The sequence below is a fragment of the Nocardioides lianchengensis genome, from assembly GCF_900101465.1.
Classification (GTDB): domain Bacteria; phylum Actinomycetota; class Actinomycetes; order Propionibacteriales; family Nocardioidaceae; genus Nocardioides; species Nocardioides lianchengensis.
On sequence record NZ_FMZM01000005.1, the window covers coordinates 212,501 to 267,893 of the forward strand.

Consider the following 55,393-nt stretch of genomic DNA (forward strand, 5'->3'; position numbering starts at 1 on the left):
GGCGTCAACCTCCTCGTCCTCGACGAGCCCACCAACCACCTCGACCTGCCCGCGATCGAGCAGCTCGAGGAGGCGCTCGCGTCGTACGACGGCGCGCTGCTGCTGGTCTCCCACGACCGCCGGCTGCTCGAGAACGTCGCGCTCGACCAGCGCTGGCATGTCGAGGGTGGCCGGGTCACCCAGCTCTGAGCGCCTCCCGCCTCCCCCCGCTGGTTGAGGTGCGAAGGCCTGAGCCTCGAAACCCGGCGAGAAGACGTACGGCGTCGAGTGGGCCGTCCCGCCGTCCGACGGGCTGCGGGTCCGCTCAGCTCGCCGCCTCGGCTGGCTATGGGGAGAGGTCCGTGGGCGTGCGGCCGGGTGGGGCCTTTGCCTGATCGTGGAGTCCCGCACGCACCAGGCACGTGTCCCGCTCCACGATCCTCGCCCGTGCCGGGCGCTCGTCGAGTTCGTCGTCCTGGCGATCGGCTTGGAGGACCTGAGGCGAGAGCAGGTGGTCGGACCCCTCGACCTCGGGCACCCAGGCGGGAGCATCGGCGTGACGACCGGACGGCTGCCTGCCGCGACGTCATCGGTGGGTCCGCGACCCGGCGTACGAGATCCGACACCTGCCCGGTGGGAGTGTCGCCTTCCGCCGAAGGACGTAGCCGGACGTGCGACAGACTGGCCGCATGGACCCCGACACGATGTTCGCGAGCAGTTCGGTGCCGCGGCACCTGGTCCGCGGCGTGCTCGGTCTGGCGGCGCTGGTCCTTGCTTTCGCACTGATCCCGGTCTGGGGTCCGCTCATGCTGCTGCTCGCGCCGGTGGGGGTGGTGCTGCTTCGCGGCTGTCCGACCTGCTGGGCGCTGGGCCTGGTGCAGACCCGGGCGGTCTGTCGGGCCCGGGCCGTGGGGCCGACGGACGCCCGGTGAATCCGCCGGGTGCGGTGAGTCAGAGGTAGGCACGCACCGCCTCGATCGTGTCCGCCTCGTCGGCGGTCTTGTCGTCGCGGTAGCGCAGCACCCGCGCGAAGCGGAGCGCGAGCCCGCCGGGGTAGCGGGTCGAGCGCTGCAGCCCGTCGAACGCGATCTCGACGACCTGCTCGGGGAGGACCTCGACGACGTACGACGAGCGGTCGGTCGGGGAGGTGGCGAGCTCGGTGAAGCGCTCGGTCTGCCAGGCCAGCATCTCGTCGGTCATGCCCTTGAAGGTCTTGCCGAGCATCACGAATCCGGTCTCGCTGGACGGGTCGCGGGCGCCGAGGTGGATGTTGGACAGCCAGCCGGAGCGGCGGCCGGAGCCCCACTCGACGGCGAGGACGACCAGGTCGAGGGTGTGGACGGGCTTCACCTTGACCCAGGCAGCGCCGCGGCGGCCGGCGTCGTACGGCGCGGACTGCTTCTTGACCACCACGCCCTCGTGGCCGGCCGCCAGCGCGTCGACGGCGAAGGCCTCGGCGACGGCGAGGTCGTCGGTGACGACGCGGGGGACGCGGAACGGCTCGGGGACGAGACGCTCCAGCTCGGCCAGCCGCTCCTCGCCGGGGGCGGTGAGCAGGTCGCGGCCGTCGACGTGGAGGACGTCGAAGAAGAACGGGGTCACCCGGACGCCGTCGGCCTGGGCCGTGCGGGACGCGGTGTCCTGGAACGCCCGCGGGCGGCCCTCGTCGTCGAGCGCGAGCGCCTCGCCGTCGAGCACGAAGTCCGTGGCGTCCAGGGAGCGGGCGACCTCGACCACCTCGGGCAGTCGATCGGTGATGTCGTCGAGGGAGCGGGTGGCGATCCGCACCGAGTCGCCCGAGCGGTGCACCTGAATCCGGATGCCGTCGAGCTTGGTGTCGATCGCGACCGTGCCGCCGCCGGCCTTCTCGATCGCCTCGGCCAGGGTCTTCGCCGACGAGGCGAGCATGGGCAGCACCGGGCGGCCGACTTCGAGTCCGACCTCGGCCAGGGCGTCCGAGCCGCCGTCGAACGCGAGGTCGACGACCGCCACGGTCGACCCGGCGAGCATCGCGGCGCGCCGCACCGCGGCCAGGGGTACGTCGGCCGCCGCGGCCACCGCCTCCTGCACCAGGGCGTCGAGCGCCCCCTGGCGGACCTCGCCGGTGACCACCCCGCGCAGCCACGGCTGCTCCTCCTCGGTCGCCCTCCCGAAGAGCGACGCGACCGCCGCGGCCCGCGCCGCCTGCGACCCGGCCCCCGCGATGGCCGCGATCGCGTCGAAGGCCTCGTGCACGTCGAGCACGGACAGCGAGCCCGACCCGGCCGGCGCGGGCAGGTCGGCCAGGCCGCGCCAGCCCAGGCCCGTGCGGCGCTGCAGCAGCGCGCCCCCGACGTACGACGTGACGACCTGCCGCTCGTCGGGCGCGGCCGCGGCGAGCAGCTCGGCGATGGCCGCGACCTTGGCCTTGCGGGAGCGGGTCGCGGCCACGGCGGCGGAGGTGACGACGAGGTCGGCGAGCAGCATGGACCCATGGTGCCCGGAGGCGCCGACAGCCATCCGTGACGTCTCCGGCCGGCGACGATGCGGGGCGTGGGGTGCGACCTCCATGACCTCGAGCGACGTCGCTCGTGGGCTGCGGGGGTTTCGACACGGTTGCTAGCGCAACCTGCTCAACCACCGGCGCGGACGGAGTTCGTCCGAAACGCTTGCGCGACGACCAGAACACGTTCTAACTTGGACACGTGTCCAGTTCCATGACCGCCCGGCAGACCGAGACCGTCGAGCGGCTGCTCGCGGCCGGCGCCGAGGAGCTGCGCGTGACGGGGGCGGAGGCGCTGACGATCCGCACGGTCGCGGGGCGCGCGGGCGTCAGCCCGGCGACGGCCTACACCTACTTCGCGTCGAAGAACCACCTCTTCGCCGAGCTGTTCTGGCGCGCGGTGCTGACCGGTCCGCAACCGGCGCCGGTCGGCGCGACCCCGGTCGAGCGGGTCTGCGGCGTGACCCGGCACCTGACCGCGCTGCTGGCCGCGTCTCCCGAGCTGGCCGCCGGCACCACGGCGGCGCTGCTCGCCACCGACGCCGACGTCGCCCGGCTCCGGCTGCGGATCGGCGGCGAGTTCGCCGCGCGGTTCCGCGCGGCCATCGGTGACGCGGCCGACGACGTCCTCGTCGAGACGCTCGCGCTCGCGTTCTCCGGCGCCCTGCTCCAGGCCGGCATGGGCCTGCTGACCTACACCGAGATGGGCGAGCGGCTCGACGCGGTCGTCGCCACCATCATGAGAGGCAATGCATGAGCTTTCCCCACGAAACCGCTCGCTGCGCTCGCGCTTCCGCGGGGGCCCCGGCATGAGCGTCCTGCAGAGCACGCCCACCGTGCTGGACCCCTACGACTACACGTTCCAGAACGACCCCTACGCGGTCTACTCCTGGCTGCGCGAGCACGAGCCGCTGCACCACAACCCCGACCTGGACCTGTGGGCGCTCACCCGGCACGAGGACATCGCCGAGGCGCTGCGCACCGAGGGCACCTACTCCAACTCCTACGGCGTGGCGATCGAGAAGTCCGCGTGGGGCCCGGACGCCCACAAGGTGATGTCGATCCTCGGCATGGACCCGCCGCGACAGAAGCGGCTGCGCTCCCTGGTCTCGCGCGGCTTCACCCCGCGCCGCGTCCACGACCTGCTCCCGCGCATCCAGGAGCTCACCGACCGCTACCTCGGCGAGTGCCTGGAGCGGGGCAGCTTCGACTGGATCGCCGACTTCGCCGGCAAGCTCCCGATGGACGTGATCTCCGAGATGATGGGCGTCCCCGAGGAGGACCGGGCCGAGGTGAGACGCCAGGCCGACGTCGTCGTCCACCGCGAGGACGGCGTGTACGACGTCCCGCAGGCCGGCGCCGAGGCCTCGCTGTGGCTGGTCTCCTACTACATGGACATGGTCGCCCAGCGGCGCAGGCGGCCGAGCGACGACCTCACCAGCGCGCTCATCGAGGCGGAGGTCGACGGCGAGCGCCTCACCGACGACGACGTCATCGCCTTCCTCTTCCTGATGGTCGTCGCCGGCAACGAGACGACCACCAAGCTGCTCGGCCACGCCGCCTTCCACCTCACCCGGCACCCGGACCAGCACGACCTGGTCTTCGGCGGGGACGGGAACACCGACCTGGTGGCGCCCTGGGTGGAGGAGACGCTGCGCTACGACACGTCCAGCCAGCTGCTGGCGCGCTACCTGCTCCGCGACGTCGAGCTGCACGGCCGGGTCGCGCCCCAGGGGTCCAAGCTGCTGCTCTGCCTGGGGTCGGCCAACCGCGACGAGTCGGTCTTCAGCCGCCCGACGGAGTACGACATCACGCGTGATCCGGAGGAGCTGGCCAAGATCCTCTCCTTCGGCGGCGGCCGGCACTTCTGTCTGGGCGCCAACCTGGCCCGGTTGGAGGCGCGGGTCGCGCTGACGGCGCTGGTCCAGCGGGCCCGCTCGATCGAGATCGACCACGACGCGTGCCGGCGGGTGCACTCGGTCAACGTCCGCGGCTTCGCGGTCGCCCCGATGACGGTGGTGCCCCGATGAACCACCCCGTGAGCAGCCGCGAGAAGTACGCCCAGCCCACCCGCCGACCGGCGGTCGTCACCGGCGCCTCCTCCGGGATCGGCGCGGCCACGGCCCTCGCGCTCGCCGCGGCCGGCCACCCGGTCGCGCTGGGCGCCCGGCGTACCGAGAAGTGCGAGGAGGTCGCCGCCGCCGTCCGCGAGGCCGGGGGAGAGGCGGTCGTGCACCCCCTCGACCTCACCGACGGCGACTCGGTCGAGGCCTTCGCGAAAGGCGTCACCGGCGACCTGGGCGACGTCGAGGTCGTCGTCAGCAACGCCGGCGCCGTCGCGCCCGGCACCATCTACGAGGTCGACCCGGAGCGGTTCAGCCGCGAGATCGACCTCAACCTGACGGGCGCCCAGCGCCTGGTGCGGGCCTTCGTGCCCGGCATGGTCGAGCGGCAGCGCGGCGACTTCGTGTTCGTCTCCTCCGACGTCGCCGTGCGGGCGCGGCCGTTCATGTCGTCGTACGCCGCCGGCAAGTGGGGGCTGGAGGGGATGGCCCACGCCCTGCAGATGGAGCTCGAGGGCACCGGCGTACGCGCGTCGATCGTCCGCCCCGGCCCCACCTGGAGCGAGATGGGCACCGACTGGGACGTCGACGAGGCCGCCCACGTGTTGAACCAGTGGGTCCGCTTCGGTCTGGCCCGGCACCCGCACTTCATGAAGCCCACCGCCGTCGCGGACGCGATCACCACCGTGGTGAACGTCCCGCGCGGCGTCCACCTGAACCTCGTCGAGGTCTCGCCCGAGGCACCCCTGGAGGACCGTTGAGCACCGAGCAGATCCCCGAGGTCTCCTACGCCGTCGACGACGACGGGCACGGCCACCTGGCCGAGATGCGCGTCGACCCGATCGGCCTGTTCCAACGCGTGTACGACGAGTGCGGCGACATCGGTCGGTTCCGGCTCGCCGACAAGGACGTGGTGCTGGTCTACGGCGCGGAGGCCCAGGAGCAGTTCTTCCGGGCCCCGGACTCGACCCTGGACCAGGCTGCGGCGTACCCGTTCATGACGCCGATCTTCGGCAAGGGCGTCGTCTTCGACGCCTCGCCCGAGGAGCGCCAGCAGATGCTGAAGAACCAGGCGCTGCGCGGCGACATGATGCGCGGCCACGCCGCGACGATCGAGGCCGAGATCAACCGGATGGTCGCCGACTGGGGCGACGAGGGCGAGATCGACCTGCTCGACTGGTTCGCGGAGCTGACCATCTACACGACCTCGGCCTGCCTGATCGGCAAGCCGTTCCGCGAGGAGCTCGACTCCTCCTTCGCCCACCACTACCACGACCTCGAGCGCGGCACCGACGCCCTCGCCTACGTCGACCCCTACCTCGACATCGAGTCCTTCCGGATCCGCGACGCCGCCCGGGAGAAGCTGGTCGCGCTGGTCCAGGGGATCATCGACAAGCGCGTCACCCGGGGGACGGTGCCGAAGGAGGAGCGCGACCTCCTCGACGTGCTGATCTCGATCGACATGACCGCCGACTACATCACCGGCATCTTCATCTCGATGATGTTCGCCGGGCACCACACCTCGTCCGGTACGGCGTCCTGGGCGCTGATCGAGCTGATGCGCCACCCCGAGACGATGAAGGACGTCGTCGCCGAGCTCGACGACCTGTACGCCGACGGCAGCGAGGTGTCGTTCCAGGCGCTGCGGTCCATCCCGCGGCTGGAGGCCGCACTGAAGGAGACGCTGCGGCTGCACCCGCCGCTGATCATCCTGATGCGGGTGGTGCAGGAGACGATCGAGCTGGCCGGGCACACCATCCCGCCCGGCACCGTCGTCGCCGCGTCCCCGCGGGTCTCGAACCGGATCGCCGAGGACTTCCCGCAGCCCGACTCCTTTGACCCGGGCCGCTACCTCGACCCGCGCCAGGAGGACCTGCAGAACCGCTGGACCTGGATCCCCTTCGGGGCCGGCAAGCACCGCTGCGTCGGCAACGCCTTCGCGATGATGCAGATGAAGGCCATCTTCTCGGTGATCCTGCGCGACTACGAGTTCGAGATGGCGCAGCCGTCGGAGGACTACCGCGACGACGTCTCGAAGATGGTGATCCAGCTCCAGCAGCCCTGCCGGGTGCGCTACCAGCGGCGGCAGCGATGAACGCCGTCCCGCCGCTGGTTGAGGTGCGAGGGCCGCTGGGCCCGAGCCTCGAGACCCGTCTTGAAGAGAGTCGGCGCCGGTTGAGGCCGACGGACGGCTCACCGGGTTTCGAGGCTCACCCGCTAGCGCGGCTTCGCACCTCAACCAGCGTTCCCCCGGGGTGGGAGCCATGAGGGTGGTGGCCGACCTGGGGCTGTGCCAGGGGCACCAGATGTGCCAGGGCGAGGCCCCCGAGGTCTTCGGGTTCGACGACGACGTCGACCTGGTGACGGTGCTCCAGGAGCACCCCGACGATTCCCTGCGGTCCCAGGTGGCGGCCGCGGTCACGTACTGCCCAGCCATGGCGCTGGCCATCGAGGAGGACTGACATGACGGCTCTGACCAGAGCAGAGATCGACGAGTTCTGGGAGACCTGGCTCGACATCAACCGGAGGGCCGAGGAGTCGGGCGACTGGCGGGTGATGGCCGACTGGTACGCCGAGGACGCGACGTACGGCTGGATGCTCACGCCCGACGAGCACTTCATGGCCGTGGGGCGCGAGCAGATCCGGGACTGGGCCATCGGCATCGAGATGGACGGCTTCGACGGCTGGCACTACGACTACCAGGCGACCGTGGTCGACGAGAAGAACGCGATGATCGTGGGCTTCTGGAAGCAGCGGTCCGGGATCACCGACGACGCGACCGGCACCGAGTTCGAGGTGCCGGGGCTCGGTGGCAGCTGGTTCGGTGTCGAGCGGCAGCCGGACGGGGACGTGAAGTTCTCCTGGCAGCGCGACTGGTTCGACTTCGGCGCGATGGCGCACACCATGGGCGCGGTCCTGAAGTCCGGGAAGGCGCCCGACACGCTGCACGCGCGGCTGAAGGTCTTCGGGCTCGAGGTGCCCGGCCACTACCGGCCGGCCGACCTGCCCTCGACGGTGTGGCCGCCGCCGGTCGAGGCCGGCCAGTACGTGACCCAGCAGCAGACGCGCGAGGTGACCGGGTGACCGCGCCCGCGCAGCTGCTGATCGACGGCAAGCTGACCGGCGCGAGCGACGGGGCGTCGTACCCGATCCTCAACCCGGCCACCGGCGCCGAGATCGGGCAGGCGCCGGACGCGACGGCGACCGACGTCGACGCCGCGATCGCCGCGGCCCGACGGGCCTTCGACGAGACCGACTGGTCGACGAACACCGAGCTGCGGGTGCGCTGCCTGCGCCAGCTGCACGCGGCGCTGCTCGACGTGGCCGACGACTTCCGCGCCCTGACCACGGCCGAGGTCGGGATGCCCGGCTTCATGATGGGCGCGGCCGGGTTCGACGTACCGGTGGAGGGGCTGAAGTGGGTCACCGACCTGGTCGAGTCCTACGCCTTCGAGACCGACCTCGGCGTCGCGTCGCCGATGGGCATCGCGTCGCGCCGGACGGTACGACGGGAGCCGGTCGGCGTGGTCGCGGCCATCACGCCGTGGAACGTGCCGACCCAGATCAACCTGGCCAAGGCCGGCCCGGCGCTGGCCGCCGGCTGCACGGTCGTGCTCAAGCCCGCGCCGGACACCCCCTGGGTGGCCGCCGAGCTCGGCCGGCTGGTCGCCGAGCACACCGACATCCCGCCCGGGGTGTTCAACGTCGTGACGCCGCGGTCCAACGAGGTCGCGGCGCAGCTGACCACCGATCCGCGGGTCGACATGGTCTCGTTCACCGGGTCGACCGACACCGGCCGGGCGATCATGGCGGCGGCCGCCCCCACGCTGAAGCGGGTCTTCCTGGAGCTCGGCGGCAAGTCGGCGGCCATCGCCCTCGACGACGCCGACGTGGCCGCGGTGGCGGGCGCGACGGCGTTCACCGCCTGCATCCACGCCGGCCAGGGCTGCGCGATCACCACGCGGCTCGTCGTACCCCGGGACCGCTACGACGAGGCCGTGCAGGTCGCCGCCACGACGATGGAGTCGATCGGCGCCAAGGACCCGGCCGACCCGGGCGCGATCTGCGGACCGGTCATCTCCGAGGTCCAGCGGGACCGGGTCGCCGACTACCTGCGGGTCGCGGTCGAGGAGGGCGGCACCTTCGCCACCGGCGGGGCGGTCATCGAGCAGGACGGGTTCTGGGTCCAGCCGACCGTGGTCGCCGGCCTCGACAACTCCTCCCGACTGGCCCAGGAGGAGATCTTCGGGCCGGTGCTGGTGGTCATCCCGCACGACGGCGACGACGACGCGGTCCGGATCGCCAACGACTCGGCGTACGGGCTGTCCGGGTCGGTCGACTCCGGCTCGCTGGAGCGCGCCAAGGCGGTCGCGGCGCGGATCCGCACCGGCACGCTGGCGGTGAACGGCGGCGTGTGGTTCAGCCCCGACGCGCCGTTCGGCGGCTACAAGCAGTCCGGCCTGGGCCGGGAGATGGGGGTCGCCGGGTTCGAGGAGTACCTGGAGACCAAGACGATCGCGGAGCCGGCATGAGGTCTCGATACGCCGTCGCTCGTGCCTCGCGCCGGCTACTCGACCTACGAAGCGCTCGTGCCTCGCGCCGGATCCTCGACCTACGAAGCGCTCGTGCCTCGAGCCGCGAGGAACGAGCGGTGTATCGAGACCCCCGCAGGCCGACAGGAGAGAGCAGATGAGCAGGTTCGAGAGCAAGGTCGTCGTCGTCACGGGCGCGGCGCAGGGGATCGGCGAGGCCTACGCACGGGCGCTGGCGGCCGAGGGGGCGTCGGTCGTGGTGGCCGACCTCAACGTCGAGGCGGGGGAGAAGGTCGCGGCCGACATCGGCGGGCTCTTCGTGCGCACCGACGTGTCGTCGGCGGAGTCGGCCGAGGCCCTGGTCGAGCAGGTGACGGCGGCGTACGGCGGGATCGACGGGCTCGTCAACAACGCCGCGATCTACGGCGAGATGCAGTTCGACCTGCTGATCAGCGTCGACTGGGACTACTACCGGAAGTTCATGAGCGTCAACATGGACGGGGCCCTGGTGATGACCCGGGCGGTGTGGAAGTCGATGCAGCAGCGCGGGGGCGGGTCGATCGTCAACCAGTCGTCGACGGCGGCCTATCTCTACTCCGGCTTCTACGGCCTGGCCAAGGTCGGCGTGAACGGGCTGACCCAGCAGCTGGCCCACGAGCTCGGCGGCATGGGGATCCGGGTCAACGCGATCGCCCCCGGTCCGACCGACACCGCCGCCACCCGCAACCAGGCCGGCGACGCGTCGAAGGAGCTGGTCAAGAATCTCGCCATCAAGCGGATGGGCCAGCCCGAGGACATGGTCGGCGCCTGCCTGTTCCTGCTCTCCGGCGAGTCTTCGTGGGTGACCGGCCAGATCATCGCGGTCGACGGCGGACAGACGTTCCGCGGATGACGGCCGTCGGTTTCGTCGGGCTGGGCATGATCGGCAAGCCGATGGCCCTGACCCTGGCGCGCTCCGACCTCGACCTCCTCGTGTACGACGTCGCGCCGGAGCCGGTGGCCGAGCTCGAGGCGGCCGGGGCCCAGGCGGTCGGGTCGGTGGCCGAGCTGGCGGCGTCGGTCGACGTCCTGTGCGTGATGGTGCGCGACGACGACCAGGTGCGCGAGGTCGCCCGCGAGGCGGGTCCCGGCACCGTGCTGGTGATCCACTCGACGGTCGCGCCCGACACCCCCGCGGAGCTGGCGGCGTCCGGGCTCACCGTGGTCGACGCTCCGGTCAGCGGTGGGCCCACCGGGGCGGCCGAGGGGACGTTGGCGATCATGGTCGGCGGCACCGACGACGCGTTCGCCGCGGCCCGCCCGGCGCTCGACGTCCTGGGCGCCAAGGTCGTGCACGCGGGGCCGATCGGGTCGGGCACCCGGATGAAGCTGGCGCGCAACATGATGCACTTCGTGTCCTTCACCGCGGCCACGGAGGCAATGCGGCTGGCCGAGGCGGCCGGGCTGTCGCTGAAGGACCTGGGCGACGTGGTCCGGCACACCGACGCGCTCACCGGTGGACCCGGCGCGATCATGCTGCGCGAGACCACCGCGCCGATCGACCCGGCCGACTTCTGGCACGGCGTGATGACGCACGTGGTCGCGCTGGGCGACAAGGACCTGGGCTTCGCGATCGAGCTGGCCGACCAGCTCGGCGTCGACGTACCGCTGGCGCGCCGCGCGCGCGCCGACCTCGCCACCGGATTGGGGCTCTGACATGGGCAAGTTCGACGACCTCCCCGAGACCCGCCGCCGCGGGCTGGAGAAGATGGAGGAGGTCTACGGGTTCGAGATGACCGACGGCGCCGGCGACTTCTTCGGCTACACCGCCGACCACCTCTTCGCCGACATCTGGAACCGACCCGGCCTGTCCAACCGGGACCGCCGGCTGCTGCTGATCGGGCTGCTCGCCGGCTCCGGCGGCCAGGACGTGCTGACCATCCAGATCCCCGCCGCGCACGCCGCCGGCGAGCTGGACGACGAGGCGCTGCGCGAGATCACCATCCTGATGTGCCACTACGCGGGCTGGCCGATGGGCTCGCGGATCAACGCGATCGTCGAGGACACCATCGCCAAGGCCGCGAAGAAGCGCGCTCGGGCGACCGAGCACGAGTAGGCCCGTGAGTGGTAGCGAGAGGGGTCCACTTGGCCCCCTCTCCGTACCACTCACGAGGGTAGGGTCGACCGGTGCGTCTGGACCTCACGACCCTGGTGGTCGCCGACTACGATCCCGCCATCGCCTTCTTCGTCGACGCGCTCGGCTTCGAGCTCGCCGAGGACACCCCGCGCGGGACGGCGTCCGACGGCAGCCCCAAGCGCTGGGTCGTCGTCCGGCCGCCGGGCGGTGGGGGCGGGCTGCTGCTGGCCCGTGCCGACGGTCCCGACCAGGCCGCCGCGGTCGGGCGGCAGACCGGCGGTCGGGTCGGCTTCTTCCTCCAGGTCGACGACTTCGCGGCGTCGTACGACCGGATGCGGGCGCACGACGTCGAGTTCCTGGAGGAGCCTCGCTACGAGGAGTACGGCACCGTCGTGGCGTTCCGCGACGTCGCCGGCAACACCTGGGACCTGCTCGGCCCGGCTCAGAGCCCCGCGTAGAGCGCCAGGTGCGCCCGCGCCGCGCGCTCCCAGGTGTACGACGCCGCCAGCGCGCGGCCGGCGGACGGGTCCGGGGGAGACGCGAGCACGGTGCCGAGGGCGTCCGCGAGCGAGGCCGGGTCGGAGCCGAACGCGACACAGCTGCCGAGCACCTCGCGCAGCACCGGCAGGTCGCGGGCGACGACCGGGACGCCGGCGGCCAGGGCCTCCATCGCGGCCAGCCCGAAGCCTTCCTTGGTCGAGACCATCGCGAGGGCCGAGGCCTGGGCGACCAGGGACGGCAGCTCGTCCTCGGTGAGGGTGCCGAGCACGACCGGGGTGATCCCCAGTGTCGCCGCGCGGGCGTCGTACGCCGCCCGGTAGTCGCGGTAGTCGAAGAGGGTCTCGCCACCGCCGATCACCAGGGCCAGGTCGGGGTGCGAGTCGCGCAGCCGCGCGAACGCCTCCAGCAGGTCGAGGCTGCCCTTGCGGGGCTCGATGCCGCCGAGGGCGAGGACGTACCGACCCAGCGAGGCGGCCCACCGGGAGCGACCGGCGTCGTCGAGCGCGCCCGCGGCGAAGCGCTCGGCGTCGACGCCGTTCGGGATCACCGTGGGCGTCAGCCCCCACCCGGTCGTGACCTCGGCGGCGACCGCGGCCGACACGCACACCAGCGTCGACGGTGAGACGACCGCGCGCTCGTGGCAGGCCGCGAGCTCGGGGGTGGTGAACGTGTCGAGGTGGTGGACGGTGCGCAGGCAGTGCTCGTCGGGAGTCCGGGGCAGCGCGGCGTTGGCGCTGATGCAGTCCTGCGCGTGCACCACGTCGTACGACGGCCGGTGTGGCTCGAACGCGTCGCGCAGCACGGCGATCGACCGCACGATCCGGGCACCAACGTCCGCGTCCGGTGCCTCGAACGGCACCGCGTGCACGGTCACGGCGGGGGAGACCGGCCGGAAGAACGTGGTGTCGCCGCCCCGACCCAGGGTCCACACGTGCACGTCGACCCCGAGGTCGGCCAGTGCCTCGGCCAGCGCCAGCGTGTGCACGACGCCGCCGCGGGGGCGGGTCGAGTAGGTGAGCAGGGCGACCCTCACGAGGACGTCCTGTACGCCGACGGCGTCAGCTCGTCCAGGTGGTGCAGGACCCGCCGCGACCGGGCGACCTCCGCGACGACGTCGATCTCCGCGACGGCCAGCCCGCCCTTGGACGACGTGCGGGCCAGGATGTCGCCGCCCGGCCCGACCACCTTGGCCTGGCCGAGGAACCGCAGCCCGCCCATCACCCCGGTCTGGTTGGAGGAGACCCAGACGACCTGGTTCTCGGCGGCACGGGCGGCGTCGTAGAGGTCGAACAGCCGCGACTGGCGGTCCTGCGGGAGCCGGGACGCGCGGTCGGTCACCGACGCCGGCCAGGCCGAGAGGCAGGCCAGCACCGTCGCGCCGTCCAGGGCCAGCGACCGGGCCGCCTCGGGGAAGGTCTTGTCGTAGTCGATGAGCATGCCGAGCCGACCGACCGGGGTGTCGAACGCGGTGAACGCGTCGCCGGCGGCGTACACGAGGGACTCGCCGGCGGGCTGGTGCACCTTGCGGTGGCGGCCCAGGACACCGTCGCCGGACACGCACAGGGCCGAGTTGTAGAGCAGCGGGCCGGCCTCCTCGGCGTACCCGAAGCAGACCACCATCGGGCCGGCCATCGCGACGATCCGGCCCACCTCGAACGAGTCCTCGCTCAGCGCCGGCGGCAGGGCGTACGGGTCGGGGTGCCGCAGGTCGGACAGGTAGCCGCCCAGCGTGGCATCGGGCAGCACCAGCAGGTCGACGCCCGCGGTCCGGGCGTCGCCGATGATGCCCTCCACCTTCGCCAGGGCCCGTTCCAGGTCGCGACCGAAGTGGGCGGCGACCGCGCCCAACCTCATGAGCACCGCCTCACCCGGCTGCCACCCGGTCGAAGGCGCCGGTGATGGCGGTCGCGACGTGCTCGGCGTCCCGGGCGATGCCGTGGAAGCGCCCCGAACCCCAGGTGTGCAGCCAGGGGAGCCCGAGGAAGTACAGGCCGGGCACGGACGTCACGCCCCGGGTATGGGTCGGTCGACCGGTGCCGTCGAAGACCCCGACCTGCACCCAGCGGTAGTCGGGGCGGTAGCCGATCGCCCACACCACCGAGGTGACGCCTTCCGCGGCGAGGTCGAGCGAGGTGGGCTCCGACTCCGGCACCCAGACCGGCTCGTACGGCGCGCCCGCGGGCGCGTCGATCCCCTGCGCCTCGATGTGCCGGTCGATGTCGCGGCAGATCGAGTTGTAGACCGCGTCCGCGCCGTCGAGCGCCGCGGTGAGCGTCGGCCGGAACGACAGCGCGCCGTCGCGCCCGCCGTCGAGCAGGCCGTAGAGCCGCATCCCCTCCAGCGCGAACTGCCGCAGGTCGATGTCGCGCCCGCCGTCGCGGCCGGTGACGTAGTGGTTGGTCTTCTCGCGAGCGGCCACGCCACCGGGGTACTGCGCGACCGGGGTGTCGTAGAGCCCCATGTCCGCCAACCAGGTCATGCAGTCGCGGCCGCGGTGGAAGCGGGCCACTCGCGGAGCGTCGCCGAGCGCGAGATGCACCTGGCGGCCCGCGAGGTGCAGGTCCTCGGCGATCTGGGCGCCGGACTGGCCGGACCCCACCACCAGCACGGCGCCCTCGGGCAGCTGGTCGTCGTTGCGGTAGTCGGCCGACTGCAGCTGGGTGATCGACGGATCCAGCGCGCTGGCCCACGACGGCACGATCGGCAGGTGGTAGCCGCCGGTCGCCAGCACCACGTGCTCGGCCTCCCACGTCTCCTCGCCGTCGGGGCCGGAGGTGGTCAGCACGAAGCCACCGCCCTCCCGCTCGGTCAGCCGGGTCACGGCCGTGTGCTCGACGACCGGCGGGTCGAAGGTCGGCGCGTAGCCGGACAACCACGCGACGATCTCGTCGCGGCCCATGAAGCCGTCGGGCTCCGGCCCGTCGTACGCGTAGCCGGGCAGCCGGCAGTGCCAGTTGGGCGTGACCAGGGTGAAGTTGTCCCAGCGCCGGTCCCGCCACTCGTGGCCGAGGGTCTTGGCCTCGAGGACGACGTGGTCGACGCCGTCGCGGGTGAGGAACCAGCTGGTCGACAGGCCGGCTTGGCCGCCGCCGACGATCGCGACCGTCGTCCGCCGGTGGTCGAGCTTGTGGAGACTCATGACGGGTCCTTCGGGAGGGGCGGGTGGAGGGAGAGGACCTCGACGAGCGCCTCAGGGTCGTACGACGCCGCCGAGCGGCGTACCTGCTCGGTGGTGGCCGCGGCGGAGGTGCAGGCGAAGCCGAACTTCTCCTTGACCCGGGCGCTGGCGATCGCCAGCGCGGTCTCGGAGCGGTGCGCGAAGTCGGCGACGGAGTACGACGCGCCCGCGGCCAGGAAGTCGTGCACCACCAGCGAGGGCGAGTAGCAGTCCTCGACCCGGCCGTCGGGCCAGCGCACGGAGAAGGTCATCTCAGGCATGGACGTTCTCCCGCTCGGTCGCGGTGTAGAGGTCGGGACGCCGGTCGCGCAGGTGGAACATCGCCCGGCGGGCTGTGTCGAGCGATTCCTCGAGGTCGAAGGAGGCGACGGCCATGCCCTCGTCGACGCCGGTCGTCGCCACGACGTCGCCGCCGGGGCCGACCACCTTGGCGTTGCCGACGAAGCGCAGCGACCCGAACGTGCCGGTCTGGTTCGCGGCCACCCAGACGAGCTGGTTCTCCAGCGCGCGGGCCTGGTCGAAGATGTTGAACCGGTGGGTCCACCGGTCGTCGGCCAACGACGTCGCGCTCGCGGTCCGGGAGGCGGGCCACGCGGAGATGCAGGCCACGACACGGGCGTCGTCGAGGGCGAGCGCGCGGGCCGCCTCGGGGAAGGCCTTGTCGTAGCAGATCAGCAGGCCCATCCGGCCGATCGGGCTGTCGAAGGCCCGGAACTCCTGGCCCGGCGAGTAGTAGAGGCTCTCGCCCAACGGCTGGTGCACCTTGCGGTAGACGCCGAGCACGCCGTCGCCGGTGACCGCCGCTGCGCTGTTGTAGCGCTCGTGCCCGTCGCCCTCGCAGAAGCCGACGACGACCGTCATCTCCCGCGCCAGCTCGGCGATCCGCCGCAGCTCCGGGCCGCCCAGGTCCATGACCGGGGGCAGGTCGGCCGGCTTCTCGTCGTGGCTCCCGTCGCGACCGCTGCCCAGCACCGACAGGTAGCCGCCGAGACAGGCCTCGGGGAGGGCGAGCAGGGCTGCGCCCCGGGCGCGGGCGTCGTCGATCAGGGTGCCGATCCGGGCGAGGTTCTCCTCGACGCCCCGGCCGAAGTTGCCGCCCACGGCGGCGACGGACGTGGTGGTCATGCTGCTCCCAATCCGGTGACGGGCGAGGTGATCGCCTCGGTGACGACGCCGTCCGGCCAGCGCAGGCCGACCCCGGTGCCGTGGGTGAGCTCCCCGCAGACCTGCGAGGTGAGGAAGCCGGGCAGGTCGGCCTCGGCCGGCGCCCGCTCCGTGGTGACCATCGCGAAGCCGGGGAAGCAGGTGAGCCAGTCGCCGTACGACGCCGCGTCGGGCGCGGGCACGTCGGCGACGTCAAGGACCGCGCGGCAGCCGCTGGCCTCGGCCAGCATCCCGGTGGTGCCGACCAGGCCACTCATGGAGACGTCCTTGGCGGCGGCCGGAGCCAGGCCCGGGACGACGCCGGCGAGCGAGCGCAGCTCGGCCGAGGTGCGGTGCGAGGACGAGTCCCACTGGGCGCCGGTGTAGCCCGGGCGCCAGGAGCCACCGAGGTCGGCGGTGAGCCGCACGGCCTGGCCGACGCGCCCACCCCCTCCCGGGACAGGGGCGGACGTGCGACCCAGGGCGGTGACCGACAGGGCGGCCGGTACCCCCAGCTGGGTGTGCCCGCCCAGCACCGGGACGCCCCAGGCCCGCGAGGCCTCGCCGAGGCCGCGGACGATCCGGCGGGCGAACGACGCGTCGCGCGCGCCGATCGCGTCGAGCATCCCGACCGGGGCGGCGCCCATCGCGGAGAGGTCGTTGAGGTTGACCAGTGCGGCGCACCAGCCCGCCCACTCCGGGTCCCGCTCGACCATGGCCGGCAGGATCGCGTCGCAGGCGGCGACCAGGTCGCTGCCGGGGACCGGGGCGCCGTCGTCGCCGAGGAACCCGGCACCGCTGTCGACCAGCGTGCCGACCAGGTCGCCGAGGGCGGCCTTGGTGCTGTCGGCCAGCCGCTGCACGCGGGCGACCGGCCAGTCGACCACGACGTGCGGGTGGCCGTGCAGGTGCACCCGCTCGCGCGGCACCCAGCCGAGGCGCCGGAACAGCCGCTCGTTCTGGGCCTGCACGGTGGCGTCGAAGCGGAGGGCGCCTGCGGCCTCGGCCGTCGCGCAGGCGGCCCGGACCAGCGCGGCCCCGACGCCCCCGACGGTGGTCGAGGTGCGAGCGGAGCGAGCCTCGAGACCCCGCGCGTCGGGCGCGACCACCAGCCGCGAGCCGCGCCACCAGCCGATGTCGCGACCCGGGAGCGCCGGGTGCAGCCGGACCCCGCCGAGCACCTCGCCGTCGGTCGCCCGGGCGACCAGCACGATCGTGCGCGGGTCGTCGTCCACGTCGTCGGCGTCGGTGCCGGCGAAGAGCCCCTGCTCGCGGACGAAGACGTCACGGCGCAGGGCCCGGTAGGCGTCCAGCTCGGCGCCCTCGGCCCGGACCACCACGCAGGGGTCCAGGCCGGGCGCCGGCCGGCGGGCGCCGAGCAGGACCACGTCGTCGAGCAGCTCGGTCATGACGCGTCCTGCTCGCTGCAGGCGCCGAGGGCCGAGCAGGCCCCGCACGCGGCACAGCCCGCGGCCTGACCGGCGCCCACCATGCCGGCCGCGCGGAGGGCGGCGGCCACGCGACTGGTCACGTCGTACAGGACCTCGCGCGCCGGCGCCTCGGCCCCGTCGACGTCGGTGGCCAGGGTGCCGGCCAGCGGCCGGAACGGGACCACGAACGGGTAGACGCCCATCGCGATCAGCTCGGTCGCGCCGGCGACCAGCTCGTCCGGGTCCTCGCCCAGGCCGACCAGGAGGTACGTCGACACCTGGTTCCAGCCGAAGACGCGGACCGCCTCGGCCCAGGCGGCGCGGTACTCGCTCAGCGGCACCGAGCCCTTCCCCGGCATCCAGCGCCGCCGGGCGTCCTCGTCGAGCGACTCGACGTGGATGCCGATCGAGCGGGCGCCGGCGTCGTACAGCTCCTGGATGGTGGCCAGGTCGCCGGGCGGCTCGCACTGCACCTGGATCGGCAGGTCGGGCAGCACCTCGCGCACCGCGCGGACGCAGCGGGCCAGATGGGTGGCCCCGCGGTCGCGGCCGTTGGAGGTGCCGGTGGTCATCACCATCTGGGTGATGCCGTCGAGGTCGTACGCCGCCTGGGCCACCTCGGCGATCTGGGCCGGGGTCTTCACCGCGACCGTCGAGCCCTGGTTGAGCGACTCCTCGATCGCGCAGAAGCGGCAGCGCTCGGCGTCGTCGTAGCGGACGCAGGTCTGGACGACGGTGGTGGCGAGCACGTGCGACGAGTGCAGGCGGGCGATCTTCTCGTAGGAGACGCCGTCGGCGGTGGAGAGGTCGTAGAAGCGCGGGCGGGCCACGCTCTCCACCCCCATGCCGGTGTCGGCGCCGTCGAGGAGGAGCTTGCCGCCGCGCACCGAGTACGGCGAGCGCGGGTTGAGGGGGATGGCCGCGCCGACGCCGTCCAGGAGGACGTGCCCGTCGTCGCTGGGACCCGCGCCGGAGCGGCGCGAGACGGGGGCGTCGAGCAGCCGGATGCCCTGGATGGCGACATCGACGCGGGTGCTGTCGTTCGGCGCGGCCATCTCAGGGCCTCAGAGGTTGTAGACGGAGTTGATGATGGCGCCCTTGTTGGCGAAGTGGATGACCGCGTCCTGCACGTCCAGCGGGTGGCAGGGGATCACGCCCTCGATCAGGTCCTCCTCGCGCTGCCCGTGCAGGGCCATCCCGAAGCGGCAGCACAACACCGTGCCGCCCTCCTTGATGAAGGTCTTGATGGCGTCGTTCATGTTCTGGTTGCCCGGGAAGGCCACGTCGCCCGTGGTCGGGAAGCCGCGGGTGTCGGCGCACGCCAGCGCGCCGGGCCCGTAGAAGTAGAGCGTCGCGTCGAAGCCCTTGCGCAGCGCACGGGTGGTCTGCAGCACCGCGACGAAGCTGACCGAGGACTCGTGCGGGATGCCGTGGACCAGGGTCAGCCACGCCTGGCCCTCGCTGGCCTGGTAGTCCGGGAAGAGCTTGGTGGAGCCGTAGAGGTTGGTCCCCTTGGCCTGCGAGGGGTGGGGGATCTCGCTGACCGACTTCTGCATGTTGGCGAGGATCTCGTCGTCGAACGCGGGCATCGCATCTCCTGGTGTGGTGGTGGGTGTCGCTCTCGGGTGGTGCGTCTCTCAGCCGTAGAGGGCCTCGAAGTTCTGGTGGAAGAAGGCGGCGGCCAGGTCGCCGTCGCCGGCGGCGGCGCGGAGCCGGGCGTGCTCGCCCTCGAAGTCGCCCCACGGGGTGTCGGTGGCGAAGAGCACGCGGTCGTGGCCGATCCCGCGGCGCTCGATCTCGGCGACCAGCCAGGTCGGCGCGAAGCCGATCGCCCAGCTGGTGTCGGTGTAGACGCGCTTGCCGGACTCGATCCAGTCGAAGAGCCGGTGGCCGATCAGCTTCAGGTGGCCGCTCATGCCGCCGCCCAGGTGGACCAGGTGGATCTTGGTGGCGTCGCCGTACCTCTCGACGAGCTGGCCGACCTGGTCCAGGTCGGACGCCGCGCCGGGGGAGGTGTGCACGTGCACGACCAGGTCCCGCTCGGCGGCGGTGGTGAAGATCCGGTCCAGCTGCTCGGCGCAGTCGGGGTCGGACGGGCTGCCGCCCAGCAGGAAGCTGGTCTTCAGGGCCCGGACCCCGTCCTCGCCGGCCAGCGCCAGCGCCCCGTCGTTGCGGGCCTCGTCGGACGCCTTCGGGCTCACCCACAGCCCGCACCGCACCCGGTCGTCGGCCTGCGCGGCCTCGACGGCCAGGTTGTTGAACCCGAAGGCCAGGTCCGGGTCCGGCACGCCGTAGTTCGGCAGCACCAGCGTCCGCTCCACGCCCTCGGCGTCCAGCGTCGCCAGGAACTCCTGCACCGTCGCGGTCGCGGTGGTGTCCGGACTCACCGGCGGCCCGCCGTAGAAGGCGTACGCCGGCAGCACGCCGATGTGGCGGTGGGCGTCGTGGGGGGAGACGGGCATGGCGGCAACGCTCCGCCGGTGCTGTTTCCGACTGGTTACGGCAGGAATGCGATGTGCGACCCAGCGCGTAAGGATCCTGTTACCCGATGGCGCCCCCTCCGCTGGTTGAGGTGTGAGGAGCGCCAGCGACGAGCCTCGAAACCGGCGTGGGTGGGGCTGTGCGCTGGTTGAGGTGTGAGGAGCGCTAGCGACGAGCCTCGAAACCCGGTGGGCCGGGAGTCGGCCCGGGTCGAGGCCATCTCCCGGGCGCGGGGGGACCGTCATGGTCGCCGCGCGACCTGCTCAGCCACCGGCGCGGTCGACGGCTGCGTCGGACGGTCACCGGGTCGCCCGCGCTCGACCTCGTCGCGGTACCACGGTGGTGGTCCGCAGCCCGAAGCGCAGCGGAGCGACCCGGTCGCGCCCCAGGCCGTGGAAGGTGACGTCCTCCTCGGTCCAGCGCCGTCGGATCAGCTGCGCCCCAGCCGTCGCTGACCGTAGTGGTGTCGCCACGGTGGCCGGGCGTCGCGTCGTTGGGCAGGTACAGAGGTGGTCGGCGCTCGTGCCGCCCTGGGCTACTCATTCAGCAGGAAACGGATGAATGCCGAGGGCACTACTGTCCCCGGCATGCGACTCAAGCTGGGACGGCCCGACCTGGGCCGCTACGCCGACCGGTTCGACGTGCCCGAGGCGACCGGCGGCCTCTCGGTCACCTTCCTGGGCGTGGCCAGCCTGCTGGTCGACGACGGGACGACGGCCGTCCTGACCGACGGGTTCTTCTCGCGACCGCCGCTGCTGCGGGTCGGCCTCGGCAAGGTGGCCCCCGACCGGGCCCGGATCGACGCCGCGCTCGCTCGCGCGGGCATCGACCGGCTGGCCGCGGTGGCGCCGGTGCACACCCACTTCGACCACGCGCTGGACTCCGCCGTGGTCGCCAACCTGACCGGGGCCGACCTGCTGGGAGGGGAGTCGACGGCCAACGTCGGCCGCGGCCACGGGCTGGCCACCGACCGGATCCGCGTGCTGGCGGACGGCGAGACCGTGACGTACGGCAACCTCGCGCTCACGTTCGTCGAGTCCCACCACTGCCCGCCGGACCGGTTCCCGGGGGCGATCGAGACGCCCGTCGTACCGCCGGTGAGCGCGCGGGCCTACCGCTGCGGGGAGGCCTGGTCGATCCTGGTCGCGCACGCCGGCGGCCGGACCGCGCTGGTCCAGGGCAGCGCCGGCTTCGTGCCCGGCTCGCTCGCCGGGCGGCGCGCCGAGGTGGCCTACCTGGGCGTCGGCCAGCTCGGGGTCCAGGACGAGGACTACGTGCGGACCTACTGGGACGAGACGGTCGCGACGGTCGGTGCCCGCGAGGTGGTGCTCGTCCACTGGGACGACTTCTTCCGCCCGCTCGACCGCCCGCTGCGTGCCCTGCCCTACCTGGGCGACGACCTCGACGTCACGGTGCGCCTGCTCGACGAGCTGGCGCACCGCGACGGGGTCCGGGTCCGGTTCCCCACGCTGTGGCGGCGCGAGGATCCGTGGTCCTGAGTCAGTCGTCGAGGGCCGGGTAGTCGGTGTAGCCCTCGGCGCCGCCGCCGTAGAAGGTGTCCGGGTTCGGCTCGTTAAGCTCGGCACCGGTCAGCCACCGCTTCGGCAGGTCCGGGTTGGCCAGGAAGAGCCGCCCGACGGCGACCGCGTCGGCGAGGTCCTTGTCGAGGATCTCCTGGGCCGACTCGCGGGTGGTGACCTCGCCGAAGCCGCTGTTGAGGATCGTGACGCCACCGAAGGTGCGACGGAGGTCCTGGGTGAGGTCGGCCTTCGGGTCGGCCAGGATGCTGAGGTAGGCGAGCCCGAGCGGCGCCACCGCCTCCAGGAAGGTCGTGTACGTCGCCGCGACGTCCGCGGGCTCGTCCTCGGTGGCGCCCTGGATGTTGTGGGCGGGGGAGATCCGCAGGCCGACCCGGTCCGGGCCGATCGCCTCGGCGACCGCCCGGGTCACCTCGATCGCGAAGCGGGCGCGGTTCTCGGGCGAGCCGCCGTACGCGTCGGTGCGGTGGTTCGAGCCCGGGGCGAGGAACTGGTGGATCAGGTAGCCGTTGGCGGCGTGCACCTCGACGCCGTCGAGGCCGGCCTCGACGGCGTTGCGCGCGGCCTGGACGTAGCCCTCCACGACCGAGGGGATCTCGTCCAGGGCGATCTCGCGCGGCGTCGGGTGCGGCTTCGGGCCGTCGGGGGTGAACATCTCGTTCGGCGCGGCGATCGCGCTCGGCGCGATGACCTCCTGGCCTCCGGTGTTGTCGGGGTGCGAGACCCGGCCGGCGTGCATGAGCTGGGCGACGATCCGGCCGCCGTTCGCGTGCACGGCGTCGGCCACCCGGCGCCAGCCGGCGAGCTGCTCGGCGGAGTGGAAGCCGGGCGTGTCGAGGTAGCCCTGGCCCTCGGCGGTGGGCTGGCTGCCCTCGGTGATGATCAGGCCGGCGGAGGCGCGCTGGGCGTAGTACTCCACCGCGAGGTCGCCGGGCACGGTGCCGGTCGCGCGGTTGCGGGTCAGCGGCGCCATCACGAGGCGGTTCGGCAGCGTCCAGGCGCCGGCGGTCAGGGATTCGAAGAGATCAGCCATGCTCGGCACAGCGACGACCGGTGGCCGTCTGTTCCGGATCGGGGCGGTGAGGAGCCTCACCGTGTGAAGGCGGCTCCGTCGGGGTTGGTCGCCGCGAGCAACCGCCGGCCGAGCGCCTCGACGGTGGCCCGCAGCTCCGGACCGCCCTCGACGTGGAACGGCGCGGGAAGGGTGGCCAGCTGCTCCGCGAAGTAGACCGGGTTGCCGGTCGAGGCGACCAGCCGGGTGGTGGCGGCGTCGACCGGCTCCAGGCGGCCCATGGTCCGCGGCACGCACCGGCGCAGGTCCTCGACGGGCGCGTCGACGAGCACGCGGACGTCGTACTCCCAGCCGATCGCCAGGTTCTCCTCGAGCAGGGCGACGGGGTCGAGGTCCGCCGGTGGGACGAAGGTGTCGGCGAGGGGCTCGACGTGGCGCACCCGGTCGACCCGGTAGGTCCGCACGGCGTCGGCGCGCAGCGAGCGGCACACGAGGTACCACCGGCCGTAGCGCACCACCACGGCCCACGGCTCCACCTCGGCGTCCCACTCGCGGCCGCCCTCGGAGCGGTAGGCGACGCGCACCCGGCGGCGCTCGGCGCACGCCTCGACCAGGGCGACGGTGGTGCCGGGGTCGGGGCGGGAGCCGGAGCGGTCCGGCACCGGCGCCGTCGTACGGCGGACCGCCTCGGCCTGGGCCGCGACGCTGCGGGGCAGCGCCCGCAGCAGCTTGCCGAGCGCACGTCCGACCGGCCCGTCGGTGTCGGCGGCGTCGTGCTGGCCGTCGAGCGCCGCCATCACCAGCCCGAGCGCCTCGTCGCCGCTGAACAGCAGCGGCGGCGGCCGCATCCCGCGGCCCAGTCGGTAGCCGCCCGCCGGTCCGCGCACCGACTCCACCGGGATGTCGGCCTCGCGCAGGATGCCGACGTACCGGCGTACGGCGCGGGGTGTGACGCCCAGCCGCGCACCCAGCCGCTCGGCCGTGATGCCGGGGGAGTCCTGCAGGACCTCGAGCGCGAGCAGAGCCCGTGCGGTGGGACTGGCGTCGATCGTCACGAGGAAATCTCCGATGCGGAAGCAGATCGTCCGCAATGGATCCTACGCTCGGGGACATGGACGACGAGGAGTGGATGCAGGACGGCGGCCCGGCCCTGATCGGCGTGGGCGCCGAGACCGACGTCGCCGGCTACCACGAGGCCTTCCGGCACCTGGAGGAGCTGTGGGACGACACGGTCGGGAGGGCTCGTGCGCTCGATCCGGCGCTGCTGCACGCGCAGGTCGGCGGCGAGTGGTCGTTCACCGAGACGCTGCGCCACCTGCCCTTCGCGACCGAGAGCTGGGTCGGCCGGGGTGTGCTCCAGCTCCCGGCCCCGTGGCACCCGCTGTCGCTGCCGTGGGACCAGATGGAGGACTCGCCGGGCATCCCGCGCGACCGCGCCGTACGCCCCTCGCTCGACGAGGTGCTCGCGCTGCGTGCGGACCGGCAGGCCCTGGTCCACCGCGCCCTCGACCAGGTCGGCGACACGCACCTCGATGACGTCTGCACCATCCCCGAGGGCAGCGCGTGGCCGCCTCCGGGCGAGCAGCTGCCGCTCCGGGAGTGCTTCAACACCGTGATCAACGAGGAGTGGTGGCACCGGCGGTTCGCCGAGCGCGACCTCGCCGTCCTCATCGAACGAGAGGCATCGTCATGACCGACTGGTGGGAGCCGCCGTTCCACGGCACCGAGGCCGAGCAGCTGATCGGGGCGCTCGACCGGCAGCGCGCGACGTTCCGGTTCAAGGCCGACGGCCTGGACGCCGCTGGCCTCGCGTCGCAGCCGATCGCGAGCTCGTCGCTGAGCCTCGGCGGGCTGCTGAAGCACCTGGCCGCGGTGGAGGCGACGTACGCGTTCTGGAAGGCGTTCGGCGAGAACCCGGGCGAGCCGTGGGCGTCGGCCGACTGGGAGGGCGACCCGGGGTGGGACTTCCGCAGTGCCGCCGACGACAGCCCCGCCGAGCTCTACGCCCGCTACGACGACACGGTGGCCCGGGCCCGCGCGCGGGTGGCCGAGGCGATCGCCACGGCCGGCCTCGACCAGCCCGTCCAGGTCACCGGCCCCGACGGCGCTCCGGCGAACCTGCGCCGCCTGATCGGCGACCTGCTCGAGGAGTACGGCCGCCACACCGGTCACGCCGACCTGCTCCGCGAGGCGATCGACGGCGTGACCGGCGAGGACCCCACCCCCGGCTGGACCCCCACCACCCCCGCTCCTGGAGGAGACGCATGACCACGCTGACCGACCGCCCGCACACCGCCCTCGTCGTGATCGACGTCCAGGTCGGCGTCGTCGGCGACGCCCACGACCGCGACCGGGTCGTGGCCAACGTCGCCACCCTCGTCGACAAGGCCCGCGAGGCGGGCACCCCGGTCGTCTGGGTCCAGCACTCGCACCCCGAGCACCTGCCGATCGACTCCGCCGGCTGGCAGTACGTCCCCGAGCTGACCGTCGCCGACGGCGAGCCGGTCGTCCGCAAGACCTACGCCGACTCCTTCGAGGACACCGACCTCGAGGAGGTCCTCGCCGCCGGCCGCATCGGACGGCTGGTGGTCGCCGGTGCGCAGACCGACGAGTGCATCCGCTCGACCCTGCACGGTGCGCTGGTCCGCGGCTACGACGCCACCCTGGTCTCCGACGCGCACACCACCGAGGACCAGAGCGCGTACGGCGCCCCGACCCCCGACCTGGTCATCGCCCACACCAACCTCTACTGGCAGTACCACCGCGCCCCCGGCCGCGAGGCCGGGGTCGTCACGACCGCGGAGGCGACCTTCGCCTGAGGCGGCGATGAGTCCCACGGGCGAGGCCGGTCGGAACCCCCATGACCACCACCAACCTCGCCGACCTGTACGACCTCGCGCCCCTGGACTGGGCCCGGGTCACCGCTCGCCTGGACGCCGGCTTCGAGCAGGCGCCCGGGGGAGGCGGCCCGGACCGGCACACCTGCTGGCTCACCACGCTCAACGCCGACGGCAGCCCGCACGTCACCGGCATCGGCGCGCTCTGGGCCGAGGGCTCGTTCTGGTTCGAGACCGGGCTCACGACGCGCAAGGGCCGCAACCTGCTGCGCGACCCGCGGTGCGCGTTGAGCCTGGCAACCGACGTGTTCGACCTGTCGCTCGGCGGCACGGCCACCCTGGTGACCGACCCCGACGTCGTGGCCGCGCGGGCCGCCGAGTGGTCGGCCGACGGCGGCTGGCCGTGCCGCGTCGACGAGAGCGGTACGGCGCTCACCGCGGAGTTCAGTGCCCCCTCGGCCGGGTCGCCGCCGTGGCACGTGTTCCGGATCGACGCCCGCTCGGCCGCCGCGGTCGAGACGGTCGAGCCGGGCGGTGCCACGCGCTGGGACTTCTGACCGCGGACGCGGGCGTCCCGGGCCAGACTGGCTCGCGTGACGCACGTGCGCCGTACCCCTGACGAGCGGTTCGCCGCCCTGCCCGGCTTCCCCTTCGAGCCCCGGTACGTCGAGGTCCGCGCCGACGGGGTCGAGCCGCTGCGGATGCACCACCTCGACGAGGGCCCCGCGGACGGGCCGGTGGCGCTGCTGCTGCACGGCCAGCCGACCTGGTCCTACCTCTACCGGCACGTGATCCCGGTGCTGGTCGCCGCGGGGATCCGGGTCGTCGCCCCCGACAACATCGGGTTCGGTCGCTCCGACAAGCCGACCGAGCGGACGGACTACACGCTGGAGCGGCACGTCGCGTGGACCCGCGGCCTCGTCGCGGCCCTCGACCTGCGCGACGTCACCCTGGTCGCCCAGGACTGGGGCGGCCCGATCGGCCTGAGCGTGCTCGCCGCGGAGCCGGATCGGTTCGCCCGGGTCGTCGCCGCCAACACCATCCTGCACACCGCCGATCCGGCGCTCGACGGTCCGCTGACCTGGGCGCTGCACGGCACGGGGGACTCGCGGGTGGTGGTCGAGGAGGCGCTGCTCGACTACCTCCTGCACTGCGTCCGCGCGCCCGAGCTGCGGGCCGGCGACTTCGTCGGAGCGGCCACCGCGCACCCGCTCGCCCCCGAGGTCCTCGCGGCGTACGACGCGCCCTTCCCCGACGCCGAGCACACCGCCGGGCTGCGTCAGATGACGGCGCTGCTCCCGCTCACCCGCCGCGACGCCGGTGCGCGGATCGGCCGTCGTACCTGGCGGGCGCTGGAGTCCTTCGACCGGCCGTTCGTCACCTGCTACTCCGACAGCGACCCCGCCACCCGCGGCTGGGACCGGGTCTTCCAGGAGCGGGTGCCCGGCGCGCGCGGACGCGACCACGTCACGATCGCGGGTGCCGGGCACTTCCTGCAGGAGGACGCCGGGGCCGAGCTGGGTCGGGTCGTCGCCGAGGTGGTCCGGACGACGTAGCGGCCGCCCCCGGGCCCTAGGTCGCCGACAGGGCGTAGCCGAAGCGCTCGTAGTCGGTGCGGTAGAAGTCGCCGATGCGCTCCAGGAGCGCGGGCGACACCGAGACGTCCGAGCTCCGGACCCCGGCCAGTCGGCGACTCCTCAGTGCGTGCGGGAGGTCGCCCTCCAGGCCGAGGTCGAACCGGTCATTCAGGTCAGCGGCCACCGACTCGAGGCCGTCCTCCATGCGGTAGACCTCCGCGCCCGGCACCAGGAACTCGCTCTGCGGCCGGAGGTGGTTGTCGAGCGTGTAGGGGTCCAGGTCGTAGCGCGCCATGGCCCAGTCCCAGAACTGCGCCACCGGCCCGGGCTCGGTGCTGATCGTGCCGTCGGGCTGCTTGCTCGGCGGCTGGAAGTGCGAGCTGGAGTTGCGCATGACGTACTCGGACCGGAACCGCGCGACCGGGTCGCGGGCCACCAGGAACACGAGGTCGAAGCGGTCGAGGCGGAAGACCTGCTCGAGGAGTGCGAGGTGGAAGTGCTGCGGTGAGCAGCGCAGCTTCCGGTACAGGTCGGCGTCGGTGTTAGGGGTGACCCGTCCCTCCATCGCCCACCCGGACCGGGTGAACAGCTTCTCGAGACTGGTGCCGCCGGTCTTGGGGATGTGGACGAACAGGACCGAACGGCCGTCCTTCAGGAAGACAGGCATGGACTGGCGACTCTCTGGTTCGGCGACGAGGGGGAGCTCCGCTCCGGGCCGCGACGATACGGCACGCGTGCGACCGTCGGACCCGAGGGCGGACGGCTCACCACCCCGGTGGCAGCGAGGTGAAGTCGGGCTCGCGCCCCTCGGCGAACGCGGCCAGCGCCTCGAGGTTGGCCGGGCCGCCCATCAGCTCGGCGAAGGCGGCGTTCTCGCGCTCGCGGGCGGCGTCGATCCCGGCCCGCAGGGGAGCGGTCATCGCCCGCTTCACGGCGACCAGGGAGGAGATCGGCCGCCGGGCGAGCAGGGTCGCGTGCCGGGTCGCCTCGGCCACCAGGTCGGCGGGCTCGCAGACCCGCCAGACCAGACCCATCGCCAACGCCTCCTGCGCGGAGATCCACTCCGCCGACAGCAGCACCCAGGCGGCGTCCTGGCGACCCAGCAGACGGGGGAGCAGGTACGACGACGCCGCCTCCGGAGCGACCCCCAGCGAGGTGAACGGGCACTTCAGCCGGGCCGTGGACGCCATGAACGCGAGGTCGGCGAAGCCGAGGATCGTCGTCCCGATGCCCAGGCCGACGCCGTTGACCGCGCACACGAGCGGCTTGGGGAAGTCGACCAGCGCGTCGACCAGCCCGACGAAGCCGTGCTCGCCGCGCTCGAACGTGGGGTCGGTGGCCATCCGGTGCATCTCCAGGAGGTCGGTGCCGGCGCTGAACCCGCGGCCGTTCCCGGTCAGCAGGACCACGGCCACCGCGGGGTCGGCCGCGGCGTCGAGCAGGGCCTGCGCGGTGGCGTCGTACAGGGCCTCGTTGAAGGCGTTGAGCGCCTCGGGCCGGTCCAGGGTCAGCGTGCGGACGCGGTCGCGGTCGGAGATCTGCAGCATGGTCCCGGAGACTAGAACAGGTTCCACTGTCCGTGGGGTGACGTACCGTCGAGACGTGTCCTCCCTGACCCGCGTGTGGCGCCCCGACTGGCCGTGCGGGGTTCAGATGATGCGGATCCACAAGCGAGGCGGCGGTGACCCGACCTACCGCATCGACGACGACCGGCACTGGCGCGGGATCCGCACGCCACAGGGCCCGGCGACGCTGGTCCTCTGGTCGCGCCCGGCTCTCGGCGAGGTGCACGCGGAGGCGTGGGGACCCGGTGCCGGATGGGTGCTCGACGCGGTCCCCGGCCTGCTCGGCGCCGACGACGACCCGACCGGCTTCGACCCCCGGCACCCCGTGCTGGTCGAGCTGGTCCGTCGGTACGGCGAGCTGCGGATCGGCCGGAGCGGGCTGGTGATGGAGTCGCTGGTCCCGGCGATCATCGAGCAGAAGGTGACCGGCCAGGAGGCCTTCGCGGGCTTCCGGATGCTCGTCCACCGCTTCGGTGAGCGGGCGCCCGGCGCGGGGGCCGACCGGTCGCTGTGGGTCCAGCCCGACGCCGCGACCCTGCGCACGGTGCCGTCGTGGGAGTGGCTGCGGATGCACGTCGATCCCGCGCGCTCGCGCACGGTCGTGACCGCGGCGCGGGTCGCCGACTCCCTGGAGCGCACGCTGACGGTGCCCCACGACGAGGCGGCGCGACGGCTGACCTCGCTGCCCGGCATCGGCCGCTGGACGGCCGCCGAGACCCTGCAGCGCGCCCACGGCGACCCCGACGCGGTGTCGTTCGGCGACTACCACGTCGCCAAGGACATCGGCTGGGCGCTGACCGGCGAGCCGTTCGACGACGACCAGCTGGAGGAGTTCCTCGAGCCCTACCGGCCGCACCGCGGTCGGGTGCAGGCCCTCCTCGGCATCGCCCGGCTCCACCGGCCGCGACACGGCGCCCGGATGGCCCCGCGGACGCACCTCCCGGCGACGGTCACCCGGCCGTGATATCTGTTACCTGATGACACAGGTATCTCTCGGCCCGCTGCTCACCGCCTCCGCCGAGGAGGCCTCGGCGTACGTCGACGGGGCGGACCCGGAGGCGCTGGTCGCCGCCGTGCGCGCGGCCGCCGACGACGAGGTCCTCGCGCTCGTCGACCGTCCGGAGGTGCGCCGTGCCGCGGTCGGGGGCATCCTCGCCCGGCTCCACGAGTACGCCGACGCCGACCGGCTCGCCGTGCTGCACGGCTCGATCCGCTTCGACCTGGCCCAGCACGACCGGGTCGTCGAGCGTCACGTCCTCGTCGTCGACCACGGCAGGTTGGAGCTGGTCCCCGACGTGGCCGACGACGAGCCGGCCGACGTGGTGCTCGCGACCAGCGTCCTCGGCTTCGTGCGGCTGGTCAGCGGCGAGCGGAACGCTGGGCTGGAGCTGCTCGGCGGCGGCCTCGACGTGGTCGGTGACACCGACCTGGCGCTCGCCCTCGGCGGCATCTTCGTGGTGCCCGGCACCGACCGGGTGGCGGTCGACCCGACCCGGCTCGATCCGGTCGACGTCGCGACCGTGCTGGCCCACGGCGACGAGGCGCACCTGCGTCGGGTGATGTCGTCCGGGTTCCGCCCCGTGGTGCTCGACGAGATCTTCCGCCGGCTGCCCGAGTTCGTCGACGCCCGCAAGGCCGCCCGCTGCGACCTGACCGTCGGGTTCCGACTGCTGGGGGCGCCCGATGGGGAGGTGGAGCGTCGTACCGTCCGGGTGCTGAGGGGCCTCGCTACCGTGACCGCGGGCGACGAGGGCGAGGAGCGCGACGCCACCGTCACCTGCGAGGGCCACGACTTCGTCCGGCTCGCGACCGGTCACCTCTCCGCCGTCGCCGGCGTCCTGAGGGGGCGGCTGAAGGTGCGCGGCGACAAGGCGAAGGCGCTGAAGCTCGCCGACGTCATCGACTTCCCGCGGGCGCGGTAGGCCTCAGCGGCGCCGCAGGGTGGGGTCGAGCAGCGACGGCGGGGTGTCGACCTTCTCGTCGGGGGCCAGGTCCACCCCGGGCGCGACCACCTCGTCGATCGCGTCGAGCACGTCGGGGGACAGGACGGTGTCCGCAGCGGCGAGCTGGGCGTGCAGGTGGTCGAGCGTCCGCGGCCCGATGAGCGCGCTGGTCACCCCGGGGTGGGCGGTGACGAAGCCGAGCGCGAGCTGGACCAGGGTCAGGCCGGCCTCGTCGGCGATGGTGACCAGCTGCTCGACAGCGTCCAGCTTGGCCCGGTTGACCGGGTTCGCGAGGTCGAAGCGGTCCTGCACCCGCGCCAGCGACGCCCGGTTCGTGCTGATCTCGCGCCCGGCCCGGATCGCCCCCGACAGCCAGCCGCCGGCGAGCGGGCTCCAGACCAGGGTGCCCAGGCCGTACTCCTGCGTCACCGGCAGCACGTCGCGCTCGATGGCCCGCTGCAGGATCGAGTAGCCGGGCTGCTCCGTGACGAAGCGACCGAGGTGGTGCTCGCGCGCGGCCCACTGTGCCTGCACGATCCGGTAGGCGGGGTACGTCGAGCTGCCGAAGTAGCGGATCTTGCCCGCCCGCTGCAGATCGGTCAGCACCGACAGCGTCTCCTCGTCGCTGACCGTCGGGTCCCACCGGTGCACCTGGTAGAGGTCGATGTGGTCGACGCCCAGCCGCCGCAGGCTGTGGTCGAGCTCGGTGGTGATCCAGCGGCGCGAGGCGCCCTGGTGGTTGCGCTCCTCGCTCATCGGGCCCCAGACCTTGGTGGCCAGGACCAGGTCGTCGCGTCGGCCGGCGATCGCCCGGCCGACGATCTCCTCCGACTCGCCGACGCCGTACCAGTCGGCGGTGTCGATGACGTTGACCCCGGCATCGACGGCGGCGTCGACGAGGGCGGTGGCGTCGTCCGGGCCGACGCGACCGAGGGCGCCGAAGTTCATCGCGCCGAGCGCGAGCGTGCTGACCCGGACGCCGGTGCGGCCGAGGATGCGGTACTGCATGACGGGTTCCTCCCGAAGTGGCATGATGGAAGCGGAACGATGTTCCGCAAACCACGATACGGAACACCGTTCCGTTTAGCAAGGAGGTCGGGTGCCCCCCGCCAAGCGTGCCGATGCGCGGCGCAACGAGCAGGCGCTGCTCGCCGCCGCCGCGACGGTGTTCGCCGAGTCCGGCGTCGCCGCGCCGGTGCGCGAGGTGGCGTCCCGGGCCGGCGTCGGCGTGGCCACCATCTACCGGCACTTCCCGACCCGGGCCGACCTGGTCGTCGCGGTCTTCCGCCACCAGGTGGAGGAGTGCGTCGAGGCGGTCCCGGGCCTGCTCGCCGACGGCCCCACGCCGTACGACGCCCTGGTGCGCTGGGTCGACCTGTTCGTCGACTTCCTGGTCACCAAGCACGGCCTCGCGGAGGCCATGCAGGGCGAGGACGAGGCGCACGCGACCCTGCACGCCTACTTCGTCGAGCAGCTCGTCCCGGCCTGCGCCGCCCTCCTCGACGCCGCAGTCACGGCCGGTCAAGTGGCGCCCGGCGTACGCGCCCTCGACCTGCTGCGGGGGATCGGCAACCTGTCGGTCGGCGACGGCACCTTCGGGTACGACGCGCGTCCGATGATCGACACGCTGGTCGCCGGGCTGCGCGCTTGAGCCCGAGGCGCTAGAGCAGCGGTCGCAGCGGCGCCAGGATCATCTCGGTGAACTTGCGGTGCAGGTCGCGTGCCTCCCACTCGCCCTGGGTGAGCTCGAGGGTGTTGGACTGGTCGGTCGCGAAGATCTCCTCGAGCGTGCGGGCGAAGGCCTCGTCGAAGACCTCGACGTTGATCTCGTAGTTGCCCTGCAGGCTGAGCCGGTCGATGTTGGCGGTGCCGACCGTGGACCAGCTGCCGTCGACCGTCGAGGTCTTGGCGTGCACCATCGCGTCCTTGAAGCGGAAGATCCGCACCCCCGCGCCGAGCAGCTGGCTGAAGTAGCCGCGCGAGATCCAGTCGGCCACGATGTGGTTGGACTTCAGCGGCACCAGCAGGCGTACGTCGACGCCGCGGCGCGCGGCCTCCTTCATCGCGTCGACGAAGTCCTGGTCGGGCGTGAAGTAGGCCTGGGTCATCCACACGTTGACGCTGGCCCGGTTGATCGCCTCGATGTACATCGAGCGGATGGGGAACATCCACAGCCGTGGCACGTTGCGGTGGATCCGGATCCGCGGCTCCCACGTCGAGGCGGTCTCCAGCAGCAGCGGCCGCTCGCTGGCCCGGATCCGGCGCCGCCGGTTGAGGTTCCAGAAGTCGGCGAAGGCGCGCTTGAGGTCCCACACGCCCGGGCCGGTGATCCGGACGTGGGTGTCGCGCCACTCGGTCTCGTAGGCCGAGCCGATGTTGTAGCCGCCGACGAAGCCCTCGCCGTCGTCGACGACGAGGATCTTGCGGTGGTCGCGGCCGTAGCGGGTGAGGTCGAAGAACCTCCAGCCGGCCGGGTAGACGGGGTAGCGCAGCACCTTCATGTTCGACGGGAAGTGCTTGAACCGGGGCGAGACCACGAGGTTGGCGAAGCCGTCGTAGATGCAGTAGACCTCGACGCCCCGGTCCGCGGCCGCGGACAGGGCGGCCTTGAACCGCTCGCCGATCTCGTCGCCCTTCCAGATGTAGGTCTCGAAGAGCACCTGCTTCTGGGCGCCGTCGATGGCGGCGAGCATGTCGTCGTAGAGGTCCCGGCCGAAGGTGTACGTCGTCACCTCGCCGTCGCCGATCGGCACGGGGTGGGGCGCGGTGACCGGGAACGGCTTCGGCTTCTTGCCGCGGCGGCGGTAGGAGTCGACCAGCGACATCACGACCGCGACGACCAGCGGGACGCCGAAGACGGCCATCAGCGTCCGGCGCAGCGCCCGCAGGACCCGCTCGGTGGTCCTCGGTGCGCTCGTCCTCACCGGGACAACATAGCGACGAGCACCGACTGTCGGTGGCCCCGCCTACGCTGGACGCATGCGCCCTGTCACCGATCTCGAGCGCCGGGTGGCGCCGCTGAAGGTCGAATCCGACTACCAGCCGTCCGGCGACCAGCCGACCGCGATCGCCGAGATCACGAAGCGGATCAACGGCGGCCTCGAGGACGTCGTGCTGCTCGGCGCCACCGGCACCGGCAAGACCGCGACCGTGGCGTGGGTGGCCGAGCAGGTGCAGCGCCCGCTGCTGGTGCTGCAGCCCAACAAGACGCTGGCCGCCCAGTTCGCCAACGAGCTGCGCCAGCTGTTCCCCCACAACGCCATCGAGTACTTCGTCAGCTACTACGACTACTACCAGCCCGAGGCCTACGTCCCCCAGACCGACACCTACATCGAGAAGGACTCCTCGATCAACGAGGAGGTCGAGCGGCTGCGGCACAGCGCGACCAACTCGCTGCTGACCCGCCGCGACGTGATCGTGGTCAGCACGGTCTCCTGCATCTACGGCCTCGGCACCCCCCAGGAGTACGTCGACCGGATGCTCCGGCTGCGTGTGGGCGAGGAGCACGACCGCGACACGGTGCTGCGCCGGCTGGTCGAGATCCAGTACACCCGCAACGACATGGCCTTCACCCGCGGCACCTTCCGGGTCCGGGGCGACACGCTCGAGATCTTCCCGGTCTACGAGGAGCACGCGGTCCGCATCGAGTTCTTCGGCGACGAGATCGAGCGGCTGATGACCCTGCACGCCGTCACCGGCGAGGTGCTCACCGAGGACCAGGAGCTCTACGTCTTCCCGGCCACCCACTACGTCGCCGGCCCGGAGCGGATGGAGCGGGCGATCAAGGGCATCGAGCTGGAGCTGGAGGACCAGCTGGCCAAGTTCGAGCGGGAGGGCAAGCTGCTGGAGGCCCAGCGGCTGCGGATGCGCACGACGTACGACGTCGAGATGATGCGCCAGGTCGGGTCCTGCTCCGGCATCGAGAACTACTCGATGCACATGGACGGCCGCGGGCGCGGCACCGCGCCCAACACGCTGCTCGACTACTTCCCCGAGGACTTCCTGCTGGTCGTCGACGAGTCCCACGTCGCCGTGCCCCAGATCGGCGGCATGTACGAGGGCGACATGTCCCGCAAGCGCAACCTGGTCGAGCACGGCTTCCGGCTGCCCAGCGCGATGGACAACCGGCCCCTGCGTTGGGAGGAGTTCCTCGAGCGGATCGGCCAGACGATCTACCTCTCGGCGACGCCGGGCGACTACGAGCTCGACAAGGTCGGCGGGGACACCGTCGAGCAGATCATCCGCCCGACCGGCCTGATCGACCCCGAGGTCGTGGTCAAGCCGACCAAGGGCCAGATCGACGACCTGATCCACGAGATCCGGACCCGGGCGGAGAAGAACGAGCGGGTCCTGGTCACGACGCTGACCAAGAAGATGTCCGAGGACCTCACCGACTACCTCCTCGACGCCGGCATCCGCACCCGCTACCTGCACTCCGAGGTCGACACCCTGCGCCGGATCGAGCTGCTGCGTGAGCTCCGCCTCGGCGAGTACGACGTCCTGGTCGGCATCAACCTGCTCCGCGAGGGCCTCGACCTGCCCGAGGTCTCCCTGGTCTCGATCCTCGACGCCGACAAGGAGGGCTTCCTGCGCTCCGACAAGTCGCTCATCCAGACCATCGGCCGTGCGGCCCGCAACGTGTCGGGCCAGGTCCACATGTACGCCGACAAGATCACGCCCTCGATGGAGGCCGCGATCGACGAGACCAACCGGCGCCGCGCCAAGCAGGTGGCCTACAACACCGCCCACGGCGTCGACCCCCAGCCGCTGCGCAAGAAGATCGCCGACATCACCGAGATGCTCGCCCGTGAGGACGAGAACACCCAGGCCCTGCTCCAGACCTGGGCCGGCACCGAGGCCAAGGGCCGCGCCGGCGGGGTCAAGGCGAAGCAGCCCGTGCCCGCCCTGCGCGAGGGCGACGCCGGCAAGCACGCCGCCGACCTGGCCGGCATGCCCAGCTCCGACTTGGCCGAGCTGATCCAGGGCCTCACCGACCAGATGCGCACCGCCGCCGCCGAGCTGCAGTTCGAGCTGGCCGCCCGGCTGCGCGACGAGATCTCCGAGCTCAAGAAGGAGCTCCGCCAGATGATGGAGGCGACGAAGTGAGTCTCGATACACCGCCTCGTGCCTCGGCGGCACTCGACCACCGAAGCCGCTGATTCGTCGCCTTCGTTGGTCGAGTAGGCCCAAGGGACGAGGGCCGTGTCGAGACCGGCTGTGGGTGGGCGTGTTCGTTGGTCGAGTAGGCCCGAGGAACGAGGGCCGTATCGAGACCGGCTGTGGGTGGGCGTGTTCGTTGGTCGAGTAGGCCCGAGGAACGAGGGCCGTATCGAGACCCGCCGCGGTCCCTAGACTCCTCACGTGCCCATCACTCGCGCCGACCTGGCGCAGCAGATCTCGAACCACCGGTTCACGCCCCGGCGACGCGAGGGTTACGACATGCAGGAGGTCGACCGGTTCCTCGATGCGGTGGTGGCCGCGGTCGAGGTCGGGCTGCCGGTGGGCGACCTGGTGGGCCGGGCCAGGTTCACGCCGGTGCGGGTGCGCGAGGGCTACGCGATGGCCGAGGTCGACGACTTCCTGCGGTGGATCGTGGACCGGACGCACGAGCTCGAGGAGCGGGCGCCGTACCTGCCCGACGAGCGTTCCGCTGCACCTCAGGCCCGCTCGGCCCGCTCGCAGCGCATCGTGGCGGTGCAGTTCTCCCCGGTGCGGCTGCGCGAGGGCTACGACATGTCGGAGGTCGACCAGCTCCTCGACGAACTGGCGGCCGCGGTCGACTCGGGCGCCGACGTCCGCACCCTGGCCGGCGAGGCCCGGTTCACCCGGGTGCGGCTGCGCGAGGGCTACGACATGGGCGAGGTGGACGCGTTCCTGCGCGAGGTGGTCGCGGAGGCCGATGGCGGCCGGACCGCTACGCCGGACGCGCTCCCGCTGCCGACCGTGATCCAGGAGCAGCGTGGGCTGCTCTCGCGGATCTTCGGCGGTCGCTGAGCGCCGCCGTGAGCCAGACCACGCCCGGTCCGCCGCCCGTCCGGGCGGGCGCGGGGCACCGTCGGTCGAGCGTAGGATCGCGGGAGTGACCGAGACCTCCGCGCCGAGCCAGCGGACGGCGTACTCGGTCTGGCTGGTCGCCCTCGCGATCTACGTCCTGGCGGTCTTCCACCGCTCCTCGCTCGCGGTCGCGGGTCTGGCGGCCACTGAGCGGTTCGACATCACCGCCGCGCAGCTGGCCACCTTCACCATGCTCCAGCTGCTCGTGTACGCCGGGATGCAGATCCCGGTCGGGTTGCTCGTCGACCGGTTCGGTCCCCGCAGCGTGCTGCTGACCGGCGCGGTGCTGCTCTCGCTCGCGCAGACCGGGTTCGCGCTGGCCGAGAGCTACCCGGTGGCGCTGGCGGCCCGCTTCTTCGTCGGCCTGGGCGACGCGATGACGTTCATCTGTGTGCTCCGGATCCTGTCGATCTGGTTCGCGCCCCGGCGGATCCCGCTGCTCACCCAGCTGACCGGGACGATGGGGCAGCTGGGCGCGATCGGCGCGACGGTGCCGATGACCTGGGCACTCGGCAGCTTCGGCTGGACCCGGGCCTACCTGGTGACCGCGTCGCTCGGGATGGTGCTCGCCCTGCTCGGCCTGGTCCTGCTCCGCGACGCCCCGGGCCGCCGGCACGTCCGCGGCCACGCCCTGTCGCCGGCCGCGGTGCGCGAGAGCCTGGCCGCGTCCTGGTCGCACCCTGGCACCCGGCTCGGGTTCTGGGTGCACTTCACCTCCCAGTGCAGCGCCACGACGCTGGCGCTGCTGTGGGGCTACCCGTTCCTGGTCCGGGGCGAGGGTCGCACCAGCACCGAGGCCGGCCTGCTCCTGAGCCTGATCGTCCTCTCGATGGCCTTCGTCGGCCCGGTGCTCGGCTGGCTGGTCGCCCGGCACCCGTGGCACCGCTCGTCGATGGTCCTGGTCATCGTCGGCGCGATCGTGACGGTCTGGACAGCGGTGCTGGCCTGGCCCGGCGAGGCACCGCTCGGGCTGCTGGTCGTCCTGGTCCTGGTCACCGGGGTGGGCGGACCGGCGTCGGTGATCGGCTTCGACCTGGGTCGCACCTCCAACCCGGCCGCCCGGCTGGCCAGCGCCACCGGGATCATCAACGTCGCCGGCTTCGTGGCCAGCCTGGGTCTGGTCGTCGCGATCGGCCTGGTCCTCGACTGGCGCGCCCCCGGCACGTCGACCGACTACGGGCCGGCCGACTTCCGCTGGGCGATGAGCGTCCAGTACCTCGTGTGGGGTCTCGGCCTGACCCAGATCGTCCGCTACCGCGTGAAGGCCCGTCGGGTCATCGACCGGGAGGCGCTCGAAGCCGGCGTCCCGGTGTGAGCGACGGTCCCGAGCACACCCCCGACGGCCGGTACGTCGTCATCGACGGCCGCCGCTGGCGCGCGACCGATCCGGCCATCCCCGACGAGCGCCGCGACGAGCTGCAGCACGTGCTGATGGCCTGGCGCCGCGAGGTCCGTCGTACCAAGGGGACCGACGAGGAGCGAGCGTCGCGCGACGGGGTGCAGGCGGCCAAGGTCGCCCTGGGCGAGCGCGGCACCCCCTGGTGGGAGCAGTCCGACGCCGAGCGGCGGGCCCGCTGGGAGGCGGAGGTCCCCGCGCCATGACCCGGATCGCGCTCTCGAGGCTGCCGGACGAGCGGGTGCTCGTCGTCGAGGAGGAGCGCGAGCTTGAGCTCGCGATGGCCGACCTCCCGTCGTACGTCGAGCGGCGCGAGCCCGACGCGCCGCGCTGGGTCTGGGACGACACCGCGCGCTGGTACCCGCCGCTGCTGGCGGCCGGGGTCCGGGTCGCTCGCTGCCACGACCTGCGGCTGGCCCACCACCTGCTCCGGCGGGCGCCGGCCGCCGACGCCGGTCTGCTGGTGGGGGAGCAGTCGGCGCACTGGGACCGGCTGGGGCCGAGCACGCCGTCCGACCCCGCGCTGTTCTCGGTCGACGACACCGCGGAGCACCTGCGCGCCGACCTCGAGGACACCCGGCAGCTGGCGGTCGTCGCGGCGTCGACCGAGGAGTCGCGACTCGCGCTGCTCCTGGCCGCCGAGTCCGCCGGGGCGCTGGTGGCGGCCGAGATGACCCACGCCGGGATCCCGTGGCGGGTCGACGTGCACGAGCGACTGCTCGCCGAGCTGGTGGGCGCGCGCCCGCCGCGCGGGGCCCGGCCGGCCCGGCTGGAGGCGCTGGTCGCCGAGGTCCGTACGGCGTTCGCCGCGCCGACGCTCAACCCCGACTCGCGCGCCGAGCTGCTGAGTGCCCTGCGCCGGGCCGGGTTCGAGGTCGCCGACATCCGGATGTCCACCCTCCGCGGCCTCGACCACCCCGGCATCGCCCCGCTGCTGCGCTACCGTCAGGCCGCCCACCTCTGGCAGACCAACGGCTGGAGCTGGATCGACCAGTGGGTGAGCGACGGGCGGTTCCGGCCGTCGTACCAGCCGGCGGGCTCGACCACCGGCCGCTGGTCCTCCAACGGCGGGGGCGCGTTGTCCATCCCGACCGTCGTCCGGCCCGCGGCGGTGGCCGACGACGGCTGGACCTTCGTGGTCGCCGACGTCGCCCAGCTCGAGCCGCGGGTGCTGGCCGGGATGAGCGGCGACCGGGCCCTGGCCAGGAACGCCCGGGGCGCCGACCTCTACCAGGGGATGGTCGAGGACGGCGCCGTCGCGACCCGCGGCGACGCCAAGCTCGGCCTGCTCGGCGCGATGTACGGCGCCACCAGCGGCGAGAGCGGTCGCCTGGTCGCCGGCCTCACCCGGCGCTACCCGGCCGCCTTCGGGCTGGTCGAGGAGGCGGCCCGGGCGGGGGAGCGCGCCCAGGTCGTCCGCACCCTGCTCGGTCGCGGCTCGCCCAGCCTCGGCGAGGCCTGGGACCGCGACCCCGACGACCCGCCCGTCGACCCCGACAGCCAGACCCGCCTCCGCCGCGCCTACGGCCGGTTCACGCGGAACTTCGTCGTCCAGGGGACCGGCGCCGAGTGGGCGCTGTGCTGGATCGCCGACCTCCGCAACCGGCTCTGGCGCCTCGGTGACGACGGGCCGCTGGAGTCCCGTCCACACCTGGTGTTCTTCCTCCACGACGAGGTCGTCGTGCACACCCCGGTCGGCCTGGCCGACGCGGTGGCCGCGGCGACCGTCGAGGCCGCGGCGGCCGCCGGCGGGCTGCTCTTCCGTGACCTGGCCGTCGACTTCCCGCTGAACGTCTCGGTCGTGACGTCGTACGCCGACGCGGGGAAGCCGACCTAGTCTCCTCGGCATGGACGTCGAGACGCTGCAGGCGCACTGCCTGGCCAAGCCGGGGGCCTGGGCCGACAACCCGTGGGACCACGAGCACCCGGTGGTCAAGGTCGGTCCGGGTGAGCGCGGCAGGATCTTCGCCTTCCTGGGCGCCGGACGGGTCGGAGTGAAGAGCGCGACCACGCGCGAGGTCGCCGACGAGTGGCTCGAGCGCTACCCCGGTGACGCGAGCGTGATGGCCTACATCGGCCGCTCCGGCTGGAACGACCTCGCGCTGGGTGGCGCGATCCCGGACGACGAGCTGATCGAGGCCGTGGACGAGTCGTACCGCCTGGTCGTGACCGGGCTCCCGAGGAGGCTGCGACCCGCCGGCTGGGAGGGCTAGCGCGGGATCACGGAGAAGAGGAACTTCTTCTTCACCATCAGCCAGATCAGCAGGATCTCGGCGGTGTGGATGACCGTGCCCTGCCAGAGGCTGCCGCGGTCCAGGCCGGGGATGTTGGCGATGGCGAGCACGAAGAACACGTGCACGATGAAGACGTAGAGGCTGGCCGCGCCGAGCGGCGTCCAGAACCAGCCGACCACCGCGTTGACCGGCTTCCAGCAGGTCGTCAGGAACGCGAAGGCGACCACGATCATCAGCACCAGGTCGAGCAGCCGCCCGGGCTGCAGGAAGATCCGGGTGTAGGCGTGCTGGTAGAGGTAGCCGTACGTCGTGTCCGGGAACGGCGTGGTCACGAACCCGTAGGCGTGCCCGAGCCAGAGGTAGACCAGCGCGCCGGCGTACCCGAGCACGAAGACCGTGCACGCGACCTTGCCCCAGCGCGACGTGAGGGCCGCGGTGAGCTGGCGGCGGTAGTGCCCGATCACCAGGCCGTGGGTGAAGGCGATCTGCCAGGTCAGCAGCGGGAAGACGTCCTCGAACTGCGACGGCAGCCAGTGCGGCGAGTAGATCGCCGAGTAGACGAAGGCCGCCCACGAGAGAGCCAGCAGCACCCACCAGTAGCCGCGGCGGACCAGCCACATCATCGGCGGCAGCAGCAGGCTCAGCACCACGAACAGGCCCATGATGTTGAAGACCCACGGGCCCATCTCGAGCAGCAGCAGCTGCTTCACGGCGTACCAGGGGGTGGGGTAGTCGAAGAGCCGCGGGCCGTTGGCGTAGAGGTCGTAGACCTGGCCCTGGACCTGCTGGCCGTTCTCGCCGGTGCCGCGGTCGGTGAAGGTGGTGATCGCGGTGGCGTCGACGAAGGGGAGCAGACCGAGCAGGAAGATGATCAGGACGACGGCGAGCGCGACGAGGTACTGCTTGCGCGCGCGCTTCCACATCACCACCGCGGTGCGCCACTCGCCGAGCTTGCGCACCGTCGGCGCATAGATCATGCCGAGCACGATGCCGCTGAGCAGCACGAACATCTCCGCGCCGGTGATCGCGCCGATGGCGTTGAGGCTGATGTAGGAGTACGGACTCGTCAGCTCGGTGTGGGTGAGGACCACCGTGAGGATGATCCAGCCGCGGAACAGGTCGAGCCGCTGGTCGCGGGGATCGTGCTCGTTCGGGTAGCGCCAGGACGGGATGAAGCGGCCCGCGAACCCGGCGAAGACGAAGGCGACGGCCAGCAGGGCGGCGCAGAAGACGATCCAGCCCATCTCGCCGCCGTCGTCGGCATCGGGGAGCCGGCCCTGCGCGGTCGCCTCGTTGGCGGCCTCCTGGTCCAGCACCCGGGTCACCGGGCCGACGCGGACGCCGTACCGGTCGAGGTCGCGGCGCAGCGCCTCCGACAGCCGCTCGGTGCGGGTGGCCCGCCAGTCGACCTCGTCGCCCTGCACCTCGGCCTCGGGGCGCTTCTGCTCCAGCCAGGAGATGCCGGCGATCAGCGGGCGGTCCTGGCCGGCCGCGAAGACCTGGCGCCACCAGCCGCGCTTGATGGAGATCTCGGAGTCGCCCTCGCCGTCCGGCCGCCACAGGGCGCCGGTCTCGAGGAGGACGGGCTTGTCGTAGCGCTCGGCGAAGCGGTCGTAGAACGGCTTGCGCCCGGACCCCTGGTCGCCGTACCCGTAGGTCTCGTCGAGGCGCGCCTCCAGGTCGTCCTGCTCGGGCGCGACGTCGGGCTCGAAGCCCTCGCTGATCTCGTCGTCGCCGGTCTGGCCGCCGGTGCTCGGGTCGAGGTCGTTGTCCTCGCGACCCCGGTCGACCCCGAAGTGGTAGAGCGTGATGCCGACCCAGTCGACCGCGTCCTCGCCCGGCCAGTACGGCGCGTACGGGTCGTCGGCGCCGTCGAGGATCCCGTTCTCGTCGGTGTCGAGGGCGGTCGTGTCGCCCTCCCGGTCCGGGTCGACGTCGCCGTACGCCGCGCCGAACGGGTAGCCCGCGCCGTAGACCGGCGACCAGACCATCGCGGCGTACGGCGTGGCCGCGTGCACGGCGTCGGCGACGGTCCGGAACGCCCGGACGTACTGGGTCGGCTGCTGGGCCCAGCCGTACCAGGTGCCGTTCATCTCGGGTGCGAAGCGGACCAGCAGCACCTGGTCCAGCTCGTCGTGCAGGGTCGCCAGCTCGTCGGCGAGCTCCTCGGCGTCGGCGACGGTCAGCTCGTCGAGCGGGACCGTGGGCTCCAGGGTGACGGCGGCGACCGCGCCCTGGGTGGCGGCCTGGCCGGCGAACTGGCGCAGGTAGGTCGTGTCGTCGTCGCTGAGCGGGTAGTTCACCCGCTGGCTGTAGAGCGAGGGGGTCTCGCCCAGGCGTTCGCCGTACGCCGCCGCGCTGTCCTTGGTCCAGTCGAGACCGGGTCCGTACCAGGGCGCGCCCTGCTCCGGGGTGGGGACGTCGTCGGCCGCGGTCGCGCCCGGGGCGAGCAGCAGCCCCGCGAGCACCGTGACGACCGCGACGAGGGCGGCTCGCAGGGCGATCACGCCGGGGCGCGGTCGCACCGGATCCGCCACAGGTTGCGTCCGTCGACCCGCTCATAGTCCAGCGAGTCGACCGCAGCCAGGGAGAGGGCGAGACCGCGACCGGACTCCGCGTCGGCGCCCGGCATCGTGGCGGAGCTGAGGTCGATCGAGGCCGGCCTGCCGTTGTCGCCGAGCACGGCCTCGAGCCGCTCGTCGGTCAGGGTCAGGGCCAGGGTCAGCCGGCGCTCGGACGGGCTGCCCTCGTCGGCGATCCAGGCGTGCTCGACGATGTTCCCGAGGATCTCGATGACGGCGAGCTCGAAGCGCACCCGGTCGGCCGGGAGCACGTCGCCGTCGGCGGCCCACAGGCGCGCCAGCTGCTCGTGGGCCAGGTCCACGGCGTCCGGCGTGGTCGGCATGGACTGGTCGAGATGGAGCCCGTCGGGGGTGGGGTCAGGCATCGAACGCGCTCTCGACGTCGTCGCGCGGTCGCAGCACCTTGTCCATGTTCGTCAGCTGGAAGACGGTGAGGACCTCGGGCGTCGGCCGGGCGATGCGCAGGTCGCCCCCGGCCTGCCGGGCTCCCTTCAGGCCGCCGATCAGCGCGCCGAGCCCGGAGGAGTCGAGGAACGTGGTGCGGTCGAGGTCGACCACGATCCGCGACGAGCCCTCCTCCAGGAGGATCGCCAGCAGGTCCTTCATCTGGCGGGCCGCCACCATGTTGAGCCGGCCCTGGGGCACCACGACGGCCACGCCGTCGGGCCGTCGGAAGACGTCGATCTCGATCATGACGAAGCTCCTCCATGGGGGGTCTCGGGGGACACCCCGGGGTTGAAGCCGCGGTAGAGCGCGGCGCGGATGATGACGGAGAAGATGGCCAGGTCGAAGACGACCCAGACGATGTTGAAGAGGGTGCCGAAGGCTGCGGCCTGACCGACCGCGAGCCGCACCAGCCCGACGACGACGCCCGCGGTCAGGGCGGCCATGGCGATCAGCTGCGGCTTGATCAGGTCCCAGCGCGGGCCCTCGTCGAGCGCCCCGGTCTTGCGGGTCACCGCGAAGTCCAGGTCGCGGCCGAGGAAGACGTTGCCGAAGGCGGACGTGAACGACTTGATCCACACCGGGAACAGGGCGAGGGAGTACTGCTGCCCGCGCCACGTCGGACGCCCGGCCGCCACCACGAAGAACAGCAGCTGGTTGATGATCAGGAACGGCACCAGCCGGACGAAGAAGTCCGTGCTCAGCGCCTGCACCGGCAGGATGCCCATCGTCAGGTAGGCCACCGGCGCGGCGATGTAGACGATCGCGGCGAAGCCGGACAGGTAGCTCCACATCGTGCCGAAGTACATGAGCCGTTGCGCCCAGGTCAGCCGACGCTGGACCAGCGGGTTCTCCCGGAACATCACCTGCACGGTGCCCTGCGCCCAGCGCAGCCGCTGGGTCAGCATGGTGGGGAGGTCCTCCGGCGCGAGCCCGTGGGCGAGCACCTCGTCGTGGTACGCCGACTTCCAGCCCAGGCCGTGCAGGCGCATGCAGGTCGCCATGTCCTCGGTGACCGAGATCGTGGCCAGCGGCATGATCGGCTGCGCCTCGCCGGCGCGGTCGACGTCGACCGCCTCGACCAGGGCCTGCACGGTCTCGACGGCACCGAGCGGCGACCAGTCGCGCTGGGCCATCTGCTCGAGCGCTACCGGGTTGAGGGTGGCCAGCCCCGACCCGGGCTCGCCGGTCATCTCCTCCAGCTCGGCGATCACCGCCAGGTCGGCCTGCAGGGCGGTCAGGTCGGCCTCGACCAGGTCGCGGCGGATGGCGGCGACCCGCTTCTGGAACTTGTAGGTGACGTCGAACAGCGCCACCCCGCGCGCGAGCTCGCGCTTGGCCCGGCCGAGGTCGTACTCGATCTGGTCGAGCGCCCGGATCACCCGCTCGTCGTCGGGGTCGAGCTGCTCGCGGGCCTCGGCGATCACGGTGCCGGCGGTCTTCAGCGCCCGCTGGACACCGACCTCGACCTCGCCGGCGTACCGGGAGACGCCCAGCTGCATCAGCGCCTCGCGGCGGATCACGGCGTTGGAGCCGCAGAAGAAGGCGGCGTTCCAGCCGTCCTTCCCCTGCTGGATCGGGCCGTAGAACAGTGGCGCCTGGCTGCCGAGCGGGTCGTCGTCGGGGACGTTGACGAACCACTGCGGGGTCTGCACCAGCGCCATCTGCTCGTCCTCGAAGAACCCGAGCGTGCGGTCGAGGATCTCCGGCAGCGGGACCTGGTCGGCGTCGAGGATGAGCAGGAACTCGCCCTCGGTCTGCAGCAGCGCGTTGTTGAGGTTGCCGGCCTTGGCGTGCCGCGGCATGTTCGCCCAGTCCGCCGACCGGGTGATCCAGCCGATCCCCGCCTCCTCGGCGGCGGCCCGCATCTCGGGGCGGTTGCCGTCGTCGAGGATCCAGGTCTCGTGGGGGTAGCGGATGGCCTGGGCCGCCCGGGCCGTGGCCATCACCAGCTCGATCGGCTCGTTGTAGGTCGCGATGAACACGTCGACGGTCCGGTCCGGCGGGGCCGGCGGCGGATCGTCCCGCTCCTTCAGCCGCCACATCGCCAGCCCGAAGAGCAGCGAGTCGATCAGGCTGTAGGTCTCCGCGATCACCAGCGGGACGGCGATCCACCACGCCGCCCAGTGCACGGAGTGCAGCCACCTCCAGGCGACGTAGTTGACGCCCAGGACGGCCGTGAGCACCACGATCGTGCGGATCAGGAGCAGACGTTTGCTCACTGGCCCCGCTCCCGGACGACGACGACCGCTGTGACGTCGTCGAGCGGGGTCCGGGCGTGCCCGAGGGCGAGCACCGAGGCGAGCACGCCGGGTCCGTCCTCGGCCCGGTGCACGAGTGCTCCGAGCTCGGGGACCCAGTCGACCGGGTCGTCGAGCAGATCCAGCAGCCCGTCGCTGAAGAGCAGCAGCCGGTCGCCGGGGTCGAGGTCGAGCTGCTGCTCGGACCAGTGGTCGTCGGGCAGGACCCCGAAGGGCCGGTCCTCGCTCCTCAGGTGGGTCGCGGTGCCGTCCGCTCGTACGACGAGCGCCAGCCCGGACCCGGCGTCGACGAGCCGGACGAACCCGTCGTCGAGGTCGACCGCGGCCTCGAGCAGGGTCACGAAGGACTCGGCCCGCTCGAGGTCGGGCAACAGGCTCCGCGCGACCTGGGTGGCGGTGATCCCGAGGTCGACCCCGGCGACCACGGCCTCGTGGGTCCCGCGGATCGCGGCCCGGACACCGGCACCGAGCAGGGCCGCGCCGGTGCCCTTGCCCATGACGTCCCCGAGGCTGACGTGGGCCACGCTGTGGCCGACGCCGTAGTCGTAGAAGTCGCCGCCCACCGCCAGCGCGGGCAGGCACAGGCCGTCCACGGTCCAGCCCGGCACCCGGACCGGCCGCGCCGGCAGCAGGGACGACTGGACCCGGCGGGCCTGCGTCATCTCCGTGGACGCGGTGAGCTCCTGCTCGGCCCAGGCGGCCAGGTCGACGAGGGTGGTGAGCTGCTCCTGGTCGAGGGTCCGGGGTCGGACGTCGAACAGGCCCAGGGTCCCCAGGACGTTGCCCATCGAGTCCCGCAGCGGCTGTCCGGCGTAGAACCGGATGCCGTCGTCCGTGACCGCCGGCAGGTCGGCGAAGCGGGGGTCGGACGCGGTGTCCTCCACGACCAGCAGGACGCTGTCGGAGTCCGCCCGGTCGCTGAAAGTCTCCTGCCGGGGGAGGCCGCGCAGGTCCGCGCCCTGGATGCTCGCGAACCAGGCTCGGTCACCGTCGAGGACGGCGATCGAGGAGAACGGCACCTCGAAGATCGTCCGCGCGAGCCGGGTGATCCGGTCCAGGCGCTCGACGGGCTGTCCCTCGGCCAAGGTGAGGCTCTCGACGGCGCGCTGGCGCCGGTCCTCCTCCGGTACGACGGCAGGCGCCGCCGTGGTCGTTGCTGTCCCCATGTGCACTGCTCAGCCCTTCTCCGGTCACCCGGACAGAGCCCCCCATGTACTGCTGCGTCCGCGGGGAGTACCCGCAGTGGCATCATGGCAAAACCTGGGGGGATCGACCAGGCTCAGGAGGCTCGGTGCACTCACGCCAGACCGCAGTGGTCGTCGACGACGACCCGGACGTGCGGCTGCTGCTCGCCCACGTGCTGGGGAAGCTCGACCTGGACGTCACCTCGGCCGAGACCGGCGAGGACGGGATCGCCCGGATCCGGGAGGTCGACGCCGACCTCGTCACGCTCGACCTGACCCTGCCCGACCTCGACGGCGTCGAGGTCTGCCGGCGGATCCGGGAGTTCAGCGACGCCTACGTCGTGATGATCACCGGGCGGGTCGAGGAGGCCGACCGCCTCGTCGGCCTCGACGTGGGCGCCGACGACTACATGACCAAGCCGGTCTCGCCCCGCGAGGTCCGGGCCCGCGCGGCCGCGCTCCTGCGCCGGCCGCGCCAGCGTCGCGACCCGGCGGCCGAGCCGCCCCCGGCCCCGACCGGCCTGGCCGTGCAGAGCGCCGGGGTCGACGACCGGGTGGTCGACGCCGGCGGCGGCCTGGTGCTGGTCCCGGTGCGCCACGTCGCGCTCCTCGACGGCCAGCCGCTGCCGCTGACCCCGACCGAAGTCGACCTGCTGGCGACCCTCTCCAGCCGGCCCGGCGCGGCCTGGGACCGCGGCGCCCTGGTCCGCGAGGTCTGGGCGGGCGACTTCATCGAGTCCGACTTCCTCGTCGACGTCCACGTCGCCAGCCTGCGCCGCAAGCTGCGCAAGGCCGGCACCCAGCGCGAGTGGATCAGCACCGTCGCCGGCACCGGCTACCGCTTCGACCGGGTCGTCGCCTGATCCTCAGCGGTTCGCGCGGCTCACCGTCAGGCCGACCAGGCGGGCGACCACGAGGGCGACGTACAGGACGCCGGCGAGCATCTCGACCATGACCAGTGACCGGGCATGCGGTTCGACCGGGACCACGTCGGAGAGCCCGACGCTGGTGAGGGTCGAGAAGGAGAGGTAGAGCAGCTCGAACCACTCCCGTTGCGCCGAGGCGTCGGACCCGATGAACGAGCCCGGCCACACCACCTGGGCGGCGGTGAAGACGTAGGCGAAGCCCCAGGCCACGACGGTGAACGCCGCCCCGGTCGCGTAGAGCTCGTCGGTGGTCACCCGGTCGTCGTGGAAGAGGTAACGGATCATCCCGTAGGAGATGTAGAAGTACAGCGGCGCGTGCAGCAGCGCGGAGACCAGCACCACCCAGCTCGCGTCGGAGAGCGCCTCGACCATCGTGAAGACCATCGCCGGGACGCCGATCCCCACGGCCACCCACGACAGCGCCGGCGTACGACGGACCGCCCACAGCGCCGTGCCCACGATCGCCAGCTGCACCACCCCGAACAGCGCGGAGCCGAGCCGGTTGTCGCCCAGGTAGGGGTAGGCGAGCACGCCGCCCAGCTGGGCGGCCAGCAGCACCGCCGAGGGGTTCTTGCCGAGCACCCGGCGGACCCGGTGCCGCTCGGCGTGCGGGTCGTCGTGCGGCCCGTAGACCGGCTGGTCGGTGCTCATGGCCCCAGCTCCCGCTTGCGCTGCTCCTTGGCCTGCTTCTTCTCCAGCCGGCGACGGTGGTTCTCGACGATCTCGCCGCGCCGCAGCCCGGTCTGCACGAGGTTGATGCCGGTCCCGAGCATCACCCACACCGGCCACGGGTGGGAGCCGGGCCCGGTGGTCAGAATCCAGACCACCCAGCAGATCAGGGTGGGCAGCAGGAACGTGCCGAACGCCTCGCGCAGGTCCTTGCGCCAGGCCAGCTCCGCGCGCTGCTGGAGGTCGGACGCTGTCGCCCGCACCAGATCGGACGCCGGGACCCGGGCGGGCAGGACCGGCAGCAGGTCCGCCACGACCGGGGGCAGCTCGCCCAGGGTCTTGGCGCTCGCGACCGCCGAGCTGCGCTCGTCGTGCTCCTCGCGGTCGAGGCGGCCCTCGGCGTACGCCTCGCCGAGCGCGCGCTGGACGATCTCGCGCTCGGTGTCCGAGGCGCGCAGTCCGGCGTACGACGGGTCCCGGGGGTCGTGCGGGAACGACGACCAGAACGAGGCACTGTCCACGGCGGAAACTTAACCTGCCGCCAGGTGTGACGGACGCCACGCAGGGGAGTGACTCCGGCAACACGCGGGTAGGAAGGCCTGCGTTGCCGCAAACGAGAACACGTTCTACTGTGGCCGGGCCGCTCGGGCCAGGTACGGATGGGGAGGAGACCGATGGCGTTCAGTGCTGTGTCGGTCATCCGGGGACCCGGAGAGATCGCGGCCATGGTCGTCGAGGTCGTCAAGCGGATCTTTACCCGCCCGTTCCAGTTCCGGGAGTTCATCGAGCAGGCCTGGTTCATCACCAGCGTGACGCTGATGCCGACGATCCTGGTCTCCATCCCGTTCGGTGCCGTCATCTCGCTGCAGGTCGGCAACCTGACCGGCCAGCTCGGTGCCCAGTCGTTCGCCGGGGCGACGGCGGTGCTCGCGGTGGTCCGCGAGGCGGCCCCGATCGCGGCCGCGCTGATCATCGCGGGGGCCGCCGGCTCGGCGATCTGCTCCGACATGGGCGCCCGCAAGATCCGCGAGGAGATCGACGCGATGGAGGTCCTCGGCGTCGACCCGCTGGAGCGCCTCGTGGCGCCGCGCGTGCTGGCCACGATGTTCGTCGCACTGATGATCATCGGCATCGTGATCGGCGCCGGCATCGGGGGCGGCTACTTCTTCACCGTGATCGTCCAGGGCGGCTCGGCCGGTGCCTTCCTCTCCTCGTTCACCGCGCTGGCCAGCCTCACCGACCTCTATATCGCCATCATCAAGGCGGTCATCTTCGGCGGCATGGCGGCGATCGTCGGCGCCTACAAGGGCCTCAACGCGGGCGGCGGGCCCAGCGGGGTCGGCCGGGCCGTGAACGAGTCGGTGATCGTCGCCTTCATGCTGCTGTTCTTCATCAACGCGATCATCACGGCCATCTACTTCCAAGTCGTCCCGCCCCCGGGGTTGTAGGCGATGGCCAGCATCGGGACGCTCGGAGGCGCCTTCCTCCGCGGACGGCGCCACGCCCTGGAGCAGTACGGCGACCAGCTGCTGTTCTACGTCAAGGCGCTCGCGTGGACGCCGCGGGCGATCCGGCGCTACCCGCGCGAGATCACCAACACCCTGGCCGAGGTCACCTTCGGCGCGGGCGGCCTGACCCTGATCGCCGGCACCGTCGGCGTGATCGCTTTCCTCGCGTTCTTCGCCGGCACCGAGGTCGGCATCCAGGGCTACGCCTCGCTGAGCCAGATCGGCGTGGCCAAGTTCAGCGCGTTCATCTCGGCCTACTTCAACACCCGCGAGGTCGCGCCGCTGATCTCCTCGATCGCGCTGGCCGCGACCGTGGGCTGCGGCTACACCGCGCGGCTCGGCGCGATGCGGATCTCGGAGGAGATCGACGCGCTCGAGGTGATGGGCATCCCGTCGCTGCCGTTCCTGGTGACCACCCGGATGATCGCGGCGTTCATCGCCGTGATCCCGCTGTACGTCGTCGCGCTGTCCGCGTCGTACCTCTCGCCGCGGCTGATCACGACCTACATCTACGGGCAGTCACCCGGCACCTACGACCACTACTTCCTGCAGTTCCTGCCGCCCATCGACATGCTCTGGTCGTTCGGCAAGCTGCTGTTCCTGGCCTCCGCGGTGATCCTCATCCACTGCTACTACGGCTACACCGCGAGCGGCGGTCCGGCCGGCGTCGGCACGGCCGTCGGCAAGGCGATCCGCACCAGCATCGTGACGATCGTGGTCGCCGACTTCTTCCTCAGCTTCGCGATCTGGGGCTCGACCACGACCGTGCGGATCACGGGGTAGGCGCGGCGTGCTGGTCAACATCCACCACGACAGCAAGCGGGAGCACACCCGCCTGCTGGTGGCCGGCGTCGTGTTCCTCAGCCTGATCCTGGGGCTCGGCTGGTTCTCGATCGCGGTCTACAACAAGACCTTCGACCGGGTCGTGATGGTCACGATCAAGGCCGACCGGGCCGGGCTGCAGCTCTCGAAGTTCGGCGACGTCCGGATCAACGGCGTCCTGGTCGGGCAGGTCCGCGAGGTCGCGCAGGACGGCGAGGAGGCCTCGATCCGGGTGGCCCTGGAGCCGGACGCCGCGGCCGAGATCCCGGCCGACGTCAGCGTCGAGATCCTGCCCACTACCCTCTTCGGGCAGAAGTTCATCGCCTTCGTCCGCCCCCGCTCGGGTGGCGCCGGTGCCCTGGCCGACGGCGACGTGATCCCCTCGGACCGCGTCGAGACCAACGTCGAGCTGAGCCGGATCCTGGCCGACCTGTTCCCGCTGCTGCGCGCCGTACGACCGGCCGACCTGAACGCCACGCTCAACGCGCTGGCCACCGCGCTCAGCGGCCGTGGGGCCCAGTTGGGCGAGACCCTCGACGAGCTCGACGGCTACCTCACCGCGATCCGCGGCCACCTGCCCACTCTGCGTCAGGACCTCATCAAGCTCGCCGACGTCGCCGACACCTACGACATCGCCGCGCCGGACCTGATCGACGTGCTCGGCAACCTGACGGTCACCAGCAAGACGATCATCGAGAAGCAGCGCGAGCTCGACGTCTTCTTCTCCGACGTGCAGGGTCTCGCCACCACCTCGACCCGGATCCTGCGCGACAACGAGACCAACCTGATCCGGGTGGGCGAGGTGACCGAGCCGGTGCTGAAGCTGCTGGCGACGTACTCGCCGGAGTTCCCGTGCCTGATCAAGGGGGCCGCCAAGTACGCACCCCGGCTGGCCGAGACCTTCGAGGGCAACCAGGTCAAGCAGTACATCGAGTTCCTGACCCCGCAGTACCGCGCCTACGACGAGCGCGACCTCCCGGAGTACGGCGAGGTCGGGCACGGCCCGTGGTGCTCGGGGCTGCCGGACGCGCCGGTGCCGATCGGACCGAACAGCTTCGACGACGGCACCGACCTCGACGACAACCCGCCGACCGGCATCCTGCCCGGGTTCGGGTCCGGTCGGGCCACGACCTCCAGCGGCCACGCCGGCAGCCCGGGCGAGCAGGCGATCGTCAACGCCCTGCTCGCGGAGCGCAGCGGCCGGCCGGCCGACAGCTACGGCGCGCTCGGGTCGCTGCTCTACGGACCGGTCGTCCGGGGCGGTGAGGACTCGTGAGCGAGACCCAGGCCCAGGCGGGCGCGGCGCGGCTGCGCAACCGGCGCAACGCGGTGACCATCGCCGCAGGCATCAAGCTGGCGATCTTCACCGTGGTCTCGCTCCTGGTCACCGGCCTGCTGGCGGCGATCATGGGCAACGTGGGCTTCGGCTCCGGCACCGAGTACCAGGCGGTCTTCACCAGCGCCTCGATGCTCGAGAAGGGCGACGACGTCCGGGTCGCCGGCGTCAGCGTCGGCGAGGTCAAGAAGGTCGAGCACCACGAGCGGAACGGTGCGCTGGTGACGTTCCGGGTCAAGTCCGACGTCCCGCTGACCACCGCCTCGCGCGCCGAGATCCGCTTCCTCAACCTGGTGGGCGACCGCTACCTCGCCCTCGAGGAGGGCGCCGCCGACGCGGGCGCGGCGAAGCGGCTGGAGGCGGAGGGGCGGATCCCGGTCGAGCAGACCGCCCCCGCGCTCGACCTCACGGTGCTGTTCAACGGGTTCCAGCCGCTCTTCCAGGCGCTCAACCCGAAGCAGGTCAACGAGCTGAGCATGAACCTGGTGCAGGTGCTGCAGGGCGAGGGCGGCACCGTCCAGGGGCTGCTGGCCAAGACGGCGTCGCTCACCACGACCCTGGCCGACCGCGACCAGCTGATCGGCGAGGTCGTCGACAACCTGGGCCAGACCCTGGAGACCGTCGACAGCCGCCACCAGCAGCTGAGCTCGCTGATCGTCGAGCTGAAGGACTGGATGACCGACCTGGCGAAGGACCGCGAGACGATCGGCTCGTCGCTGGAGAACGTCAGCGACCTGACCGTCGTGGTGGCCGATCTGCTCCGCGAGGGCCGGCCGATCCTGAAGTCCGACGTCGCCGAGCTGCGCAAGCTGGCCTCGCTGCTCAACGAGAAGCAGAACCGCAAGAACCTGGTGGAGCTGCTCGACCGGCTGCCGGAGTCGATGACCGACCAGACCCGCACCGGCACCTACGGGTCCTGGTACAGCTACTACGTCTGCGGGTTCTCCGCGCGGATCACGCTGCCGGTCATCAGCGACGTGCCCGGTCTGAAGGAGATCCAGGCCGCCCTGAACAACCTCGACTTCCACTCGTCCGCCCCGCGCTGCAACGGCGCCACGGAGGAGAACGGGGGAGCCGCTCAGTGAGGCGCTACACCGAGTCCCAGATCCTCCGCCTCGGCGCGATCACCGTCGTGGTGATGCTCGTGGTGATGGCGGCCGCGTTCAACCTGTCCAAGTTCCCCGGTTTCGGCGGCACGTCGTACTCCGCGGAGTTCCGCGACGCCAGCGGGCTGCGGAAGGGGAACATGGTCCAGGTCGGCGGCATCCGGGTCGGCCGGGTCCAGGCCGTCGAGCTCGATCAGGACCGGGTCACGGTGCGCTTCGAGGTCGACAACGGCGTCGAGCTCGGCACCGAGAGCAAGGCCTCGGTCGAGGTGCTCAGCCTGCTGGGCGAGAAGTTCCTCGAGCTGACCCCGGAGGGCCCGGGCGACCTCGACCCGGCGGACACCATCCCGGTCGAGCGGACCAGCTCGGCGTACGACATCGTCGGCGTCTTCGGCGACCTGACGACGACCACCGAGCGGATCGACACCGACCAGCTCTCGCAGGCCCTCGACGTCGTCGCCGACACCGTCGACGCGGCCAGCCCCGAGATCGCGGCCAGCCTCGACGGCATCACCCGGCTCTCGCAGACGGTGGCCTCGCGCGACGAGCAGATCCAGGCGCTGCTGCTGAGCTCGCGCGAGGTCAGCAAGGTCCTCGCCGCCCGCAGCGGTGACGTCGTGGATCTGATGAAGAACGCCGACCTGGTCTTCCGTGAGGTCGAGAAGCGCAAGCGGGCCGTGCACCGACTGCTCGTCAACGCCCGCAGCCTGGCCGACGAGCTGCGCGGGCTGGCGAAGGACAACCAGGAGCAGCTCGCGCCGGCGCTCGCCGAGGTCGACGACCTGCTCGGACTGCTGATCGACAAGGAGAAGCAGCTGAAGGCGACCCTGGACGCCCTCGGCCCCTATGTCTCCATCCTGAGCAACATCATCGGCACCGGGCCGTGGTTCGACGCCTACGCATCGAACCTGCTCGCGATCCCCACGGGCGAGTTCCTGCCCGGGCCGCTGGAGGACTGAGTCATGGCACGGATCAACCGACGAGCGCTCGCGGGAGGCGTGGCGGTGCTGCTGCTGGCGGCGACGTTCTTCACCGTCCGCCAGCCCGAGGAGACCCGCACGGTCACGGCGCACTTCCCGCGGGCGGTGAGCATCTACGAGGGCAGTGAGGTGCGGATCCTCGGCGTGAACGTCGGCCGGGTCACCGCGGTGGTGCCGGAGGGCAACTCGGTGCGGGTCGAGATGGAGTACGACGCCGAGGTCGACGTCCCCGCGGACGCCAAGGCCGCGATCGTCACCCCGACCCTGGTCTCGGACCGCTTCGTGCAGCTGACCCCGGCGTACACGGACGGTGACGAGGTGATGGCCGACGGCGCCGACATCGCGCTGCCCGACACCGGGGTGCCGGTCGAGCTGGACCGGATCTACGCCAGCCTGCGCGACCTGTCGCACGCGCTGGGCCCCAACGGCGTGAACGCGGACGGGACGCTCGACAACCTGCTCCGCGCCGGCGCCGACGGCCTGGAGGGCAACGGCGCGGCCGGCAACGAGATGATCCGCGAGCTGTCGCGCGCCGCGGAGACCTTCGGCCAGGGCGCCGGCCCGCTCTTCGACACCGTGACCGAGCTGGCCACCTTCACCGGGACGCTCGCCGAGAACGACCGCCTGGTACGGGCCTTCATGAAGGACCTCGCCGGGGTGTCCTCCGCGCTGGTGACCGAGCGCACCGAGCTGCAGGCCGCGCTGCGGTCGGTCGCCCGCGCCGTCAGCACCGTCGAGTCCTTCGTACGCGACAACCGCAAGGCGCTGGTGGGCGACGTCAGGCAGCTCACCCGGGTGATGAAGACGATCAACTCCGAGCGGGACAGCATCGACACCGCGCTGCGCGTCGCGCCGGTCGCGATCGGCAACCTGACGGTCGCCTACAACAACCAGACCGGCACCATCGGCTCCCGGATCGGCATCGGCGGCAACGTCTGGGACGCCGACGGCTTCCTGTGCGCCGTGGTCCAGCAGTCCGAGCTGTCGCGGGCGCTCAAGGACGTCACCTGCGACCTCTTCGAGCAGCTGCTGGAGCCGGTCACCGGCAACCTGCCCTTCATCCCGCCCGGCCAGGACGGCCGCGAGGCGGCCGGCGCGAAGGGCGCGAAGGGCGCGAAGGGCGCGAAGGGAACGCCCGGGCCCGAGCAGCCGGCCGAGGACCCCGCACTCGACCAGAGCCGCTACCTCAGCGTCGACGACCCCACGCTGGCCGGACTGCTGGGAGGCACCCCGTGATCCGCCGGCTGACCGCCGTCGCCGTCGCCGCCGCGGCAGCGCTCGTGCTGTCGGGCTGCGAGTTCGACGGCGCCTACGACCTGCCACTGCCTGGGTCGCCGGTCGACGCCGACAGCTCCTTCGAGATCACCGCCGACTTCGCCGACATCCTCAACGTCGTGCCGCGCTCGCCGGTCATGGTCGACGACGTCACCGTCGGCGAGGTGACCGACGTCGAGCGGGTCGGCTGGCACGCCCGGATCACCATGCGGGTCCGCGACGACATCGAGCTGCCCGAC

59 protein-coding genes (2 of these 59 cut by a window edge) are annotated in these 55,393 nt (G+C 72.3%); 36 read left to right on the forward strand and 23 right to left on the reverse strand.

Annotated elements, in window-relative coordinates; translation table 11 throughout:
- Positions 1–189, forward strand: the final stretch of a protein-coding gene (locus tag BLT76_RS10805) for an ABC-F family ATP-binding cassette domain-containing protein (RefSeq protein ID WP_090855115.1). Its footprint begins 1,449 nt before the window's first position; the window shows 189 of its 1,638 coding nt (coding positions 1,450–1,638); the start codon falls outside the window, past its left edge; the stop codon is at positions 187–189.
- Between the two features lie 479 nt (positions 190–668).
- Entirely contained in the window at positions 669–911 is a 243-nt protein-coding gene (locus tag BLT76_RS10815) for a hypothetical protein (RefSeq protein WP_090855121.1), read from the forward strand.
- Positions 912–930: 19 nt separating this feature from the next.
- Here BLT76_RS10815 and BLT76_RS10820 read toward each other — a convergent pair whose 3' ends face one another.
- Positions 931–2,445: an ATP-dependent DNA ligase gene (locus BLT76_RS10820; protein WP_090855123.1), complete on the reverse strand. Its 1,515-nt coding sequence runs from the start codon at positions 2,443–2,445 to the stop codon at positions 931–933.
- 218 nt (positions 2,446–2,663) lie between these two features.
- Between BLT76_RS10820 and BLT76_RS10825 the strand changes: the two genes are divergently transcribed.
- The 11 genes from BLT76_RS10825 to BLT76_RS10875 all read left to right on the forward strand — a co-directional run bounded on the left by BLT76_RS10825 (position 2,664) and on the right by BLT76_RS10875 (position 11,630).
- Positions 2,664–3,218, forward strand: a complete 555-nt coding sequence (locus tag BLT76_RS10825) for a TetR/AcrR family transcriptional regulator (protein ID WP_139175484.1) — start codon at positions 2,664–2,666, stop codon at positions 3,216–3,218.
- Positions 3,219–3,270: 52 nt separating this feature from the next.
- Complete coding sequence (locus tag BLT76_RS10830; RefSeq protein ID WP_090855129.1) at positions 3,271–4,491, forward strand: cytochrome P450; 1,221 nt, start codon at positions 3,271–3,273, stop codon at positions 4,489–4,491.
- An 8-nt stretch (positions 4,492–4,499) separates the two neighbouring features.
- Entirely contained in the window at positions 4,500–5,285 is a 786-nt protein-coding gene (locus tag BLT76_RS10835) for an SDR family oxidoreductase (RefSeq protein WP_244509359.1), read from the forward strand.
- Positions 5,282–6,619, forward strand: a complete 1,338-nt coding sequence (locus tag BLT76_RS10840; RefSeq protein ID WP_170867020.1) for a cytochrome P450 — start codon at positions 5,282–5,284, stop codon at positions 6,617–6,619. Before BLT76_RS10835 ends, BLT76_RS10840 begins: the two co-directional genes overlap by 4 nt.
- Positions 6,620–6,788: 169 nt before the next feature.
- On the forward strand, positions 6,789–6,986 hold the full coding sequence (locus BLT76_RS10845; protein ID WP_090855136.1) for a ferredoxin: 198 nt from the start codon (positions 6,789–6,791) through the stop codon (positions 6,984–6,986).
- 1 nt (position 6,987) lies between these two features.
- Entirely contained in the window at positions 6,988–7,608 is a 621-nt protein-coding gene (locus BLT76_RS10850) for a nuclear transport factor 2-like protein (protein WP_090855139.1), read from the forward strand.
- Positions 7,605–9,056 carry an aldehyde dehydrogenase gene (locus BLT76_RS10855; RefSeq protein ID WP_090855144.1) on the forward strand — a complete coding sequence of 484 codons (1,452 nt, stop codon included), beginning with the start codon at positions 7,605–7,607 and terminating at the stop codon, positions 9,054–9,056. Before BLT76_RS10850 ends, BLT76_RS10855 begins: the two co-directional genes overlap by 4 nt.
- A 157-nt stretch (positions 9,057–9,213) precedes the next feature.
- On the forward strand, positions 9,214–9,948 hold the full coding sequence (locus tag BLT76_RS10860; protein ID WP_090855147.1) for an SDR family oxidoreductase: 735 nt from the start codon (positions 9,214–9,216) through the stop codon (positions 9,946–9,948).
- On the forward strand, positions 9,945–10,751 hold the full coding sequence (locus tag BLT76_RS10865; RefSeq protein ID WP_090855151.1) for an NAD(P)-dependent oxidoreductase: 807 nt from the start codon (positions 9,945–9,947) through the stop codon (positions 10,749–10,751). Before BLT76_RS10860 ends, BLT76_RS10865 begins: the two co-directional genes overlap by 4 nt.
- Before the next feature lies 1 nt (position 10,752).
- On the forward strand, positions 10,753–11,151 hold the full coding sequence (locus BLT76_RS10870) for a carboxymuconolactone decarboxylase family protein (RefSeq protein ID WP_090855154.1): 399 nt from the start codon (positions 10,753–10,755) through the stop codon (positions 11,149–11,151).
- 71 nt (positions 11,152–11,222) lie between these two features.
- Complete coding sequence (locus tag BLT76_RS10875; RefSeq protein ID WP_090855156.1) at positions 11,223–11,630, forward strand: VOC family protein; 408 nt, start codon at positions 11,223–11,225, stop codon at positions 11,628–11,630.
- Here BLT76_RS10875 and BLT76_RS10880 read toward each other — a convergent pair.
- The 9 genes from BLT76_RS10880 to BLT76_RS10920 are packed head-to-tail and all read right to left on the reverse strand — an operon-like array spanning position 11,615 to position 19,886.
- Positions 11,615–12,706 carry an MSMEG_0565 family glycosyltransferase gene (locus BLT76_RS10880; RefSeq protein ID WP_090855159.1) on the reverse strand — a complete coding sequence of 364 codons (1,092 nt, stop codon included), beginning with the start codon at positions 12,704–12,706 and terminating at the stop codon, positions 11,615–11,617. The two genes, BLT76_RS10875 and BLT76_RS10880, sit on opposite strands and share 16 nt — an antisense overlap.
- A complete protein-coding gene (locus BLT76_RS10885; protein WP_090855162.1) occupies positions 12,703–13,527 on the reverse strand; it encodes a carbon-nitrogen hydrolase family protein in 825 nt (274 codons plus the stop codon). Before BLT76_RS10885 ends, BLT76_RS10880 begins: the two co-directional genes overlap by 4 nt.
- Before the next feature lie 10 nt (positions 13,528–13,537).
- The gene (locus tag BLT76_RS10890; RefSeq protein WP_090855165.1) at positions 13,538–14,812 is read right to left on the reverse strand and encodes an MSMEG_0569 family flavin-dependent oxidoreductase; all 1,275 of its coding nucleotides are present in this window, start codon (positions 14,810–14,812) and stop codon (positions 13,538–13,540) included.
- Positions 14,809–15,111, reverse strand: a complete 303-nt coding sequence (locus tag BLT76_RS10895; RefSeq protein ID WP_090855168.1) for an MSMEG_0570 family nitrogen starvation response protein — start codon at positions 15,109–15,111, stop codon at positions 14,809–14,811. The genes BLT76_RS10890 and BLT76_RS10895 overlap by 4 nt, the downstream gene beginning before the upstream one ends.
- Positions 15,104–15,976 (reverse strand): carbon-nitrogen hydrolase family protein, encoded by an 873-nt coding sequence (locus BLT76_RS10900; protein ID WP_090855171.1) that lies wholly within the window; start codon positions 15,974–15,976, stop codon positions 15,104–15,106. Before BLT76_RS10900 ends, BLT76_RS10895 begins: the two co-directional genes overlap by 8 nt.
- Positions 15,973–17,403: an MSMEG_0567/sll0787 family protein gene (locus BLT76_RS10905; protein ID WP_090855174.1), complete on the reverse strand. Its 1,431-nt coding sequence runs from the start codon at positions 17,401–17,403 to the stop codon at positions 15,973–15,975. The genes BLT76_RS10900 and BLT76_RS10905 overlap by 4 nt, the downstream gene beginning before the upstream one ends.
- The gene (locus tag BLT76_RS10910) at positions 17,400–18,479 is read right to left on the reverse strand and encodes an MSMEG_0568 family radical SAM protein (protein WP_090855176.1); all 1,080 of its coding nucleotides are present in this window, start codon (positions 18,477–18,479) and stop codon (positions 17,400–17,402) included. Before BLT76_RS10910 ends, BLT76_RS10905 begins: the two co-directional genes overlap by 4 nt.
- 9 nt (positions 18,480–18,488) lie before the next feature.
- A complete protein-coding gene (locus BLT76_RS10915; protein WP_090855179.1) occupies positions 18,489–19,013 on the reverse strand; it encodes an MSMEG_0572/Sll0783 family nitrogen starvation response protein in 525 nt (174 codons plus the stop codon).
- A 48-nt stretch (positions 19,014–19,061) separates the two neighbouring features.
- A complete protein-coding gene (locus tag BLT76_RS10920) occupies positions 19,062–19,886 on the reverse strand; it encodes an amidohydrolase family protein (RefSeq protein ID WP_090855182.1) in 825 nt (274 codons plus the stop codon).
- Positions 19,887–20,492: 606 nt separating this feature from the next.
- Between BLT76_RS10920 and BLT76_RS10925 the strand changes: the two genes are divergently transcribed.
- Positions 20,493–21,404: an MBL fold metallo-hydrolase gene (locus BLT76_RS10925; protein WP_090855184.1), complete on the forward strand. Its 912-nt coding sequence runs from the start codon at positions 20,493–20,495 to the stop codon at positions 21,402–21,404.
- A gap of 1 nt (position 21,405) precedes the next feature.
- Here the strand turns inward: BLT76_RS10925 and BLT76_RS10930 are convergent, their stop codons facing one another.
- Complete coding sequence (locus BLT76_RS10930) at positions 21,406–22,476, reverse strand: alkene reductase (RefSeq protein WP_090855187.1); 1,071 nt, start codon at positions 22,474–22,476, stop codon at positions 21,406–21,408.
- A gap of 56 nt (positions 22,477–22,532) precedes the next feature.
- On the reverse strand, positions 22,533–23,510 hold the full coding sequence (locus BLT76_RS10935; protein WP_090855190.1) for a helix-turn-helix transcriptional regulator: 978 nt from the start codon (positions 23,508–23,510) through the stop codon (positions 22,533–22,535).
- 56 nt (positions 23,511–23,566) lie between these two features.
- On the opposite strand from BLT76_RS10935, the gene BLT76_RS10940 reads away from it, so the two are divergent.
- From BLT76_RS10940 to BLT76_RS10960, 5 genes are read left to right on the forward strand one after another with little or no spacing between them, the layout of a single operon-like run.
- Positions 23,567–24,148, forward strand: coding sequence for a DinB family protein (locus tag BLT76_RS10940; protein ID WP_170867021.1), 582 nt, complete (start codon positions 23,567–23,569; stop codon positions 24,146–24,148).
- Positions 24,145–24,723 (forward strand): mycothiol transferase, encoded by a 579-nt coding sequence (locus BLT76_RS10945; RefSeq protein WP_090855196.1) that lies wholly within the window; start codon positions 24,145–24,147, stop codon positions 24,721–24,723. Before BLT76_RS10940 ends, BLT76_RS10945 begins: the two co-directional genes overlap by 4 nt.
- On the forward strand, positions 24,720–25,274 hold the full coding sequence (locus BLT76_RS10950) for a cysteine hydrolase family protein (RefSeq protein WP_090855199.1): 555 nt from the start codon (positions 24,720–24,722) through the stop codon (positions 25,272–25,274). The genes BLT76_RS10945 and BLT76_RS10950 overlap by 4 nt, the downstream gene beginning before the upstream one ends.
- A gap of 41 nt (positions 25,275–25,315) precedes the next feature.
- Positions 25,316–25,849, forward strand: coding sequence for a pyridoxamine 5'-phosphate oxidase family protein (locus tag BLT76_RS10955; protein ID WP_090855202.1), 534 nt, complete (start codon positions 25,316–25,318; stop codon positions 25,847–25,849).
- Between the two features lie 36 nt (positions 25,850–25,885).
- Positions 25,886–26,848, forward strand: coding sequence for a haloalkane dehalogenase (locus BLT76_RS10960; protein ID WP_211752876.1), 963 nt, complete (start codon positions 25,886–25,888; stop codon positions 26,846–26,848).
- Between the two features lie 16 nt (positions 26,849–26,864).
- On the opposite strand, the gene BLT76_RS10965 is transcribed toward BLT76_RS10960, so the two are convergent.
- Positions 26,865–27,536, reverse strand: a complete 672-nt coding sequence (locus BLT76_RS10965) for a sulfotransferase family 2 domain-containing protein (protein WP_090855205.1) — start codon at positions 27,534–27,536, stop codon at positions 26,865–26,867.
- Positions 27,537–27,633: 97 nt separating this feature from the next.
- The gene (locus tag BLT76_RS10970; RefSeq protein ID WP_090855208.1) at positions 27,634–28,416 is read right to left on the reverse strand and encodes an enoyl-CoA hydratase/isomerase family protein; all 783 of its coding nucleotides are present in this window, start codon (positions 28,414–28,416) and stop codon (positions 27,634–27,636) included.
- Positions 28,417–28,471: 55 nt separating this feature from the next.
- Here BLT76_RS10970 and BLT76_RS10975 point away from each other — a divergent pair, with 55 nt between their 5' ends.
- Positions 28,472–29,398: a DNA-3-methyladenine glycosylase family protein gene (locus BLT76_RS10975; RefSeq protein ID WP_244509360.1), complete on the forward strand. Its 927-nt coding sequence runs from the start codon at positions 28,472–28,474 to the stop codon at positions 29,396–29,398.
- Between the two features lie 13 nt (positions 29,399–29,411).
- Positions 29,412–30,356 (forward strand): SCP2 sterol-binding domain-containing protein, encoded by a 945-nt coding sequence (locus tag BLT76_RS10980; protein ID WP_090855214.1) that lies wholly within the window; start codon positions 29,412–29,414, stop codon positions 30,354–30,356.
- Positions 30,357–30,359: 3 nt separating this feature from the next.
- Here BLT76_RS10980 and BLT76_RS10985 read toward each other — a convergent pair whose 3' ends face one another.
- Positions 30,360–31,385: an aldo/keto reductase gene (locus BLT76_RS10985; protein ID WP_090855217.1), complete on the reverse strand. Its 1,026-nt coding sequence runs from the start codon at positions 31,383–31,385 to the stop codon at positions 30,360–30,362.
- Positions 31,386–31,476: 91 nt separating this feature from the next.
- On the opposite strand from BLT76_RS10985, the gene BLT76_RS10990 reads away from it, so the two are divergent.
- Positions 31,477–32,028: a TetR/AcrR family transcriptional regulator gene (locus BLT76_RS10990; protein WP_090855220.1), complete on the forward strand. Its 552-nt coding sequence runs from the start codon at positions 31,477–31,479 to the stop codon at positions 32,026–32,028.
- Between the two features lie 10 nt (positions 32,029–32,038).
- Here BLT76_RS10990 and BLT76_RS10995 read toward each other — a convergent pair whose 3' ends face one another.
- Complete coding sequence (locus BLT76_RS10995) at positions 32,039–33,301, reverse strand: phospholipase D-like domain-containing protein (protein ID WP_244509361.1); 1,263 nt, start codon at positions 33,299–33,301, stop codon at positions 32,039–32,041.
- A gap of 55 nt (positions 33,302–33,356) precedes the next feature.
- On the opposite strand from BLT76_RS10995, the gene uvrB reads away from it, so the two are divergent.
- The 6 genes from uvrB to BLT76_RS11025 all read left to right on the forward strand — a co-directional run bounded on the left by uvrB (position 33,357) and on the right by BLT76_RS11025 (position 40,040).
- Entirely contained in the window at positions 33,357–35,483 is a 2,127-nt protein-coding gene (uvrB, locus tag BLT76_RS11000; protein ID WP_090855223.1) for an excinuclease ABC subunit UvrB, read from the forward strand.
- 255 nt (positions 35,484–35,738) lie between these two features.
- Positions 35,739–36,371: a DivIVA domain-containing protein gene (locus BLT76_RS11005; protein WP_090855226.1), complete on the forward strand. Its 633-nt coding sequence runs from the start codon at positions 35,739–35,741 to the stop codon at positions 36,369–36,371.
- 85 nt (positions 36,372–36,456) lie between these two features.
- Positions 36,457–37,746 (forward strand): MFS transporter, encoded by a 1,290-nt coding sequence (locus BLT76_RS11010; protein WP_090855230.1) that lies wholly within the window; start codon positions 36,457–36,459, stop codon positions 37,744–37,746.
- Positions 37,743–38,033 carry a hypothetical protein gene (locus BLT76_RS11015; protein WP_090855233.1) on the forward strand — a complete coding sequence of 97 codons (291 nt, stop codon included), beginning with the start codon at positions 37,743–37,745 and terminating at the stop codon, positions 38,031–38,033. The genes BLT76_RS11010 and BLT76_RS11015 overlap by 4 nt, the downstream gene beginning before the upstream one ends.
- Positions 38,030–39,664 (forward strand): bifunctional 3'-5' exonuclease/DNA polymerase, encoded by a 1,635-nt coding sequence (locus BLT76_RS11020; RefSeq protein ID WP_090855236.1) that lies wholly within the window; start codon positions 38,030–38,032, stop codon positions 39,662–39,664. The genes BLT76_RS11015 and BLT76_RS11020 overlap by 4 nt, the downstream gene beginning before the upstream one ends.
- 10 nt (positions 39,665–39,674) lie before the next feature.
- Complete coding sequence (locus BLT76_RS11025; RefSeq protein WP_090855239.1) at positions 39,675–40,040, forward strand: MmcQ/YjbR family DNA-binding protein; 366 nt, start codon at positions 39,675–39,677, stop codon at positions 40,038–40,040.
- Here the strand turns inward: BLT76_RS11025 and opgC are convergent.
- Genes opgC through BLT76_RS11050 form a run of 5 tightly spaced genes read right to left on the reverse strand, consistent with a single transcriptional unit; the run spans position 40,037 to position 46,514 of the window.
- Entirely contained in the window at positions 40,037–42,568 is a 2,532-nt protein-coding gene (gene opgC / locus BLT76_RS11030; RefSeq protein ID WP_139175486.1) for an OpgC domain-containing protein, read from the reverse strand. The genes BLT76_RS11025 and opgC overlap by 4 nt on opposite strands.
- Positions 42,565–43,008 (reverse strand): ATP-binding protein, encoded by a 444-nt coding sequence (locus BLT76_RS11035; RefSeq protein WP_090855245.1) that lies wholly within the window; start codon positions 43,006–43,008, stop codon positions 42,565–42,567. The genes opgC and BLT76_RS11035 overlap by 4 nt, the downstream gene beginning before the upstream one ends.
- Positions 43,001–43,336: an STAS domain-containing protein gene (locus BLT76_RS11040; protein ID WP_090855248.1), complete on the reverse strand. Its 336-nt coding sequence runs from the start codon at positions 43,334–43,336 to the stop codon at positions 43,001–43,003. Before BLT76_RS11040 ends, BLT76_RS11035 begins: the two co-directional genes overlap by 8 nt.
- Positions 43,333–45,309 (reverse strand): glycosyltransferase family 2 protein, encoded by a 1,977-nt coding sequence (locus BLT76_RS11045; RefSeq protein ID WP_090855251.1) that lies wholly within the window; start codon positions 45,307–45,309, stop codon positions 43,333–43,335. Before BLT76_RS11045 ends, BLT76_RS11040 begins: the two co-directional genes overlap by 4 nt.
- Positions 45,306–46,514: a PP2C family protein-serine/threonine phosphatase gene (locus BLT76_RS11050; RefSeq protein WP_090855254.1), complete on the reverse strand. Its 1,209-nt coding sequence runs from the start codon at positions 46,512–46,514 to the stop codon at positions 45,306–45,308. Before BLT76_RS11050 ends, BLT76_RS11045 begins: the two co-directional genes overlap by 4 nt.
- Positions 46,515–46,639: 125 nt before the next feature.
- On the opposite strand from BLT76_RS11050, the gene BLT76_RS11055 reads away from it, so the two are divergent.
- A complete protein-coding gene (locus BLT76_RS11055; RefSeq protein ID WP_211752878.1) occupies positions 46,640–47,395 on the forward strand; it encodes a response regulator transcription factor in 756 nt (251 codons plus the stop codon).
- A 3-nt stretch (positions 47,396–47,398) separates the two neighbouring features.
- On the opposite strand, the gene BLT76_RS11060 is transcribed toward BLT76_RS11055, so the two are convergent.
- Together BLT76_RS11060 and BLT76_RS11065 are read right to left on the reverse strand one after the other, a co-directional pair.
- The gene (locus tag BLT76_RS11060; RefSeq protein WP_090855260.1) at positions 47,399–48,109 is read right to left on the reverse strand and encodes a potassium channel family protein; all 711 of its coding nucleotides are present in this window, start codon (positions 48,107–48,109) and stop codon (positions 47,399–47,401) included.
- Positions 48,106–48,648, reverse strand: a complete 543-nt coding sequence (locus tag BLT76_RS11065) for a DUF1707 SHOCT-like domain-containing protein (RefSeq protein WP_090855263.1) — start codon at positions 48,646–48,648, stop codon at positions 48,106–48,108. The genes BLT76_RS11060 and BLT76_RS11065 overlap by 4 nt, the downstream gene beginning before the upstream one ends.
- A 153-nt stretch (positions 48,649–48,801) precedes the next feature.
- On the opposite strand from BLT76_RS11065, the gene BLT76_RS11070 reads away from it, so the two are divergent.
- The 7 genes in view from BLT76_RS11070 to BLT76_RS11100 are tightly spaced (at most 7 nt apart) and all read left to right on the forward strand, a layout consistent with a single transcriptional unit that may run on beyond the window.
- Complete coding sequence (locus BLT76_RS11070; RefSeq protein ID WP_090855266.1) at positions 48,802–49,575, forward strand: MlaE family ABC transporter permease; 774 nt, start codon at positions 48,802–48,804, stop codon at positions 49,573–49,575.
- A 3-nt stretch (positions 49,576–49,578) separates the two neighbouring features.
- Complete coding sequence (locus BLT76_RS11075; RefSeq protein ID WP_090855269.1) at positions 49,579–50,418, forward strand: MlaE family ABC transporter permease; 840 nt, start codon at positions 49,579–49,581, stop codon at positions 50,416–50,418.
- Between the two features lie 7 nt (positions 50,419–50,425).
- Positions 50,426–51,733, forward strand: a complete 1,308-nt coding sequence (locus BLT76_RS11080; RefSeq protein WP_090855272.1) for an MCE family protein — start codon at positions 50,426–50,428, stop codon at positions 51,731–51,733.
- Entirely contained in the window at positions 51,730–52,878 is a 1,149-nt protein-coding gene (locus tag BLT76_RS11085; RefSeq protein WP_244509362.1) for an MCE family protein, read from the forward strand. The genes BLT76_RS11080 and BLT76_RS11085 overlap by 4 nt, the downstream gene beginning before the upstream one ends.
- On the forward strand, positions 52,875–53,858 hold the full coding sequence (locus BLT76_RS11090; protein ID WP_090855274.1) for an MCE family protein: 984 nt from the start codon (positions 52,875–52,877) through the stop codon (positions 53,856–53,858). Before BLT76_RS11085 ends, BLT76_RS11090 begins: the two co-directional genes overlap by 4 nt.
- Before the next feature lie 3 nt (positions 53,859–53,861).
- Positions 53,862–55,115, forward strand: a complete 1,254-nt coding sequence (locus tag BLT76_RS11095; protein ID WP_090855277.1) for an MCE family protein — start codon at positions 53,862–53,864, stop codon at positions 55,113–55,115.
- Positions 55,112–55,393 carry the 5' portion of an MCE family protein gene (locus BLT76_RS11100; RefSeq protein ID WP_090855280.1) on the forward strand. 1,140 nt of this gene lie beyond the right edge of the window, so only the first 282 of its 1,422 coding nucleotides appear in the window; it begins with the start codon at positions 55,112–55,114; its stop codon lies beyond the right edge, outside the window. The genes BLT76_RS11095 and BLT76_RS11100 overlap by 4 nt, the downstream gene beginning before the upstream one ends.

What these genes read in the sequence shown, in the direction of transcription:
- BLT76_RS10815 (WP_090855121.1), top strand. Translation starts at nt 669, where the DNA reads ATGGACCCCGACACGATGTTCGCGAGCAGTTCGGTGCCGCGGCACCTG.
- BLT76_RS10820 (WP_090855123.1), bottom strand. Translation starts at nt 2,445, where the DNA reads ATGCTGCTCGCCGACCTCGTCGTCACCTCCGCCGCCGTGGCCGCGACC.
- BLT76_RS10830 (WP_090855129.1), top strand. Translation starts at nt 3,271, where the DNA reads ATGAGCGTCCTGCAGAGCACGCCCACCGTGCTGGACCCCTACGACTAC.
- BLT76_RS10845 (WP_090855136.1), top strand. Translation starts at nt 6,789, where the DNA reads ATGAGGGTGGTGGCCGACCTGGGGCTGTGCCAGGGGCACCAGATGTGC.
- BLT76_RS10850 (WP_090855139.1), top strand. Translation starts at nt 6,988, where the DNA reads ATGACGGCTCTGACCAGAGCAGAGATCGACGAGTTCTGGGAGACCTGG.
- BLT76_RS10860 (WP_090855147.1), top strand. Translation starts at nt 9,214, where the DNA reads ATGAGCAGGTTCGAGAGCAAGGTCGTCGTCGTCACGGGCGCGGCGCAG.
- BLT76_RS10865 (WP_090855151.1), top strand. Translation starts at nt 9,945, where the DNA reads ATGACGGCCGTCGGTTTCGTCGGGCTGGGCATGATCGGCAAGCCGATG.
- BLT76_RS10870 (WP_090855154.1), top strand. Translation starts at nt 10,753, where the DNA reads ATGGGCAAGTTCGACGACCTCCCCGAGACCCGCCGCCGCGGGCTGGAG.
- BLT76_RS10885 (WP_090855162.1), bottom strand. Translation starts at nt 13,527, where the DNA reads ATGAGGTTGGGCGCGGTCGCCGCCCACTTCGGTCGCGACCTGGAACGG.
- BLT76_RS10890 (WP_090855165.1), bottom strand. Translation starts at nt 14,812, where the DNA reads ATGAGTCTCCACAAGCTCGACCACCGGCGGACGACGGTCGCGATCGTC.
- BLT76_RS10895 (WP_090855168.1), bottom strand. Translation starts at nt 15,111, where the DNA reads ATGCCTGAGATGACCTTCTCCGTGCGCTGGCCCGACGGCCGGGTCGAG.
- BLT76_RS10900 (WP_090855171.1), bottom strand. Translation starts at nt 15,976, where the DNA reads ATGACCACCACGTCCGTCGCCGCCGTGGGCGGCAACTTCGGCCGGGGC.
- BLT76_RS10905 (WP_090855174.1), bottom strand. Translation starts at nt 17,403, where the DNA reads ATGACCGAGCTGCTCGACGACGTGGTCCTGCTCGGCGCCCGCCGGCCG.
- BLT76_RS10910 (WP_090855176.1), bottom strand. Translation starts at nt 18,479, where the DNA reads ATGGCCGCGCCGAACGACAGCACCCGCGTCGATGTCGCCATCCAGGGC.
- BLT76_RS10915 (WP_090855179.1), bottom strand. Translation starts at nt 19,013, where the DNA reads ATGCCCGCGTTCGACGACGAGATCCTCGCCAACATGCAGAAGTCGGTC.
- BLT76_RS10920 (WP_090855182.1), bottom strand. Translation starts at nt 19,886, where the DNA reads ATGCCCGTCTCCCCCCACGACGCCCACCGCCACATCGGCGTGCTGCCG.
- BLT76_RS10925 (WP_090855184.1), top strand. Translation starts at nt 20,493, where the DNA reads ATGCGACTCAAGCTGGGACGGCCCGACCTGGGCCGCTACGCCGACCGG.
- BLT76_RS10930 (WP_090855187.1), bottom strand. Translation starts at nt 22,476, where the DNA reads ATGGCTGATCTCTTCGAATCCCTGACCGCCGGCGCCTGGACGCTGCCG.
- BLT76_RS10940 (WP_170867021.1), top strand. Translation starts at nt 23,567, where the DNA reads ATGGACGACGAGGAGTGGATGCAGGACGGCGGCCCGGCCCTGATCGGC.
- BLT76_RS10945 (WP_090855196.1), top strand. Translation starts at nt 24,145, where the DNA reads ATGACCGACTGGTGGGAGCCGCCGTTCCACGGCACCGAGGCCGAGCAG.
- BLT76_RS10950 (WP_090855199.1), top strand. Translation starts at nt 24,720, where the DNA reads ATGACCACGCTGACCGACCGCCCGCACACCGCCCTCGTCGTGATCGAC.
- BLT76_RS10955 (WP_090855202.1), top strand. Translation starts at nt 25,316, where the DNA reads ATGACCACCACCAACCTCGCCGACCTGTACGACCTCGCGCCCCTGGAC.
- BLT76_RS10965 (WP_090855205.1), bottom strand. Translation starts at nt 27,536, where the DNA reads ATGCCTGTCTTCCTGAAGGACGGCCGTTCGGTCCTGTTCGTCCACATC.
- BLT76_RS10970 (WP_090855208.1), bottom strand. Translation starts at nt 28,416, where the DNA reads ATGCTGCAGATCTCCGACCGCGACCGCGTCCGCACGCTGACCCTGGAC.
- BLT76_RS10980 (WP_090855214.1), top strand. Translation starts at nt 29,412, where the DNA reads ATGACACAGGTATCTCTCGGCCCGCTGCTCACCGCCTCCGCCGAGGAG.
- BLT76_RS10985 (WP_090855217.1), bottom strand. Translation starts at nt 31,385, where the DNA reads ATGCAGTACCGCATCCTCGGCCGCACCGGCGTCCGGGTCAGCACGCTC.
- uvrB (WP_090855223.1), top strand. Translation starts at nt 33,357, where the DNA reads ATGCGCCCTGTCACCGATCTCGAGCGCCGGGTGGCGCCGCTGAAGGTC.
- BLT76_RS11020 (WP_090855236.1), top strand. Translation starts at nt 38,030, where the DNA reads ATGACCCGGATCGCGCTCTCGAGGCTGCCGGACGAGCGGGTGCTCGTC.
- BLT76_RS11025 (WP_090855239.1), top strand. Translation starts at nt 39,675, where the DNA reads ATGGACGTCGAGACGCTGCAGGCGCACTGCCTGGCCAAGCCGGGGGCC.
- BLT76_RS11035 (WP_090855245.1), bottom strand. Translation starts at nt 43,008, where the DNA reads ATGCCTGACCCCACCCCCGACGGGCTCCATCTCGACCAGTCCATGCCG.
- BLT76_RS11040 (WP_090855248.1), bottom strand. Translation starts at nt 43,336, where the DNA reads ATGATCGAGATCGACGTCTTCCGACGGCCCGACGGCGTGGCCGTCGTG.
- BLT76_RS11050 (WP_090855254.1), bottom strand. Translation starts at nt 46,514, where the DNA reads ATGGGGACAGCAACGACCACGGCGGCGCCTGCCGTCGTACCGGAGGAG.
- BLT76_RS11060 (WP_090855260.1), bottom strand. Translation starts at nt 48,109, where the DNA reads ATGAGCACCGACCAGCCGGTCTACGGGCCGCACGACGACCCGCACGCC.
- BLT76_RS11070 (WP_090855266.1), top strand. Translation starts at nt 48,802, where the DNA reads ATGGCGTTCAGTGCTGTGTCGGTCATCCGGGGACCCGGAGAGATCGCG.
- BLT76_RS11075 (WP_090855269.1), top strand. Translation starts at nt 49,579, where the DNA reads ATGGCCAGCATCGGGACGCTCGGAGGCGCCTTCCTCCGCGGACGGCGC.
- BLT76_RS11095 (WP_090855277.1), top strand. Translation starts at nt 53,862, where the DNA reads ATGGCACGGATCAACCGACGAGCGCTCGCGGGAGGCGTGGCGGTGCTG.